Source organism: Streptomyces sp. HP-A2021, assembly GCF_022807935.1.
GTDB classification, from domain to species: Bacteria; Actinomycetota; Actinomycetes; order Streptomycetales; family Streptomycetaceae; genus Streptomyces; species Streptomyces afghaniensis.
Genome location: NZ_CP094344.1, coordinates 1,249,116 through 1,304,874 on the forward strand (window position 1 = coordinate 1,249,116; position 55,759 = coordinate 1,304,874).

General features: G+C 71.5%; 54 protein-coding genes (2 of these 54 only partly in view). 30 read left to right on the top strand and 24 right to left on the bottom strand.

The window, feature by feature from the left end; translation table 11 throughout:
- The 4 genes from MQE23_RS05830 to MQE23_RS05845 form a co-directional block, all read right to left on the bottom strand.
- Positions 1-412: the 5' end (the start) of an electron transfer flavoprotein subunit alpha/FixB family protein gene (locus MQE23_RS05830; RefSeq protein WP_243378449.1), read on the bottom strand. Its footprint begins 554 nt before the window's first position; 412 of the gene's 966 nt are visible here — the first part of the coding sequence; it begins with the start codon at positions 410-412; its stop codon lies off the left edge, out of view.
- A gap of 48 nt (positions 413-460) precedes the next feature.
- Positions 461-1,243: an electron transfer flavoprotein subunit beta/FixA family protein gene (locus tag MQE23_RS05835; protein WP_020275683.1), complete on the bottom strand. Its 783-nt coding sequence runs from the start codon at positions 1,241-1,243 to the stop codon at positions 461-463.
- Between the two features lie 40 nt (positions 1,244-1,283).
- Positions 1,284-2,459 (bottom strand): acyl-CoA dehydrogenase family protein, encoded by a 1,176-nt coding sequence (locus MQE23_RS05840; protein WP_020275684.1) that lies wholly within the window; start codon positions 2,457-2,459, stop codon positions 1,284-1,286.
- 91 nt (positions 2,460-2,550) lie between these two features.
- Positions 2,551-3,786 carry a CoA transferase gene (locus MQE23_RS05845; protein ID WP_243378450.1) on the bottom strand — a complete coding sequence of 412 codons (1,236 nt, stop codon included), beginning with the start codon at positions 3,784-3,786 and terminating at the stop codon, positions 2,551-2,553.
- A 1,089-nt stretch (positions 3,787-4,875) separates the two neighbouring features.
- On the opposite strand from MQE23_RS05845, the gene MQE23_RS05850 reads away from it, so the two are divergent.
- Positions 4,876-5,025 (top strand): hypothetical protein, encoded by a 150-nt coding sequence (locus tag MQE23_RS05850; protein WP_020275687.1) that lies wholly within the window; start codon positions 4,876-4,878, stop codon positions 5,023-5,025.
- Positions 5,026-5,102: 77 nt separating this feature from the next.
- On the opposite strand, the gene MQE23_RS05855 is transcribed toward MQE23_RS05850, so the two are convergent.
- Positions 5,103-5,798, bottom strand: a complete 696-nt coding sequence (locus MQE23_RS05855) for a hypothetical protein (protein ID WP_243378451.1) — start codon at positions 5,796-5,798, stop codon at positions 5,103-5,105.
- A 736-nt stretch (positions 5,799-6,534) separates the two neighbouring features.
- On the opposite strand from MQE23_RS05855, the gene MQE23_RS05860 reads away from it, so the two are divergent.
- Complete coding sequence (locus MQE23_RS05860; protein ID WP_243378452.1) at positions 6,535-7,209, top strand: hypothetical protein; 675 nt, start codon at positions 6,535-6,537, stop codon at positions 7,207-7,209.
- Positions 7,210-7,237: 28 nt separating this feature from the next.
- On the opposite strand, the gene MQE23_RS05865 is transcribed toward MQE23_RS05860, so the two are convergent.
- Positions 7,238-7,393 (bottom strand): hypothetical protein, encoded by a 156-nt coding sequence (locus MQE23_RS05865; protein ID WP_020275691.1) that lies wholly within the window; start codon positions 7,391-7,393, stop codon positions 7,238-7,240.
- 36 nt (positions 7,394-7,429) lie between these two features.
- On the opposite strand from MQE23_RS05865, the gene MQE23_RS05870 reads away from it, so the two are divergent.
- Positions 7,430-7,966 (top strand): RICIN domain-containing protein, encoded by a 537-nt coding sequence (locus MQE23_RS05870; protein ID WP_347710125.1) that lies wholly within the window; start codon positions 7,430-7,432, stop codon positions 7,964-7,966.
- A gap of 16 nt (positions 7,967-7,982) precedes the next feature.
- Here MQE23_RS05870 and MQE23_RS05875 read toward each other — a convergent pair whose 3' ends face one another.
- A complete protein-coding gene (locus tag MQE23_RS05875; RefSeq protein WP_243378453.1) occupies positions 7,983-9,371 on the bottom strand; it encodes a glycoside hydrolase family 43 protein in 1,389 nt (462 codons plus the stop codon).
- A 241-nt stretch (positions 9,372-9,612) separates the two neighbouring features.
- Between MQE23_RS05875 and MQE23_RS05880 the strand changes: the two genes are divergently transcribed.
- Together MQE23_RS05880 and MQE23_RS05885 are read left to right on the top strand one after the other, a co-directional pair.
- Positions 9,613-11,037 (top strand): amidase, encoded by a 1,425-nt coding sequence (locus MQE23_RS05880; RefSeq protein WP_020275700.1) that lies wholly within the window; start codon positions 9,613-9,615, stop codon positions 11,035-11,037.
- 73 nt (positions 11,038-11,110) lie between these two features.
- Positions 11,111-11,557: a type II toxin-antitoxin system PemK/MazF family toxin gene (locus MQE23_RS05885; RefSeq protein ID WP_020275701.1), complete on the top strand. Its 447-nt coding sequence runs from the start codon at positions 11,111-11,113 to the stop codon at positions 11,555-11,557.
- Here MQE23_RS05885 and MQE23_RS05890 read toward each other — a convergent pair.
- Positions 11,520-12,362, bottom strand: a complete 843-nt coding sequence (locus MQE23_RS05890) for a TIGR02452 family protein (RefSeq protein ID WP_020275702.1) — start codon at positions 12,360-12,362, stop codon at positions 11,520-11,522. The two genes, MQE23_RS05885 and MQE23_RS05890, sit on opposite strands and share 38 nt — an antisense overlap.
- A gap of 291 nt (positions 12,363-12,653) precedes the next feature.
- Between MQE23_RS05890 and egtA the strand changes: the two genes are divergently transcribed.
- The 5 genes from egtA to MQE23_RS05915 all read left to right on the top strand — a co-directional run bounded on the left by egtA (position 12,654) and on the right by MQE23_RS05915 (position 17,377).
- Complete coding sequence (egtA, locus tag MQE23_RS05895; RefSeq protein ID WP_243378454.1) at positions 12,654-13,967, top strand: ergothioneine biosynthesis glutamate--cysteine ligase EgtA; 1,314 nt, start codon at positions 12,654-12,656, stop codon at positions 13,965-13,967.
- Positions 13,964-15,301, top strand: a complete 1,338-nt coding sequence (gene egtB / locus MQE23_RS05900; RefSeq protein ID WP_243378455.1) for an ergothioneine biosynthesis protein EgtB — start codon at positions 13,964-13,966, stop codon at positions 15,299-15,301. The genes egtA and egtB overlap by 4 nt, the downstream gene beginning before the upstream one ends.
- Positions 15,301-16,092, top strand: a complete 792-nt coding sequence (egtC, locus tag MQE23_RS05905; RefSeq protein ID WP_243378456.1) for an ergothioneine biosynthesis protein EgtC — start codon at positions 15,301-15,303, stop codon at positions 16,090-16,092. Before egtB ends, egtC begins: the two co-directional genes overlap by 1 nt.
- Positions 16,089-17,051 carry an L-histidine N(alpha)-methyltransferase gene (gene egtD, locus MQE23_RS05910; RefSeq protein WP_243378457.1) on the top strand — a complete coding sequence of 321 codons (963 nt, stop codon included), beginning with the start codon at positions 16,089-16,091 and terminating at the stop codon, positions 17,049-17,051. The genes egtC and egtD overlap by 4 nt, the downstream gene beginning before the upstream one ends.
- Before the next feature lie 110 nt (positions 17,052-17,161).
- The gene (locus tag MQE23_RS05915) at positions 17,162-17,377 is read left to right on the top strand and encodes a dodecin (protein ID WP_020275707.1); all 216 of its coding nucleotides are present in this window, start codon (positions 17,162-17,164) and stop codon (positions 17,375-17,377) included.
- A 24-nt stretch (positions 17,378-17,401) separates the two neighbouring features.
- Here the strand turns inward: MQE23_RS05915 and MQE23_RS05920 are convergent, their stop codons facing one another.
- Together MQE23_RS05920 and MQE23_RS05925 are read right to left on the bottom strand one after the other, a co-directional pair.
- Complete coding sequence (locus MQE23_RS05920) at positions 17,402-17,647, bottom strand: hypothetical protein (RefSeq protein WP_020275708.1); 246 nt, start codon at positions 17,645-17,647, stop codon at positions 17,402-17,404.
- A gap of 90 nt (positions 17,648-17,737) precedes the next feature.
- Complete coding sequence (locus MQE23_RS05925; protein ID WP_243378458.1) at positions 17,738-18,232, bottom strand: hypothetical protein; 495 nt, start codon at positions 18,230-18,232, stop codon at positions 17,738-17,740.
- Between the two features lie 691 nt (positions 18,233-18,923).
- Between MQE23_RS05925 and MQE23_RS05930 the strand changes: the two genes are divergently transcribed.
- The 5 genes from MQE23_RS05930 to MQE23_RS05950 all read left to right on the top strand — a co-directional run bounded on the left by MQE23_RS05930 (position 18,924) and on the right by MQE23_RS05950 (position 24,022).
- Complete coding sequence (locus tag MQE23_RS05930) at positions 18,924-20,132, top strand: right-handed parallel beta-helix repeat-containing protein (RefSeq protein WP_243378459.1); 1,209 nt, start codon at positions 18,924-18,926, stop codon at positions 20,130-20,132.
- A gap of 392 nt (positions 20,133-20,524) precedes the next feature.
- Complete coding sequence (locus MQE23_RS05935) at positions 20,525-20,974, top strand: DUF485 domain-containing protein (RefSeq protein ID WP_020275711.1); 450 nt, start codon at positions 20,525-20,527, stop codon at positions 20,972-20,974.
- Positions 20,968-22,563 carry a cation acetate symporter gene (locus MQE23_RS05940; RefSeq protein ID WP_243378460.1) on the top strand — a complete coding sequence of 532 codons (1,596 nt, stop codon included), beginning with the start codon at positions 20,968-20,970 and terminating at the stop codon, positions 22,561-22,563. Before MQE23_RS05935 ends, MQE23_RS05940 begins: the two co-directional genes overlap by 7 nt.
- A 111-nt stretch (positions 22,564-22,674) precedes the next feature.
- Entirely contained in the window at positions 22,675-22,845 is a 171-nt protein-coding gene (gene rpmF / locus MQE23_RS05945; RefSeq protein WP_010043581.1) for a 50S ribosomal protein L32, read from the top strand.
- Positions 22,846-22,849: 4 nt separating this feature from the next.
- Entirely contained in the window at positions 22,850-24,022 is a 1,173-nt protein-coding gene (locus tag MQE23_RS05950) for a GTP-binding protein (RefSeq protein WP_243378461.1), read from the top strand.
- On the opposite strand, the gene MQE23_RS05955 is transcribed toward MQE23_RS05950, so the two are convergent.
- Complete coding sequence (locus MQE23_RS05955) at positions 23,965-24,696, bottom strand: nucleotidyltransferase domain-containing protein (protein ID WP_037672073.1); 732 nt, start codon at positions 24,694-24,696, stop codon at positions 23,965-23,967. The two genes, MQE23_RS05950 and MQE23_RS05955, sit on opposite strands and share 58 nt — an antisense overlap.
- Positions 24,697-24,841: 145 nt before the next feature.
- On the opposite strand from MQE23_RS05955, the gene MQE23_RS05960 reads away from it, so the two are divergent.
- Complete coding sequence (locus MQE23_RS05960; protein WP_243378462.1) at positions 24,842-25,840, top strand: LLM class flavin-dependent oxidoreductase; 999 nt, start codon at positions 24,842-24,844, stop codon at positions 25,838-25,840.
- A gap of 11 nt (positions 25,841-25,851) precedes the next feature.
- Complete coding sequence (locus tag MQE23_RS05965; RefSeq protein WP_243378463.1) at positions 25,852-28,200, top strand: excinuclease ABC subunit UvrA; 2,349 nt, start codon at positions 25,852-25,854, stop codon at positions 28,198-28,200.
- Between the two features lie 14 nt (positions 28,201-28,214).
- Here MQE23_RS05965 and MQE23_RS05970 read toward each other — a convergent pair whose 3' ends face one another.
- The 5 genes from MQE23_RS05970 to MQE23_RS05990 form a co-directional block, all read right to left on the bottom strand.
- Positions 28,215-29,042 carry a lysophospholipid acyltransferase family protein gene (locus MQE23_RS05970; protein ID WP_243378464.1) on the bottom strand — a complete coding sequence of 276 codons (828 nt, stop codon included), beginning with the start codon at positions 29,040-29,042 and terminating at the stop codon, positions 28,215-28,217.
- Complete coding sequence (locus MQE23_RS05975; RefSeq protein ID WP_037669051.1) at positions 29,042-29,809, bottom strand: GNAT family N-acyltransferase; 768 nt, start codon at positions 29,807-29,809, stop codon at positions 29,042-29,044. Before MQE23_RS05975 ends, MQE23_RS05970 begins: the two co-directional genes overlap by 1 nt.
- Positions 29,810-30,017: 208 nt before the next feature.
- On the bottom strand, positions 30,018-30,767 hold the full coding sequence (locus MQE23_RS05980) for a succinate dehydrogenase/fumarate reductase iron-sulfur subunit (protein WP_020272496.1): 750 nt from the start codon (positions 30,765-30,767) through the stop codon (positions 30,018-30,020).
- Positions 30,764-32,710, bottom strand: a complete 1,947-nt coding sequence (locus MQE23_RS05985; RefSeq protein ID WP_243378465.1) for a fumarate reductase/succinate dehydrogenase flavoprotein subunit — start codon at positions 32,708-32,710, stop codon at positions 30,764-30,766. The genes MQE23_RS05980 and MQE23_RS05985 overlap by 4 nt, the downstream gene beginning before the upstream one ends.
- Before the next feature lies 1 nt (position 32,711).
- On the bottom strand, positions 32,712-33,380 hold the full coding sequence (locus MQE23_RS05990; RefSeq protein ID WP_020272498.1) for a hypothetical protein: 669 nt from the start codon (positions 33,378-33,380) through the stop codon (positions 32,712-32,714).
- Positions 33,381-33,499: 119 nt separating this feature from the next.
- Between MQE23_RS05990 and MQE23_RS05995 the strand changes: the two genes are divergently transcribed.
- Entirely contained in the window at positions 33,500-34,384 is an 885-nt protein-coding gene (locus tag MQE23_RS05995) for a LysR substrate-binding domain-containing protein (RefSeq protein ID WP_243378466.1), read from the top strand.
- Positions 34,385-34,403: 19 nt separating this feature from the next.
- On the opposite strand, the gene MQE23_RS06000 is transcribed toward MQE23_RS05995, so the two are convergent.
- Positions 34,404-35,015: a peroxiredoxin-like family protein gene (locus MQE23_RS06000; RefSeq protein ID WP_243378467.1), complete on the bottom strand. Its 612-nt coding sequence runs from the start codon at positions 35,013-35,015 to the stop codon at positions 34,404-34,406.
- Positions 35,016-35,118: 103 nt separating this feature from the next.
- Here MQE23_RS06000 and MQE23_RS06005 point away from each other — a divergent pair, with 103 nt between their 5' ends.
- Positions 35,119-35,733 carry a TetR/AcrR family transcriptional regulator gene (locus MQE23_RS06005; RefSeq protein ID WP_243378468.1) on the top strand — a complete coding sequence of 205 codons (615 nt, stop codon included), beginning with the start codon at positions 35,119-35,121 and terminating at the stop codon, positions 35,731-35,733.
- 30 nt (positions 35,734-35,763) lie between these two features.
- Here the strand turns inward: MQE23_RS06005 and MQE23_RS06010 are convergent, their stop codons facing one another.
- The 3 genes from MQE23_RS06010 to MQE23_RS06020 form a co-directional block, all read right to left on the bottom strand.
- Positions 35,764-37,908 carry an EAL domain-containing protein gene (locus MQE23_RS06010; protein ID WP_243378469.1) on the bottom strand — a complete coding sequence of 715 codons (2,145 nt, stop codon included), beginning with the start codon at positions 37,906-37,908 and terminating at the stop codon, positions 35,764-35,766.
- On the bottom strand, positions 37,905-38,717 hold the full coding sequence (locus MQE23_RS06015) for an SAM-dependent methyltransferase (protein WP_020272503.1): 813 nt from the start codon (positions 38,715-38,717) through the stop codon (positions 37,905-37,907). The genes MQE23_RS06010 and MQE23_RS06015 overlap by 4 nt, the downstream gene beginning before the upstream one ends.
- A gap of 330 nt (positions 38,718-39,047) precedes the next feature.
- On the bottom strand, positions 39,048-40,031 hold the full coding sequence (locus tag MQE23_RS06020) for an SCO0930 family lipoprotein (protein WP_020272504.1): 984 nt from the start codon (positions 40,029-40,031) through the stop codon (positions 39,048-39,050).
- Positions 40,032-40,369: 338 nt separating this feature from the next.
- Between MQE23_RS06020 and MQE23_RS06025 the strand changes: the two genes are divergently transcribed.
- From MQE23_RS06025 to MQE23_RS06035, 3 genes are all read left to right on the top strand, one after another.
- Positions 40,370-40,942 (top strand): hypothetical protein, encoded by a 573-nt coding sequence (locus MQE23_RS06025; protein ID WP_243378470.1) that lies wholly within the window; start codon positions 40,370-40,372, stop codon positions 40,940-40,942.
- A gap of 24 nt (positions 40,943-40,966) precedes the next feature.
- Positions 40,967-41,731, top strand: coding sequence for a DUF4239 domain-containing protein (locus tag MQE23_RS06030; protein ID WP_128092547.1), 765 nt, complete (start codon positions 40,967-40,969; stop codon positions 41,729-41,731).
- A gap of 223 nt (positions 41,732-41,954) precedes the next feature.
- A complete protein-coding gene (locus MQE23_RS06035; protein ID WP_020272508.1) occupies positions 41,955-42,509 on the top strand; it encodes a hypothetical protein in 555 nt (184 codons plus the stop codon).
- A gap of 118 nt (positions 42,510-42,627) precedes the next feature.
- Here MQE23_RS06035 and MQE23_RS06040 read toward each other — a convergent pair whose 3' ends face one another.
- Positions 42,628-43,116, bottom strand: a complete 489-nt coding sequence (locus MQE23_RS06040; protein ID WP_020272509.1) for a hypothetical protein — start codon at positions 43,114-43,116, stop codon at positions 42,628-42,630.
- A 371-nt stretch (positions 43,117-43,487) separates the two neighbouring features.
- Here MQE23_RS06040 and MQE23_RS06045 point away from each other — a divergent pair, with 371 nt between their 5' ends.
- Positions 43,488-44,156, top strand: a complete 669-nt coding sequence (locus MQE23_RS06045) for a class F sortase (protein WP_037669048.1) — start codon at positions 43,488-43,490, stop codon at positions 44,154-44,156.
- Positions 44,157-44,196: 40 nt separating this feature from the next.
- On the opposite strand, the gene MQE23_RS06050 is transcribed toward MQE23_RS06045, so the two are convergent.
- Positions 44,197-45,030 carry a polysaccharide deacetylase family protein gene (locus tag MQE23_RS06050; protein ID WP_020275835.1) on the bottom strand — a complete coding sequence of 278 codons (834 nt, stop codon included), beginning with the start codon at positions 45,028-45,030 and terminating at the stop codon, positions 44,197-44,199.
- Between the two features lie 89 nt (positions 45,031-45,119).
- On the bottom strand, positions 45,120-48,416 hold the full coding sequence (gene lysX, locus MQE23_RS06055; RefSeq protein ID WP_020275834.1) for a bifunctional lysylphosphatidylglycerol synthetase/lysine--tRNA ligase LysX: 3,297 nt from the start codon (positions 48,414-48,416) through the stop codon (positions 45,120-45,122).
- 89 nt (positions 48,417-48,505) lie between these two features.
- On the opposite strand from lysX, the gene MQE23_RS06060 reads away from it, so the two are divergent.
- The 3 genes from MQE23_RS06060 to MQE23_RS06070 all read left to right on the top strand — a co-directional run bounded on the left by MQE23_RS06060 (position 48,506) and on the right by MQE23_RS06070 (position 51,232).
- Complete coding sequence (locus MQE23_RS06060) at positions 48,506-48,967, top strand: universal stress protein (RefSeq protein ID WP_020275833.1); 462 nt, start codon at positions 48,506-48,508, stop codon at positions 48,965-48,967.
- 94 nt (positions 48,968-49,061) lie between these two features.
- Entirely contained in the window at positions 49,062-49,454 is a 393-nt protein-coding gene (locus MQE23_RS06065) for a nuclear transport factor 2 family protein (RefSeq protein WP_243378471.1), read from the top strand.
- Between the two features lie 365 nt (positions 49,455-49,819).
- On the top strand, positions 49,820-51,232 hold the full coding sequence (locus MQE23_RS06070; RefSeq protein ID WP_243378472.1) for an amino acid permease: 1,413 nt from the start codon (positions 49,820-49,822) through the stop codon (positions 51,230-51,232).
- A gap of 15 nt (positions 51,233-51,247) precedes the next feature.
- On the opposite strand, the gene MQE23_RS06075 is transcribed toward MQE23_RS06070, so the two are convergent.
- Positions 51,248-52,402, bottom strand: a complete 1,155-nt coding sequence (locus MQE23_RS06075; protein ID WP_243378473.1) for a CapA family protein — start codon at positions 52,400-52,402, stop codon at positions 51,248-51,250.
- 223 nt (positions 52,403-52,625) lie between these two features.
- On the opposite strand from MQE23_RS06075, the gene MQE23_RS06080 reads away from it, so the two are divergent.
- The 4 genes from MQE23_RS06080 to MQE23_RS06095 form a co-directional block, all read left to right on the top strand.
- A complete protein-coding gene (locus tag MQE23_RS06080) occupies positions 52,626-53,171 on the top strand; it encodes a sigma-70 family RNA polymerase sigma factor (RefSeq protein ID WP_020275827.1) in 546 nt (181 codons plus the stop codon).
- A gap of 151 nt (positions 53,172-53,322) precedes the next feature.
- Positions 53,323-53,835: a hypothetical protein gene (locus MQE23_RS06085; protein ID WP_020275826.1), complete on the top strand. Its 513-nt coding sequence runs from the start codon at positions 53,323-53,325 to the stop codon at positions 53,833-53,835.
- 151 nt (positions 53,836-53,986) lie between these two features.
- A complete protein-coding gene (locus MQE23_RS06090; RefSeq protein WP_020275825.1) occupies positions 53,987-54,640 on the top strand; it encodes a zf-HC2 domain-containing protein in 654 nt (217 codons plus the stop codon).
- A 133-nt stretch (positions 54,641-54,773) separates the two neighbouring features.
- Positions 54,774-55,759: the 5' portion of a PP2C family protein-serine/threonine phosphatase gene (locus MQE23_RS06095; protein WP_243378474.1), read on the top strand. Its footprint extends 196 nt past the window's final position; 986 of the gene's 1,182 nt are visible here — the first part of the coding sequence; its start codon is at positions 54,774-54,776; its stop codon lies off the right edge, out of view.

Genomic DNA, 55,759 nt, shown 5'->3' on the forward strand with positions numbered 1-55,759 from the left:
GCACGGTGTACGACCCGCCGAAGACGATCTGGGTGACCACCCCGGAGGAGTCCAGGTCGACCGCGTCGATCAGCAGCCCTGCGTCCAGCCTGGCGGCAAGACGCCCGGCCGCCTCCCTGCCGTCCGTCGTCGCGCAGACCAGGACAGCGGCGGGAGAGGCGTCCCGGACCGCGAGCTCCAGGGCGTCGACGGTGGGTGTGGCGAGGAACTCGCCCGCTTCGCCTGACTCCGCCGCGTACACGCTGGTGGCGCCGTGGCGGGCGAGTGATTCCTTGAAGCGCCCCGCTGTACCGGGGGTTCCCACGACGACGGCGGCCGGGTCCCCCAGCCGCCGTGCGGCAGCCAGGAGTTCGTAGGTGGACTTGTGGACGTGTTCCCCATCGTGGTCGACGAGGACGAGGACATCGGGCATGTGTGCCTTCTTGGTCGTGCGGCTTGCTCGAGGCAGGGGGCGGAGGGTTCAGACGAGCTTCCGGGCGATGAGGTATTCGACGAGGTGTCGGCCCGCCGAACCGTCGTCCGTGATGCGGATGCCGGCCGCCCGCGGCGGCCGCGGGACGGCCTCCACGACGCGGGTGCGGGTCACGAGGAGCCCGGAGTCGTCCGCGTCGGGGAACAGGTCGTCGAGGTCGGGCGTGTGCACCGGCTTCTTCTTGGCGGCCATGATCCCTTTGAAGGAGGGGTAGCGCGGCTCGTTGATCTTCTCTGTGATGCTGACCAGCGCGGGTAGTGGCGCCTGAAGCGTCGCCTCGCCGTTGTCGGTCTCGCGCTCGGCGCTCACCTGTCCCGCGTCCACGGTCAGCTGCCGGACGTGCGTGAGCTGCGGCAGCCCGAGCAGTTCGGCGACGATGGCGGGTACCGCGCTCGCCTGACCGTCGGTGGTCGTGTTGCCCGCCAGGACCAGGTCGACGTCCTCCACCGTCCGCACGGCGGCCGCCAGGACTTTCGCGGTGGTGAGCACGTCCGCGCCGCGCAGCCGGTCGTCGCAGATGTGGATTCCCCGGTCGGCGCCCATCGCCAGGACCTTGCGGATGGCTTCACGTGCAGAGTCGGGTCCCATGGAGACGACGGTGATGTGGGCGTCCGTCGTCTCCTTCAGTATCAGGGCCGCTTCGGCCGCTCGTTCGTTGATCTCGTCCAGGACGAGGTCGGCGTCCTCGCGGTCGAGGGTGTGGTCGGTCTGGGACAGGGTGCGTTCGGCACCGGTGTCCGGGACCTGTTTGACGAGTACGACGATGTTCACGGGCGGCTTCCTCCAGCCTTGGATGGTCCGGCCTCAGCGGTCAGCGGAACGCCACCTGGCCGGTGATGGCCTGCCCGACGATCAGGGTGTGCATCTCACTGGTGCCTTCGTAGGTGAGCACGGACTCCAGGTTGTTGGCGTGGCGCAGCGGCGAGTACTCCAGGGAGATGCCGTTGGCCCCCAGGATGGTGCGGCACTCCCGAGCGATGGCGATCGCTTCCCGGACGTTGTTGAGCTTGCCGACGCTGATCTGCTCGGGCCTGATGCGGTGCTGGTCCTTGAGCCGGCCCAGGTGGAGGGCCAGCAGCGCGGCATTGCCCAGGGACAGGCTCATGTCTGCGAGCTTCTTCTGGGTGAGCTGGAATGAGCTGATCGGTTTGTCGAACTGCACGCGGGAGTCGGCGTACTCGATGGCGGCCTGGATGCAGTCGCGGGCCGCGCCGACCGCGCCGAACAGGATGCCGAAGCGGGCCTCGTTGAGGCAGGACAGCGGTCCGCGCAGGCCCTCGGCGAGCGGCAGTCGCGCCGATTCCGGCAGCCGTACGTTGTCGAAGTACAGCTCCGAGGTGATCGAGGCGCGCAACGACATCTTCTGCTTGATGTCCCGCGTGGTGAACCCCTGCGTGCCGCGTGGCACGAGGAAGCCGCGGATGCCGTGCTCGGTCTGCGCCCAGACGGTGGCCACGTCGGCGATGCCGCCGTTGGTGATCCACATCTTGGAGCCGTTCAGGATCCAGTCGTCGCCGTCGCGGACGGCCCGGGTGCGCATTCCGGAGGGGTTGCTGCCGAAGTCGGGTTCGGTCAGGCCGAAGCAGCCGATCGCCTCACCGGCGGCGAGCCGGGGCAGCCACTCCTGCTTCTGCTCCTGAGAGCCCCACTTCCAGATGGAGAACATCGACAGCGAACCCTGTACGGAGACGAAGCTGCGGAAGCCGGAGTCGGCCGCCTCCAGTTCCAGGCAGGCGAGTCCGTAGCTGACCGCGTTCGTCCCGGCACAGCCGTAGCCTTCGAGGTGCATGCCGAGGACGCCCAGCTTTCCCAGTTCCGGGGCGAGTTCGCGGGCGAAGTGCGCGTTCTCGAACCACTCGCCGATGTGCGGGCGCACCCGGTCGGCGAGGAACCTGGCGACGGTGGCCTGGATCTCGCGCTCCTCGTCGGTGAGGACGGAGGCGATGTCGAGCAGTTCGAGGGGGTCCTTCATCGGCTTGCCGTTCATGTTCGGGCTCCTGGTCTTCAGGGTCGGGAAATCGGATGGGTTGGTTCGGTCGTGGTGCCGACGCCGCGCACGGTCAGATGACCGCTCGGTGTCACGGGGAGGCGTGGTCGGACCGGCCGGAGGGGCCGTGGAGGATCTCCGCGGTGTGCTGGCCCAGGCGGGGCGGGGGCAGCCGGTACCGCGCGGGTGTCCCGCTCAGGGAGATGGGATGCGCGACCTGGCGGGAGGGCCTGCCTTCTTCTCCCTCGGCGGGTGCGGCGGGGATGTCGACGATGCCGGGAAGACCGAGTCGCTGCGCGAAGGCGAAGGCATCGTCGAGGGTGTTGACCGGTCCGGCGGGCACTCCGGCGGCCAGCAGGACGGTCGACCAGTGGTCGGCGCCTGCGGCGCTGAGCCGCTCGGCCAGGATGTCCCGGAGTTCGGCGCGGTGGGCCACCCGGTCGGCGTTGGTGCGGAAGCGGTCGTCGAGTGCGAGGCCCGGATCCCCGACGAGGTGGGCGAGCGCAGCGAACTGCCGGTCGGTGCCCACCGCGAGGGCGAGCGGACGGTCGGCGGTCGGGAAGGTCTCGTACGGGGCGATGCTGGGGTGTGCGTTGCCCATGCGCCCCGGGACGACACCGGCGACGGCGAAGGCCGACGCCTGGTTGACCATGGCGGACAGCAGCGAGCCGAGCAGGTTCACCTCCACACACTGGCCCTGCCCGGTGGCGTCCCGGTGCCGGAGGGCCGCCAGGATGCCGACCGAGGCGTGCAGTCCGGTGATCACGTCGACCAGGGCCACGCCCGCCTTCACCGGTTCCCCGTGCACGTCTCCGGTCACGCTCATCAGGCCGCCGACGGCCTGCACGAGCAGGTCGTATCCAGGGATCGCGGCGCCGGCGCCGCTGCCGAAACCGCTGATCGAGCAGTAGATCAGCGCAGGGTGCCGGGCACGGAGCTCCTCCTGGCCTAGCCCCAGCCGTTCCATCGTGCCGGGCCGGAAGTTCTCCACCAGCACGTCGGACTCGGCGACCAGCGCACGGGCCTGTTCGAGACCCGCCTCGGTCGTCAGGTCCAGGGCGACGGACCTCTTGTTCCGGTTGACGCTCAGGAAATACGTCGATGTTCCGTCGTGGTCCGCGGGAGGGTGCCAGGCCCGGGTGTCGTCCCCGGTCCCCGGCCGCTCCACCTTCACCACGTCGGCGCCGAGGTCGGCGAGGAGCATCGTGGCATAGGGCCCTGCGAGTACCCGGGAGAAGTCGGCGATCCGCAGACCTTCCAGTGACCCGCGCCCCGCTCCGTCGACGACGCCGGCCCATCCGTCCGGCGCGTTGTACTGGGTGCCCACGCACCCTCCTCTCTGATCGTGCCGCCTGTGCGAACGTGACACGGCAGGAGCCGTTTTCCGTTCACCACCAGCGCTCCAAAGACGTTGCACGGTGGGTGAGTTCGATGAGAGGCAGTCCCTGATCGACGGGCGCGACGGCCCGCACGACACGCACCCTCGCCCCGACGGCGAGTACGACCGGTGCCGTGCTGGTGACCTGACAGACCAGGGTGAATCCCTCGTCCATCGCGACGAACCAGGTGTTGAGCGGGGTCTGCCCGATACGGCGGACAAGGACCCCGGCACCCGTACTGCGCTCCCGTTTGAAGGCCGTGGCCCCACAGGCACGGCAGAACGAACGGCGGTAGGCCGGAGTGCCGCACCAGAGACAGCGCTGAAAGAGCAGTTCGCGGCAGTCCGCCGGAGGGTTCGGTGTGACGGGCGCAGTCGTGGCGGCACCAGCCGCTTCGCCCTCTTCCGACAAATCTGTGGGTTCACGGGTGTCTGTCCGGGACATCACGGCCTCCTGCACGCAGTTCGGTGACCGGAAAACGGGAGATCGGAGTCCGATCTGGCTCCACCACCTTGGTCCTGTCGCGGATCGCCGGTCAACGGCGAGCTGACGCATCTTTGTGCGCGGAACGCGTTCCATTCGCTGAGGTCAGAGGGGTTTCCAGGCGTTACCCTCACAGCGCGGCCCCGAGAACCTGAAGTCGTGCGCAAGGCGGCCGAGAACAACGTGACTGCGTCGTGGTCGACCAGCTCATTGCGCCGCTCGACCAGGGCCGGCGCGTCTGCCACCACAGGTGACAGCCTCCGCTGATCACGTTGATGCTCGGGTCGGCGAGAACCCCGGCACGATGGGGTTCCGGCTCCGGTGGAATGCCAGGGTTTCCGCGTCCGCGCCCTGGGTGGCCCGCAGTTCCCGGCCGGCAGCGGTGCGGCGGCCCGCGCGGATGTGATCACACACGCCCTCCAGGAGGCCGCCCGAAACCGCGGTTACGGCGATGCACCGGCCTGCCGGGCGACGGCGTCGAGCGCCTCGCCGCCCGCTTCGACGTCATCGACTGGACGGGAACGCAACCGCCGTCACCCGACCAACTGGCCCGAGTGGCCAAGGAGTGCGAGGGCCTGCTCGTCCTCGGCAGCGACCGCGTGGACGCCGCGTTGCTCGACGCGGCAGGACCGGACCTGCGGGTCGTCGCCCTCGCATCGATGGGTTACGACGGCGTCGACGGGACAGCGCCGACGTGGCGATGACACTTGTCCTGACGGCCCGGCGCCACCCCCCGTCGGTCTGACTGTCGCCCAGGGCCCGGCGCCGGGCCCGCCCCCGCTCAGGCCAGCAGGACGTCCTCGCCCGCCGTCACGGGGACGACCTGCTCGGCCGACGGCGCCTCGGCCTTCACCACCGTCCCGAAATCCGACAGCGTCATCGTCGTCATGGCCTTCACACCGCCGAAGCAGGACAGCCGGGCCTGGACGGCGCGCCCCTTCCCGTCGACCCACACGTCCGCGTAGACGGGCATGTCCTCGCCCAGCTTCCCACGCAGGTCGTCCAGCCCCTGTTTCGTCTCCGCCGTCATCCGGAGCGTTGCGGTGGCGTGGTCGATCACGCCCCGGTAGTGCACCGCAGGGGCGCCGTTCACCCGCTCCCTGCCCTCGTTCGACACCTGCCGCATCGCCTTCACCTGGCGGAGCAGGTGCTCGGGGTCGTTCAGCGGCGCCCGCAGGAAATAGCGGGTCAGGGCCTCGCTCCGGACGGCCGAGGCCCACTTGCCCCCGTCCACCGCCCGCGAGCCCCGCACATAGACGGTGCCGCCGACGAAGACCTCCTCGACGGGGTCCATGCCGCTGTCCTCAAACTCCACCGTCAGCCGGCCCCTGTCCCCCGCCAGGTCGAAGGCGCCGGCGATCGTGAACACGTACGTCGTGGGGCTGTCGGCGGACCGCAGCTCGATCTTCTCCTCCACGCGGGCGCTGTCCGCGCTCGTCCTCTCGATCGCGGCGCGCACGACCGGCCCGTGGTCCACGGCCTTGTTCGCACCCTCCCCCGAATCATTGTCCGCACCGCCGGAACAGGCGGTGCAGAGCAGAAGCCCAGCTGCGGAGAGGAGGTAGGCGCGGCGCATGGACTCTCCGAGGAATCGTTACTGCGGCAGGGTGTAGCCCAATAGGGCCTATAGATCTTCGCACGAAACCCGTGACGGGGCCCGAGGGTTTCGGCCGTGATGCCCTATCCGGTAGAAGGCCGATCAGACGGCGGACAGCCGGTGCGATCCTCACCGCGTGCGCCACCGCCTGCAAAGCCTGCGCCGACAAATGGTTCGCGCACGCCGATACGCCCGGGCACTGCCGCCTGTGCGCCGAAGCCTGCCGCTCCCGCGAGCAGGCGTGCAACGACCTCGTCCAGGCACTCGGCTGACCCAACAGGCCGGTCACACGACCGCCGGTGGCCGCCGGCAGAGTGAACCGGCGGCCACCTGTGTTCGCCTCACATCGCACCGTGGCGCGGCGGCGGGCGCTGCTCGGCATCCGGTTCCCGACGGATCGGTGTGTCCCTTGGGGGGTGCGGCCCGGCCGCTGGTGCAATCGGTCGCGATCGGGCCTCGTTCGGGTGAGCCGATGCTGTGCCCCTTGAGAGACCGGATGCAGCGGGTGATCTTCAAGAACGTCGGTCGGTGACGCAGAGAAGACTGAGGCCTGCTCATGAGTCCGGATACGCACGCTGGCGAAGGGGCGGCTACAGCCGACTCGCAACGCCGCACGATGATGATCGCCGGCGGTCTCATGGTCGGGGGCTTCCTTCTGAACGTCATCCTGACCGCCGCACTTCATCCGTCCGGAGAGGAAGACGACCACCCGGCGATCTTCACCGAGTACGCGGACAGCAGCGGCTGGATCGCCGTTCATCTCGGACAGTTCATCGGCGTCCTGGTGACGCTGGGCGGCCTGCTCCTGCTGTACCGCGTCCTGCGCGGCGCTGACGAGTCTGCACTGGTCGCTCGCCTCGCGGCCGCGGCAGCTGTGGTGACCGCCGCAATCTGGGCTGTTCTGCAGGGGCTGGACGGAGTGGGACTGAAGCAGGCCGTCGACTCCTGGGCCAGCGCCTCGGGCGCGGAGAAGCGGATCCGCTTTGCCAACGCCGAGACCGTACGCTGGCTGGAATGGGGATTCCAGAGCTACTTCCGCATCCTGCTCGGGCTGACCCTCGCGCTGTTCGGGACAGCGATTCTCACCGGTCGCCGGGTCGCCGGCTGGCTGGGCTGGACCGCCCTCGCTGCCGGCGTGTGCTCGGTGATCTTCGGAGTGGACGTCGGCTACAGCGGCCTGGCCAGTGGGCTCCAGGACGTCCTCGGTGTCGCCGTCTTCGTCCTCGTCCTGATCTTCGCCATCGGAGTACTCGTCACCGGAGTGCGCGGGCGCAGCCGGCGCCACAGTTGAACCCGAGTGTCACCGGCTGCTGCGCCATTCAGGGCAGCAGCTGTCGGACGAGCGTGTCCGCAGCCCAGGCTTCCCAGCGCGCCGGGATCCAGCCGCGTCCGGTGACCAGCAGGTCGTAAGTCTCCGGGCCGAGCACCGTGAGCGTGATGTCCGCGGCGGACTCCGCGTCGTGGCCGTCCCGCAACCGGCCGCCGGTCTTCGTGATCAGGGCCTCGGCGAAGTGGAGTTGGACGCTGTGCCGCTGCTGGAGGTTGGTGCGCCACAGCTCGGCCAGTTCTCCGTCGGCGGCCGCTCGGTCAAGCCGTCGCTGATGTCCACCACACTGCCCGGCGACGGCACCGTCTACCGGCTGGTCGCTCGGCACAGTGGCAATGTCGCCGACGTGGAGGGCGCGCGCACCGCCAACGGCACCAACGTGCACCAGTGGCCATGGCTCAACCAGGCGAACCAGAAGTGGACCTTCACCAGGCCCGGCGACGGCTACTACACGATCAAGGGTCTGGGCAGCGGCAAGCATCTGGAGGTCGCGGGTCTCTCCCGCGCGGACGGCGGCAACGTCGGCATCTGGGCAGACGCCGGATCCCCCCGGCAGCACTGGGCCGTCACGCCCACCGGTGACGGAAACCACCTCCTCATCAACCGCTACAGCGGGCTTTCCCTCAGCGTCGACGAGGGCAGCACCGCCGACGGGGCCAACGTCGAGCAGCAGCCATACGCGTCACAGACGCGGCAGCAATGGCAGCTCATCCCGTCCTGACCAGCAGCGGTGCAGGTCAAGCCCAGGCAGCCACCGGCACGAACGAGCTGTCCTGCCGGAACAGGTCCGTCCCGTCCGGGCGTTCCACGCGGAGCTGGTAGGCGTAGTGGCGCAGGTAGTACCCGGGGTAGTTGTACGACTCGAAGCGGACGGAGCCCGAGCCCATGCCGGTCCGGAGGATGAACGTGGCGTCCTTGGCGAACGTGCTCGTGCCGTCGTTCGGGTCGAAGCGGGCGCGGAAGTCCCAGTGGCGCAGGTAGTTGCCGGCCGCGTCGCGGAAGGAGCAGCCGCTGCCGTCGGCCAGGCCGGCGACGACCGTGAAGGTGGCGGCCTGCTTCTCGGCAGTGGTGCTGGAGCCGCTGACCACGGGCAGGTTGAGGAGCGAGGACTGCTGCTGCCAGTAGCGGGTCGAGTAGTTGGCCGACCGGAAGGAGCGGGTGGTGTTCCGGGCGAGGCTCGGGCCGCCGGAGACCGTCTCCTTGACGACCGTGAAGTGCCGGGCCGTGCCGGAGATGCCGGGAAGCGCGGCCGGTGCCGTCCAGGTGGCGAACGTGTCGTAGCTGTCGCTGTAGTAGTAGCTGCCGTCGCCGTAGCCGTCGAAGAAGATGCGCCAGCCGCCGTTGTCGAGCCGCACCAGCGCCGGGCCCTCGCGGTAGCTGCCCCAGCCCGCCCAGTCGCCCGTCCTGCGGATCGTGTACGGGCCGGTGAGGTTCGAGGCGGTGGCGTACTCGATGTACTTCGTCGTCTCGTTCTTCGGGAAGGCGTGATATGTCGAGCCGATCTTCACGATGAACGTGTCGATGTGGTTGGCGCCGATGCCGGAGAGCGCGACTGGTGAAGTCCACGCCGTCAGCGCCGAGTTGGTGGCCCGCAGCAGGTACGGCGTGAAGATCCACTCGTCGTTCGTGGTGGAGCAGGACACGATGACGTTGACGCTGCCGTCGCTGTCGACGAACCACTCGGGGGCCCAGGCGCGGGAGAGGTTCGCGACGGGGACGGTGTAGTCGTACAGGAACGTCCAGTTGACGCGGTCGGAGCTGCGGGCGAAGCCGATGGTCCTGCTGGTGTCCTGCCAGGTGCGCGTGGTGTAGGTGACGTAGTAGTAGCCGTCGGTGTGTCTGATGACGCTCGCGTCGCGGATCCGGCCCGCCGGCGGCGTGTAGGCGGAGGAGCGCAGCAGCCGGAAGTCGGTGGCGTCGTCGGACTGGTAGACGTTGACCGTGCCGTCGTTGCTGTTGAGGAACGGCACGATCGTGTACCGGGTGGCGGAGCCGTTCGGCGGTGCGGCGGCCAGGGCGCTGCCGAGCAGTCCGGGCGCCTCGCCCAGCAGCACGGCGGAGGCGGGCAGGGCGGCCAGGGCGCGCAGCAGCGTACGGCGGGACGGGGCGGCGGGATGTGAGGTCACGGGCGGCTCTCCCTGAGACACAAGGGATCGATATACCGAACAAGGTTCGGAAACTCGATCAGAAGTGAGGGCTCAGAAAGTAAGGGCGAGGCAGGGACGCGTCAATGGTTTGAACAGGAGCGGATGAGCCCAGTGAGGTAGATGTGGTCAGTGGGTGAATATCCACTCCTGCCGTCGGCGTTCCACCACCGGCCATCGGACGTTACCGTTCGGTAGAGAGGTTGCTTCCGGAGGTGTCCGTATGACGCTCGACCGAGCCGCAGGCCTGGCGGAGACCGCCCGTGCGCTGGCCGCCGGGGATGTGACGTCCCGGGCGCTCGTCGAGCGGACGCTGGCGCGCATCGAGGCGACGCAGGGCAGCATCAACGCCTTCCGGATCGTCCGGGCCGAGGCGGCGCTCGCCGAGGCCGAGGCCGCCGACCGGGAGCTGGCCGCGGGCGCGCGGAGGCCGCTGCTCGGGGTGCCCGTGGCGGTCAAGGACGACATGGACGTGGCCGGCGAGCCGACCGCCTTCGGCTGCTGTGGGGAGTTCCCGCCGGTCGCCGAGGACGGTGAGGCGGTACGGCGGCTGCGCGCGGCCGGGGCCGTGATCGTCGGCAAGACCAACACCTGCGAGTTCGGGCAGTGGCCCTTCACCGAGGGGCCGGCCTTCGGAGCCACCCGCAATCCGTGGAGCACGGCCCATACGCCGGGTGGTTCCTCGGGCGGCTCGGCCGCCGCGGTGGCCGCCGGTCTGGTGCCCGCCGCGCTCGGCTCGGACGGCGCCGGCTCGGTGCGGATCCCGGCCGCGTGGACCCATCTGGTCGGTATCAAGCCGCAGCGCGGCCGCGTCTCCACCTGGCCGCGCGGCGAGTCCTTCCAGGGCATCACCGTCAACGGCACCCTGGCCCGTACGGTCGCCGACGCGGCCCTGCTGCTGGACGCGGCGAGCGGCAACCACGCGCAGGACCCGCACCGGCCCCCGGCCGTGGACGCGTCGGCGGCCGTAGGCCGTGACCCCGGGCGGCTGCGCATCGCGCTCGCCCTCAAGCCGCCGTTCACGGCCGTTCCCGCCCGGCTGCTGCCTGAGGTGCGGACCCGGATCGTCGAACTCGCCGAGCAGCTGGCGGCGTTGGGACACACGGTCGAGGAGGCGGACCCGCCGTACGGGCAGATCGGGCTGACCTTCGTGCCGCGCGCGACGGCCGGGATCGCCGAGCGGGTGGCCGAGGCGCCCTTCCCGGCGCTGCTGGACCGGCGCACCCTGGGAGCGGCCCGGCTGGGCCGGCTGCTCGGCGGGGCACCGCTGCGGGCGGCCCGGCGGGCGGAGACCGTCCTGCACCGTCGTATCGGCGGGTTCTTCACCTCGTACGACATCGTCCTCGCGCCCACCACCGCCGCTCCCCCGCCCCGTATCGGCGCCCTGCTGGAACTCAGCGGCTTCGCCACCGACCGGGCGATGATCGCCGCCTGTCCGTATGCCTGGCCGTGGAACGTGCTGGGCTGGCCGGGCGTCAACGTGCCCGCCGGTTTCACGGCGGACGGTCTGCCCGTCGGGGCCCAGTTGCTCGGCCCGGCGAACAGCGAACCGCTGCTGGTGCAGGTGGCCGCGCAGTTGGAGGCGGAGCTGCGCTGGCACGAGAAGTGGCCCGCGCCGCCGGTCGCGGAACGGTCCGCTGCCGCCTGAGCGACCCGTGCGTGGTTCCGCACGGCGACCGGTCGGTGGCCGGGCGTGTGGGAGCAACGTCTAGGGTGCCCGCGTGACCGCGTTTACCGATGAGAACGTCCCGGGCCGCTCCGGCCCCTCCGCCACCACTCAGGCCGATCCGCGCGAGGTGGGCCGGGTGCGCACCGAGTACTCGCCCGCGCACGATGGCGACCCCGACCCCGGCGAGATCGTCTGGACGTGGGTGCCCTTCGAGGAGAACGACGGGCGCGGCAAGGACCGCCCGGTGCTCGTGGTCGCCCGCGAGCCGGCGGGGACGTTCCTCGCCGTGCAGTTGTCCAGCAAGCGGCATGACGGGGACCGGGAGTGGGTGCCGATCGGCAGCGGACCGTGGGACCGGTCGGGCCGCGAGTCCTGGGTCGATGTGGACCGGGTCCTGCGTCTGCACGAGGACGGCATGCGCCGGGAGGCCTGCGCCCTGGACCGTATGCGGTTCAACCTCGTCAGGCACCGGCTGCGGGAGCGCTACGGCTGGAACTGAAAGTCTGTTCGAAGGCGCCCCGCACCGCGGCGCCGGGCGTCCGGTCCAGCACCCCGAACACCACGTGCTCGAAGGCCTGCGCGAAGCGCCCGCCGGGTTCCAGCAGCGCCCGGAACGCCCCGGCGACCTGCGCCGGGTCGTTGCGGAAGACGCCGCATCCCCAGGCGCCCAGCACCAGCCGCCGGTAGCCGTGGGCGGCGGCCGTCTCCAGGACCCGTTCGGCGCGGACGGACAGGGCCGTCGGCAGTTCCGGGGCTCGTTCGGGTGCCGTGCGGTGCACCACGCCCGCGTTGGGCGCCGCCGCGGTCAGGAAGCCGGCGGTGTACGGCTCGTCCAGCAGGCGGCCCCGGTCGTCACGGAAGACGGGCACGGCGGGTGAGTGGATGACACGGTCCGTGTAGAACGGGTCGCGGTGGGCGCGGTGGTGGTCGTAGAACGCGCGGGCCCGGAGCAGGCAGGTGTACAGCGCGGAGGCCCGGCACAGGGCCTCTTCCTGGGCCTGGGCGCCGTTGAGGTAACCGCCGCCGGGGTTGCGGGCCGAGGCGAAGTTCAGCACGGCCACGTGTCCGCCGAGCCGGCGGGCCGCCTCCAGGCTGCTCTCACCCGTGACCTCGAGCAGCATCCGAGTCACCCGGGTGGAGGACACAGATACCGGCACCGGTTCCGGGCCGTACATGCGCGTGCCCTCGCGCGCAGCACGCAGCTCGTCGGCGATCGACACCTCGCGCCCGTCCGGTGCCCGGTAGGCCCCCGCCGCCACGATCTGCTCGGTCTGCTGTGCGACACCGCGCAGGCGCGCGCTCACGGCGCCACCCCCGTGTGCGCCGTGACCGCGTGCCGCGCGGCCGGTTTTGTCGTGCTCACGCAGGCATCGTGGGTGATGCCGACCGCGTGGCGCAACGGAGTTTTCGCCACCGGAGAACACCGGGGAAAGCGCCGGGAAACGCCCGGCCGGTCCGGACGACCGCCCCGGAACGCCCCGGTACGCCCCCTTGTGCCGAGCGACACGAGGGACTTGGGTGGGACGAGTGATCCCGGCCCGGGCCGCCGAAGAGCCCGGACCGGTGGCATGGTGGAATCTCAGGAGGATCCCGACATGTCTGATGCGTCCACTGCCCCGGCGGGTGGCTGTACCAAGCCGCACACCGCCCTGTCCGAAGCCGAGGTCGAAGCTCTGGTGCGCGGCATCTGCTTCAAGACCGGCCCGCCGCGCCGCCTCGGCGTCGAGGTGGAATGGCTCGTCCACGAGCTGCGCGCACCGCAGCTCCCCGTCACACCCGAACGACTCGACGCGGCCTACGCCGCGCTGCGGCCCCTGTCCCTGAGGTCGGCGCTCACCGTGGAGCCCGGCGGCCAGCTGGAGCTGAGCTCGCCCCCCGCCGCCTCCCTGACGGACGTCATCGCCACCGTCTCCGCCGACCTCGACGCCGTCCGCGCGGTCCTGCGCGGACACGGCCTCACCCTGGTCGGCCTCGGCCACGATCCCTGGCATGAACCGCGCCGGTTCCTGCGCGAACCGCGCTACGACGCCATGGAGGCCTGCCTCGACCGCACCGGCCCCTCCGGCCGCGCCATGATGTGCACCTCGGCCTCCGTGCAGGTCTGCGTGGACGCCGGCCACGAGGAGCCCGGGCCCCTCGGCCATGTGCGGCGCTGGTGGCTGGCCCATCACCTGGGCGCGGTCCTGGTGGCCGTGTTCGCCAACTCCCCGCTCGCCGGTCGCCGGCCGACCGGCTGGCTGTCCACCCGGCAGCTGATGTGGACCCGGATCGGCGCCGGCCGGGCGGGCGGCCCGCCCCTGGACGCCGACCCGCGCGGCGCCTGGGCCCGGCACGTGCTGGACTCCCCCGTGATGTGCGTACGGCGCGACGGCGGGCCCTGGGACGTCCCGGAGGGGCTCACCTTCCGCGAGTGGATCCGCACCGGCGTCCCCCGGGCGCCCACGCGGGAGGACCTCGACTACCACGTCACGACGCTGTTCCCGCCGGTCAGACCGCGCGGCCACCTCGAACTGCGCATGATCGACGCGCAACCAGGCGACGACGGCTGGATCGTGCCGCTGGCCGTGACGGCGGCACTGTTCGACGACCCGGAGGCCGCAGAGACCGCCTACCGGGCCGTGAAACCACTGGCCGAGCGCACACTCGGGATGCCCGCGCCGCACAACCCGCTGTGGGTCGACGCGGCCCGCAGCGGTCTGGCCGACGCCGAACTGCGCGAGGTGGCCGTCACGTGCTTCACGGCCGCGCTGGACGCCCTGCCCCGGCTCGGCGCCGCGCCCGAGGTCGTCGAGGCCGTCACGGCCTATCTGGACCGCTATGTCGTCCTGGGCCGCTGCCCGGCCGACGACCTGCTCGACCGACAGCGCGGCACGGACGGTCGCGCCCACGGGAAGGACCCGCGCTCATGACCGACACCAGCCCCGCTGTCGACACCGATACCGCCGACCCCGAGGTCCTGCGCGAGCGCGCGGTCGCTTCGCTGGTCGTCGCCCGTGACCGCACCACCCTGCTGACGAGCTGTGTCGAGGACCCCGACCTGACCGCACAGCACTCGCCGCTGATGTCACCGCTCGTGTGGGACCTGGCACACATCGGCAACCAGGAGGAGCAGTGGCTGCTGCGGGCCGTCGCCGGGCACGAGGCGATACGGCCCGAGATCGACGGCCTCTACGACGCTTTCGAGCATCCGCGGGCCGAGCGGCCGAAGCTGCCCCTGCTGTCGCCGGCCGAGGCACGCACGTACGCGGCCGATGTCCGTGGCCGCGCCCTGGACGTGCTGGAGAAGGCCGCGTTCCACGGGACACGGCTGACGGAGGCCGGGTTCGCCTTCGGGATGATCGCGCAGCACGAACAGCAGCACGACGAAACCATGCTGATCACCCATCAGCTGCGCCGGGGCCCGCAGGCGCTGACCGCGCCCGACCCGGAGCCGGTGCCGCTGTTCACCGGCCCGTCCGAAGTCCTCGTTCCGGGCGGCCCGTTCACGATGGGCACCTCCGACGAGCCGTGGGCCCTGGACAACGAACGGCCCGCGCACCGGCGCGAGGTGGCGCCCTTCCGGATCGACACCACGCCGGTGACGAACGGCGCGTACCAGGCCTTCATCGAGGACGGCGGCTACGACGACCCGCGCTGGTGGACGGCGGACGGCTGGGCCCACGTCCGCCGCAGCTCCCTCACGGCCCCGCTGTTCTGGCGGCGGGACGGCAGGCAGTGGCTGCGGCGGCGCTTCGGCGTCACCGAGGCCGTCCCGCCGGACGAGCCGGTGCTGCACGTGTGCTGGTACGAGGCCGACGCCTACGCACGCTGGGCGGGACGCCGGCTGCCCACGGAGGCCGAGTGGGAGAAGGCGGCCCGGTACGACCCGGCCGGCGACCGCTCCATGCGCTACCCGTGGGGCGACGCCGACCCGGGGCCCGAGCACGCCAACCTCGGCCAGCGGCATCTGCGTCCGGCGCCCGCCGGGAGCTACCCGGCCGGTGAGTCGCCCCTCGGCGTACGGCAGTTGATCGGCGACGTGTGGGAGTGGACGGCGAGCGACTTCCTGCCGTATCCGGGGTTCAGGGCGTTCCCGTACAAGGAGTACTCGGAGGTCTTCTTCGGCTCCGACTACAAGGTGCTGCGCGGCGGTTCGTTCGCCGTGGACGCGGTGGCCTGCCGGGGCACGTTCCGCAACTGGGACCACCCGATCCGGCGGCAGATCTTCTCCGGGTTCCGCACGGCCCGCTCGGAGGACGTCTGATGTGCCGTCACGTGGCGTACGTGGGGCCGGCGGAGCCGCTCGGCGGCTTCCTCGTGGATCCCCCGCACGGCCTGTACCGGCAGTCATGGGCGCCCCGGCGGCAGCAGTACGGGACGGTCAACGCCGACGGCTTCGGCGTGGGCTGGTACGCCGAGGGCGACCCGGTGCCGGCCCGCTACCGCCGGGCCGGGCCGGTCTGGGCGGACCTGTCGTTCGCCGATCTCGCCCGGGTCGTACGGTCCACCGCAATACTCGCCGCAGTGCGGGACGCGACGCTGTCGGGCGCGGACGCGGAGGCCGCGGCGGCGCCGTTCGCCGCGGGGACCTGGCTGTTCAGCCACAACGGGGCGGTCAAGGGCTGGCCCGGCTCGCTCGCGCCGGTGTCCCGCACCCTGCCGCCGGAGGACCTGCTGTCGCTGGAGGCCCGCAACGACTCGGCGCTCGTGTGGGCCCTGGTCCTGGCCCGGCTCAGGAGCGGCGACGAGCAGGGCCAGGCGCTGGCCGACACGGTCCTGGAGGTCGCCGCCGCCGCGCCCGGTTCCCGGCTCAACCTCCTGCTGACCGACGGCGACACCATCACCGCGACCGCCTGGGGCGACACCCTCTGGTATCTCAACCGGCCCGGCGGCGGCACCGTCGTGGCCTCGGAGCCCTACGACGACGATCCGCACTGGCAGGAGGTGCCCGACCGCACGCTGCTCGCGGCGAGCCGCACGGACGTGCTGCTCACGCCGCTGAAGGAGCCGGCCGACGCCTTCGTGCCCGCCTCACCCAAGGAGCCCCGTACGTGAGCCCGTTCCACCTCACCCGCACGCTGCCCGAGGACGCCACGGACGCCGCGCTGCGCGCCGACGTCCACCGGGGTCTGACCGGCCGTCCCAAGACGCTGCCGCCGAAGTGGTTCTACGACGCGCACGGCAGCGACCTGTTCGAGAAGATCACCGAACTGCCCGAGTACTACCCCACCCGCGCCGAACGGGAGATCCTCGTGGCGCGCTCCGGCGACATCGCCGCGGCGACCCGGGCCCGCACCCTGGTCGAGCTCGGCTCCGGCTCCTCGGAGAAGACGCGGCACCTGCTGGACACCCTGACGGACCTGCACACCTACGTCCCCGTCGACGTCAGCGAGAGCGCCCTCACCCAGGCCGGACAGGCGCTCGCCGCCGAGCGGCCGGGGCTCGACGTGCACGCGCTGATCGCCGACTTCACCGCGGAGCTGACGCTGCCGGAGACGCCGGGGCCGCGGCTGGTGGCGTTCCTCGGCGGCACGATCGGCAACCTGCTGCCCGTCGAGCGCGCCGCGTTCCTGGCGTCCGTGCGGGCCCTGCTCGCCCCGGGCGACGCGCTGCTGCTGGGCACGGACCTGGTCAAGGACGAGGAGGTGCTGGTCCGGGCGTACGACGACGCGGCCGGGGTGACGGCCGCGTTCAACAAGAACGTGCTCACCGTGATCAACCGCGAGCTCGGCGCCGACTTCGAGCCGGCCGCGTTCGACCATGTGGCGGCGTGGGACGCCGAGCACGAGTGGATCGAGATGCGGCTGCGCTCCCGTACGGCGCAGACCGTGAAGGTGCCGGCGCTCGACCTCGCCGTGGACTTCGAGGCGGGTGAGGAGCTGCGCACCGAGGTGTCGGCGAAGTTCCGGCAGGAGGGAGTGCGGGGCGAACTGTCCGCGGCGGGGCTGGACCTGGCCCACTGGTGGACGGACGACGCGGGCCGGTTCGCGCTGTCGCTGAGCGTGGTGCGCTGACGTCCCTGTGCCGCCTGGCGGCGGGGCGGGAGACGACGTCTCGCGCTTCGCCGCCGTTTGGGGCACGGTGGAGTCACGTGTGACACCCGTCACTGAAGAGGAGCAGCGGCATGTCGAACCACACCTACCGGGTCACGGAGATCGTCGGCACCTCCCCCGACGGCGTCGACGAGGCCATCCGCAACGGCATCAACAGGGCCTCGCAGACGCTGCGCAACCTGGACTGGTTCGAGGTGACGCAGGTGCGCGGGCAGCTCGAGGACGGGCAGATCGCGCACTGGCAGGTGGGGCTGAAGGTGGGGTTCCGGCTGGAGGAGTCCGAGTAGTCCGCCGCCCTGCTTCCGGCCGGCTCAGCCCGGCAGGGGTGCCGAGGTGGAGCGGCCCGGCCGCCTGCCCTCCGGCGGGTAGTCGCAGTCGATGCTGCTCACCTCCCGGTCGCCGTCCTCGGAGTCGACGATCGCCACACCCGTGCAGGCCCGGCCGTGTTCGTCCGTCCAGGTGACGATCTCGCTCCGGTCGGGCTTCGCACAGCCGCTGAGCAGTGCGACGCCGACGAGCGCGGCTGCCGCGAGCGCGCCCCTACGACTTCCCTTCATGGCATCCCCCGTATGTCCGCGGTCAGCTGTCCGCTGTCCTCTGTGCCCGGAGATACCCGGCGGAGGTGAACACTCCGCCAACGCGTGCTCTCAGGTGCGTCCTTCCCGCTCCTGCGCCACCTTCAGCTCGGCGGACCTGGCCGCCCAGTCGGCCCGTACGACGGTGAAGCCCGCCCGCCGGGCGTCCTCGCAGACCAGTTCGTCGTCGTCCACGAGGACGCGGATCGCGCGTGTGCGGGCGAGCCGCCGCAGGATCTCCAGCTTCGTGAACCGGGCGGGCCTGCGGTCGGCGTCGCGCCGCATGTACACCCGCCCCTCGGGCAGTCCCTGCGCGGCGAGCCAGTCGAGCGTGTCGCGCCGGCAACGCTCGGGCCGCCCGGTGAGGTAGACGATCTCGCACTCCCGCGCGCTCTCCTTGACCAGCGCGATGCCCTCCGGGAGGGGCGGGTCCTGGGGCGCCGCCGAGAAGAACCCGTCCCAGTCCCGCGGCCTGCGCTCCAGGAACCGCTGCCGGTGCGCGGTGTCGGCGAGGGTGTTGTCCAGGTCGAACACGGCCAGCGGGGCCGCACGGCGATCGTCACTCACGCCGCCCACCCTAGGCCGTCCGGCGGTCCCCGTCGCCCTCCCCGGGCAGGCCGACCGCGCGGGCGCCGGGGCCGGTCGGCGACGGCTCCCCGGCCCGGGCCCCGACAGGCGCGAACGCCGGACCGCACCCGGAGCGGGTGCGCCCCCGGCCCGTGCCGGCAGTACTCACCGACGTCTGCCCCGGTTCGGGGAGCGGGGCTGCGCCCACGGCCGACCGACATCCGGGCGGCGGGCCCGCTGCCCGGCTCGCCGTCTGCGGAACCCCAGGCCGGCCGGAGCCGTCCCCCGCCCGCGCCGCGGCCCGCCGGAACCGGAACCCCGCACACGGCCGAGACGGACACACCAGCGACGAGCCCACTGCCCGGCTCCCCGTCCACGGCACGCGAGAGTGCTCCCGGAGCTCGTCCCCCGCCGCGCGCCCAGACTCCCGTCCGAAGAAACGGGGCTTGCCCACGGCCCGACCGAGAACCGAGCAGCGAACCCGCTGCCCAGGCCCCGATCCACGAGAGCGCGAGACCGCACCGGAGCCCGCCCCCGCCCCGCGCCGCCCCGGCCGAGTCCGCAGGAACAGGGCCGTGCCCGGAGCCGGTCCATGGCCCCGCTCCCCGGCCGTGTCTCGCACCCCGGCAACCTTCACCCCCCTGGCGGTCACTGCTCTGCGACACCCACGCAGGTACAGGCAGGAGGCCGTATGCGTAACGCAGCGATCTGGTCCGTGGCGATGGCGGGGGCCGCGGTGGCCATGGCGCTGGGCGGGCCGGCAGGGTCGGCAGCCGCAGCGGGGACGACCCTGGTCGTGGCGGCGGACGGGGACGACTCCGGCCCCGGTACGCTCGACCGGCCGCTGAGGACCATTCAGCGGGCGGTGGACCTGGCGAAGCCCGGTGACACCATCAGCGTGCGGGGCGGGACGTACGCCCTCACCGACAACATCACCATCGCCGGCTCGGGGACCGCGTCCCAGCCCATCACCCTCTCGGCCCACCAGGGCGAGCGCGTGGTCGTCGACGGGGAGAAGCTGCCCGCCAGCCACACGCCGGTCGGCGGCAGCATCCCGCGTGTCGAGCGCGGGGCGATCCACATGGAGGCGTCGCACTGGCGGATCTCGGGCCTGGAGATCGTCAACGGCCCGTACGGCGTGTACTGCGACGGCTGCAACAGCAATGTCTTCGCGCGCCTGAGCACGCACGACAACTACGAGTCCGGCTTCCAGCTCCAGGGCGCCTCCAGCAACAACCAGATCCTGAACCTGGACAGTTACGGCAACCGCGACCCGCGCAAGAACGGCGAGAGCGCCGACGGCCTGGCCGTCAAGGAGGGCAGCGGTTCGGGCAACGTGGTGCGCGGCGCCCGGCTGTGGAACAACGTCGACGACGGCTTCGACGCCTGGAAGTTCACCTCCCCGGTCACGATCGAGAACACGGTGGCGTACGGCAACGGCTTCAACCGCTGGAACTTCCCCGACTTCGCGGGCGACGGGAACGGCTTCAAACTCGGCGGCGGCAGCCCGGCCCCGGCCGTGGCCCACACGGTCCGGGGCAGTGTCGCCTTCAAGAACGCCAAGCACGGATTCACCGACAACGGCAACCCGGGCGCCCTCGCCCTGAGCCGCAACTCGACGTACGCCAACGCCGGTACGGGCTTCGACGCCGACGTCTCGGGCGGGACCGCCAGGCTCACCGGCAACCTCTCCGTCGCGGACCAGCGCCCGGCGGCCGTCGGGTCCGGGACGGTCGCCAGCAGCAACTCCTGGAACATCGGCGGGACGTGGGACGCCTCCTCGGTCCTGAGCACCGACCCGGCCCTGCTCACCGGCCCCCGCGCGGCGGACGGCTCGCTGCCGAAGGCGCCGGCGTTCCTCGTCCCCCGGTCCGGCACCGCCGTCGGCGCCCGCTTCTGACCAGCCCGGCCGGAGAAATGGTCCGTACTATTCATCGACCGGGCCTTTTATGATCAAGCTGGCGCAGTATCGCCAACGTTCAACCGTGGCGTGAACGAGCCATGAACAGCCATCAATTGACCCTCACAGTTGATGGCTCAAGCGTCCCACTGACATACTCCGCATTCAGCCTCACCACCACCCGTGGGCGGGGCTGGTCGGGGATCCCCACAAAGAACCCCGAGGCCGTCCGCGTGAATCCGAACAGCGAGTTTTTCGGTTTCACGAGACCCCCACAGAGCCCGCACCCCCACAGTGCGTCCGGCGTCCCTCCACCCTGCTCGAAAGCCGGACGAGACCACTGACTCCAAGGGGTCGAGTGCGGGGCACGATGCAGCGAAGAAGGTGCGCCTGTGCCCGAATTTCCACCGCGACGGGACGACACTCCCACATTCCCACTTCCGCACATCGAACACACTCCGCCGTCTCGCATATCCGATCATCCCGAATTTCACTCTCTGCGTCGCGCGCAGCGCCGGTTCGGCACCCGGGCGACGATCCTGTCCGTCGGCGGATTCCTGCTGTATGTGCTGTTGTCGAGTTTTGTGCCCGCGGTGATGAACCAGCCACTGTTCGGCCACCTCACGATCGGACTCACCCTCGGCCTCGGCCAGTTCGTCATCATGGGCGTGACCGCGTGGTGCTACGTCCGGCACATGCGCACCCGGGTCGATCCGCTCGCCCGCGGCCTGAGGTCCCGGCAGCACGAGAACGACAGCCGCCGTGCCCGCTCGGCGGCGGCTCCGCCCCAAGGGTCCGGGCAGCCCCTCCAGCACGGCACAAGGGGGTTCCGCACGTGGTGACGCTCGCCGCCATCGACGACAGCAGCCTCCAGCTGACGTTCGTCCTGTTCCTGACCGTGGTCGTGATCACCCTGTTCACGGCTCTGCTGACGGCACCTCAGCGCGACGAGATCAGCGAGTTCTATCTCGGCAACCGCGCCATGTCGCCGTTGCGCAACGGCCTTGCCATGTGCGGCGACTACCTGTCCGCCGCCACCCTGCTGGGCAGCACCGGACTGGTCGCCCTGACCGGGTACGACGGGCTGATGTACCTCGGCGGCACCACCGTCGCCTGGATGATGGTGCTGCTGCTCATCGCCGAACCCCTGCACCGCACGGGCAAGTTCACCCTGGGCGACACGGTGGCGCTGCGGCTGCCCCGGCAGCAGCGGCCGGTGCGGGTCGCGCTGGCCGTCTGCATCCTGGCCATCGCGACCCTCTACCTGGTGGCGCAACTCGTGGGCAGCGTCGCCCTGTTGACCCAGTTCACCGGCGTCCCGAGCGGCACCACCCGCACCCTGTGCGTGGTCGTGATCGGTACCTTCGTGATCCTCTACGCCTCCCTCGGAGGCATGCCCGGAGCGACGGTCATCCAGATCATCAAGGCCGTGATGCTGATCGTGGGCGTGCTGTTCACCGCGGGCTGGGTGCTGTACCACTTCGACTGGAACCCGAACGCGCTGCTCGAGAGGGCGGCCGAGCGCAGCGGAACCGGCCTGACCTTCCTCGAACCCGGGCTGCGCTACGGCGGCACCGTCAGCAACAAGCTGGACTTCCTCAGCCTCGAACTGGCCATCGTCCTCGGCCTCGCCGCCCTTCCGCACGTGCTGATGCGCCTGCTCGCCCCGCGCACCAGCAGCGTCCTGCGCTCCTCCGTCGTGTGGGCCATCGGTCTGGTCGGCGCGGTCTGCTTCGGGGCCGGCATCCTCGGCCTCGGCGCCACCGCGCTCCTCGGCCGGGACGCCATCGAGAGCACGGACCGCACCGGCAACGCCTCCGTCCTGCTGCTCGCGCACGAGCTGGGCGGCAGTGTCCTCACCGCGCTGCTGACCTGCCTGGCGTATATGACCCTGCTCGCCGTGGCAGTGGGACTCACCCTGGCCGCGGCCTCGTCCCTCGCGCACGACCTGTACAGCGAGGTGATCCGCAAGGGCCGCGCGAGCGAGACGGAGGAGCTGACCGTCGCCCGGCTGTCGGGTGCGGTCATCGGCATCCTCGGCATCCTGCTCGCGCTCGTCGCCTGGGGGGCGAACACCGCGACGCTCGCGTTCCTCGCCTTCGCCATCGCGGCGTCCGCGATCCTGCCGACGATCATCTACACCCTCTTCTGGCGGCGCTTCACGGCGAAGGGAGCACTGCTCAGCCTTTACGGCGGTCTGGCCAGCTCCGTCCTGCTCGCCGTGTTCTCCCCCGTCGTCTCCTCCGCCCCGGCCTCGTTCTACCCCGAGGTCGACTTCGCCTGGTTCCCGCTCCAGAACCCCGGCATCGTCTCGATCCCCCTGGGCTTCCTGCTGGGCTGGCTCGGCACGGTGCTGGACAAGGGCCCGGCCGAGGACGGCACCGCACACGAGGAGTTCGAGGTGCGGATGCTCGTGGGTGCCGACGACTGACGCACCGGACCGGGACACCGGGCGACGGGCACGGGCACCGAGGACGCGAATTGTTAATGGGATCCATTTTCATGTAGCGTCCTCGGTGCCTGCCCACCGAGGAGGAGTCCCATGGCTGTCCCGAAGCGGAAGATGTCCCGCAGCAACACCCGTCACCGCCGCGCCCAGTGGAAGGCCGCCACGCCGACGCTGGTCCCGGTCACCGTCGACGGCGTCCGTCACCTCGTACCGCAGAACCTGGTCAAGGCCTACGAGCGCGGGCTGCTGCGCCCCGAGGGCTGACACCGTGTCGTACGAACGGCTGCCCGTCACCGTGCTCTCCGGATTCCTCGGGGCGGGCAAGACCACCCTGCTCAACCATGTCCTGACCAATCGCGAGGGGCTGCGCGTCGCCGTCATCGTCAACGACATGAGCGAGGTCAACATCGACGCGGCCCTGGTGCGCGGCGGCGAGGCCGCCCTGTCGCGGACCGAGGAACGCCTGGTCGAGATGACCAACGGCTGCATCTGCTGCACGCTCCGCGACGACCTGCTGGAAGAGGTGGACCGGCTGGCCCGCGAGGGCCGGTTCGACCATCTCCTCATCGAGTCGTCCGGGATCTCCGAGCCGATGCCCGTCGCGGCCACCTTCGCCTTCGCCCGTGACGACGGCGCCACCCTCGACGACGTGGCCCTGCTGGACACCATGGTCACGGTCGTCGACGCGGCCAACTTCCTCGCCGAGCTGGAGAGCGGCGACGACCTCGCCGAGCGGGGTCTCGCCCCCTACGAGGACGACGAGCGCACCGTCAGCGATCTCCTCGTCGACCAGGTCGAGTTCGCCGACGTCCTGGTCCTCAACAAGCTCGACCTGGTCGACGAGGAGACGGCAGCCCGGCTGCGGGCGGCGCTGACCCGGCTGAACCCACTCGCCCGGCTGGTCCCGGCGACGCACGGCCGGGTGGACCTCCGCCAGGTGCTCGGCACCCGCCTGTTCGACCTGGAACGCGCCCAGCAGGCACCGGGCTGGGTCAGGGAACTCAACGGCGACCACGTCCCCGAGACCGAGGAGTACGGCATCTCCTCCACCGTCTTCCGCTCCGAACTCCCCTTCCACCCGGGGCGGTTGTGGACGTTCGTCACGGAGGAACTGGATGCCGGCACGTACGGGCGGATCCTGCGCTCCAAGGGCTTCTTCACCCTGGCGAGCCGCCAGCGGGTGACGGGCCTGTGGTCACAGGCCGGCTCCGTCGCCCGCTTCGAGCCCTCCGCGGCCCGGGACGGAGACACCCCGTTCGCACAGGAGCTGGTGTTCATCGGCACCGGGCTGGACGCCCCGGCCCTGCACTCCGCCCTGACCGGCTGCCTGATGGCACCCGGCGAGCCCGTACCGGCGGACGACCCGTTCCCCGCCTGGGACACCTACGGCATCGACGAGGCCTGCGAGCACGAGCACGACGTGGTGGTCCCCGCGGTGTAGAAGAGGCCGCGGACCCGGTGCAGCCACGCCTCGACGGCCGCCTCGTCGGGCCGCTCGGGCAGCACGGTGGGCGTCTCGTCGAAGGCGGCCTCGTAGTGCCTGAGCAGGGGCAACGCGGCCGCCGGGTCGGCGGCCACGCGCTCGCCGAAGGCGTGGTACTCCTCGGGGTCCTCGACGCGGATCTCCAGTCGGCCGGTGGTGTACAGCGACAGGCCCTGGTGACACAGCCGCTTCAGGTGCCGGGCGTGCTTCGCGGTGCGCTTCCGGGTGTCCGCCGAGAACGAGCCGTCCCCGCGGTTCTCGAGCCGGCGGAACTGCTGGGTGGCGTAACCGAGATAGGCGTCCCGGACGCGCTTCGCGCACAGGAACGACGCACGTATGCCGATCAGTTCGTCGCCCAGCGGGGTACGCACCTCGTACAGCTCGTCCGGGAGCCACACCAGCTCCATGGCGGTCGGATTGCCGCCGAGGGCGAGTCGGCACCACTTGGCGGCCTCGTGCAGGGTGCGGTCCGGTGCCGTGGTGACGTGGGACTCCTTCGGCGTGTGGAGCCCGTGCAGAGCCTCGGTGGGCGCGGCGAACATGCCGAGGCGGTCGATGTCCGAGCCCTGACGGGCCAGGCCGTACGCGGTCGAGCCGACGATGCCGGACAGCAGGACGTTCGCGACGGCCATGGCCGGTCCCCCCTCTTCACGCGCTGCACCCGGCGGCGCCGGGCCGTGCCGCTCCATTGTGCTGACGTGCGGGGATGCGGTCACCGGGTTTTCGGCGGGGCGGCGCCGGCGGGAATGCCGCGAGCCATCACGCGTTGAACCCGGTGTGAGTTCCTCGATCGCCACCACCCGCTTCTCCGTCCTCGACCGGTCCCGCACCCGCGAGGGGCACACGCATCCCGAGGCACTGCGCGACACCGTGCGGCTGGCCGGGGAGCTGGAGGGGCTCGGATACCACCGGCTGTGGGTCTCGGAGCATCACGGGGTGCCCGGGGTCGCCGGTTCCGCGCCGACCGTGCTGGCGGCCGCCGTCGCCGCCGCGACGCGGACGATCCGGGTCGGCACCGGTGGGGTGATGCTGCCCAACCACCGGCCGCTGGTCGTGGCCGAGCAGTTCGGGGTGCTGGAGTCGCTGTTCCCCGGGCGGATCGACATGGGTCTGGGGCGGTCCGTGGGCTTCACGGACGGGGTGCGCAGGGCCCTGGGCCGTGACAAGGAGGACGCCGAGGACTTCGAGGCCCAGCTGCGGGAGCTGCTCGGCTGGTTCCGGGGCACCTCCCCAACCGGTGTGCACGCCCGTCCCGCCGAGGGACTGACCGTGCCGCCCTTCGTCCTGGCCATGGGTGAGGGCGCCGGCATCGCGGCCCGGGCGGGTCTGCCCATGGTCATCGGCGACTTCAGGAACCGGGAGAAGATGCGGCGCGGCATCGATCACTACCGGGAGCACTTCCGCCCCTCGCCCTGGGCGAGCGAACCCTACGTGGTCGTCTCCGGCACGGTCGCGGTGGCCGGGACCCCCGAGGAGGCCCGTCGGCTGCTGACCCCCGAAGCCTGGGCGATGGCGTACTCCCGCACGCACGGCACCTTCCCTCCCCTGCCGCCCGCCGAGCGCGTCGAGGCGCTCGCCATGACCGGCAAGGAACGCGGCTTCTACGAGTCCGGCCTCACCGGCCACATCGCCGGCACCGAGGAGCAGGTCGCGCACGAGCTGGAGACGGTACTGAAGGAGACGGGGGCGCAGGAGGTCCTGGTCACCACCAGCACCTACGACCGCGAGGCGCTGCTGGACTCCTACCGGCGGCTGGCCGCGATCACCTCCGGTTAGAGTCGTTGCCCATGCACGACCCCCACGGCCCCCACGATCCGTACGTCCGTGTCCGCGGTGCCCGCGAGCACAACCTCAAGGGCGTCGACGTCGACATCCCCAGGGACGTGCTGGCCGTGTTCACCGGCGTGTCCGGCTCGGGCAAGTCGTCGCTGGCGTTCGGCACGATCTACGCGGAGGCGCAGCGGCGCTACTTCGAGTCGGTCGCCCCGTACGCGCGCCGGCTGATCCACCAGGTGGGCGCGCCGAAGGTCGGGGAGATCACCGGTCTGCCGCCGGCCGTCTCGCTCCAGCAGCGCCGCTCGGCACCCACCTCACGCTCCTCGGTCGGCACCGTCACCAACCTCTCGAACTCGCTGCGCATGCTGTTCTCCCGGGCCGGCACCTATCCGCCCGGTGCCGGGCGCCTCGACTCCGACGCCTTCTCACCCAACACGGCGGCCGGGGCCTGCCCGGAGTGCCACGGGCTCGGCCGGGTGCACCGTACGAGCGAGGAGCTGCTGGTCCCGGACCCGTCGCTGTCGATCCGCGAGGGCGCGATCGCCGCGTGGCCGGGCGCCTGGCAGGGCAAGAACCTGCGGGACGTCCTCGACGCGCTCGGGTACGACGTGGACCGGCCGTGGCGGGAGCTGCCCGCCGGCGAGCGTGAGTGGATCCTGTTCACGGACGAGCAGCCGGTGGTGACCGTGCACCCGGTGCGGGACGCGGACCGGATCCAGCGGCCGTACCAGGGCACGTACATGAGCGCCCGCCGGTATGTGATGAAGACGTTCTCGGACTCCAAGAGCCCGACCCTGCGCACGAAGGCCGAGCGGTTCCTCACCAGCACGCCCTGCCCGGCGTGCGGTGGCAGCCGGCTGCGGCCCGAGGCACTGGCGGTGACGTTCGGCGGCCGGACCATCGCCGAGCTGGCGGCGCTGCCGCTGGTGGAGCTGGCCGCCGCACTCGACGCGACGTCCGAGACCGCCCGGGTGCTCACCGACGACCTCATCTCGCGCATCGCGCCGGTCCTCGAACTCGGTCTCGGCTACCTCAGCCTGGACCGGCCCACCCCCACCCTCTCCGCGGGCGAGCTGCAACGACTGCGCCTGGCCACCCAGCTGCGCTCCGGCCTGTTCGGTGTCGTCTACGTCCTCGACGAGCCGTCGGCCGGGCTGCACCCGGCGGACACCGAGGCGCTGCTCGTCGTGCTGGAGCGGCTGAAGGCGGCCGGGAACTCGGTGTTCGTGGTGGAGCACCACCTGGATGTCGTACGTGGTGCCGACTGGCTGGTGGAGGTGGGTCCGGGCGCCGGCGAGCACGGCGGGCGGGTGCTGCACAGCGGCCCGGTCGCCGGGCTTGCGGCCGTCGAGGAGTCGGCGACGGCTCGCTACCTGTTCGACCGCTCCCCCGGCCCGGCGCGCGAGGTCCGCGAACCGAGCGGGTGGCTGAAGACCGGGCCGGTCACCCGGCACAACCTGCGCGGTGTGGCCGCCGAGTTCCCGCTCGGCGCGTTCACCGCGGTCACCGGGGTGTCCGGCTCCGGCAAGTCGACGCTCATCGGGGAGCTCACACAGGACACGCCCGGCGTGGGCCGGCTGGTCTCGGTGGATCAGAAGCCGATCGGACGCACGCCGCGTTCGAACCTCGCGACGTACACCGGCCTTTTCGACGTCGTACGCAAGGTGTTCGCGGCCACCGACGGGGCACGCGCGCGAGGCTTCGGTGTCGGCCGGTTCTCCTTCAACGTGGCGGGCGGGCGCTGCGAGACCTGCCAGGGCGAGGGGTTCGTCAGCGTGGAGTTGCTGTTCCTGCCGAGCACGTACGCGCCCTGCCCGGACTGCGGCGGGGCTCGGTACAACCCGGAGACGCTGGAGGTGGCGTACCGGGGGCGGAACATCGCGCAGGTGCTGGATCTGACGGTGGAGAGCGCGGCGGAGTTCTTCTCCGACACCCCGGCCGTGGCCCGCAGCCTCGGCACCCTGCTCGACGTGGGCCTCGGCTACCTCCGCCTCGGTCAGCCCGCGACCGAGCTCTCGGGCGGTGAGGCCCAGCGCATCAAGCTGGCGAGCGAACTCCAGCGCGGCCGGCGCGGCCACACGCTCTACCTCCTCGACGAGCCGACGACCGGCCTCCACCCGGCCGACGTGGACGTCCTCATGAGCCGGCTGCACGGCCTCGTCGACGCCGGGCACACCGTGATCGTCGTCGAGCACGACATGTCCGTCGTCGCGGGCGCGGACTGGGTCGTCGATCTCGGCCCGGGCGGCGGCGACGCGGGCGGCCGGATCGTGGCGGCGGGACCGCCGGCGGACGTGGCACGCTCGGCGGAGAGCCGGACCGCGCCGTATCTCGCACGCGTACTGTCCGGCTCTCGCTGAAGCGTCCGAGGCCGCTACGCCACCAGCACCGTGTGCGTCCACGCCGGTGCCGCCGTCTCCTGCGGTTGTGCGGCACGGGCCAGGGAGCGGCGGTCGGAGTGGGTGCCCGGGGGGATGGGGGCGCGGAGCTCGACCTCGGCGACCAGGCCGCGGGTCGTCGCGACCCGCCACAGGGAGGCGAGCAGGGTGTCGTCGCCGACGAACGCGGGCGCGGTGGTGGCCGTTCCGCCGGCGAGCCGGTAGCCGATCCGGACCGGCTGGACCGGCACCCCGGCGTCCAGGGCGGCCTGGAAGACGGCCCGGCGAAAGGTGCCCTGGGCCCGGCCGCACCAGGTGCTGCCCTCGGGGAACGCCGCGACGGCGGCGCCCTCGCGCAGGGCCCTGGCGATACGGGCGACGGTGTCCGGGAGGGCCCGCAGCCGGTCCCGGTCGATGAACAGGGTGCCGCCGCGGGTGGCCAGCGGCCCGGCGACGGGCCACCGCCGTACCTCGGTCTTGGCCAGCATCCGCGCGGGGCGAACGGCGGTGAGCAGCGGGATGTCCAGCCAGGAGATATGGTTGGCGACCAGCAGCAGTCCGCCGGTGGGGGCGGCGGCGCCGGTGATGCGGACCCGGACCCCCGCGGCCCGCACGAGCCACCGGCACCACCGCCGGATCAGGGATGCCGGTATCCGGGCACCGAACGGCGACAGCGCGATCCCCGCGAGCAGCAGCAGGACTATCCCGGTGAGCCGCAGCACGGCACGCGGCACGGCCCGCGCCGGCACCCCCGCCGACACCCCCACCGGCGCCTGCACACAGGCCTGCGGCGTGCAGGGCGCGGTGGGCAGCCAGGCGCTCATCAGGCGGGGACGAGGGACAGGAAGTGCCGCAGGTAGCGCGGGTTGACCCGGCTCATCGGCAGCAGCACGTACAGGTCGGCGACACCGAAGTCCGGGTCGTGGGCCGGTTCGCCGCACACCCAGGCGCCCAGGCGCAGGTAGCCGCGCAGCAGGGCGGGCAGTTCGACGCGGGCGGCGGGCGCCGGGCCCGGTACCCACGGCAGCAGCGGCCGCACGCGGTACTCCTGCGGCGACAGGTGCTTGGCGTTCACCCGGTCCCAGGTGGCGGAGGCGAGGGCGCCGCCGTCGGCGAGCGGGACGGAGCAGCAGCCGGCGAGCCACTCGTGGCCCCGGTCGACCATGTAGCGGGCGATTCCCGCCCAGATGAGGCTGATGACCGCGCCGTCGCGGTGGTCGGGGTGCACGCAGGAGCGGCCGACCTCGACGAGCTCGGGCCGGATCGCGGCGAGGGAGCTCAAGTCGAACTCGCTCTCGGAGTACAGGCGTCCGGCGACCGCCGCGCGCTCCGGCGGCAGCAGCCGGTAGGTGCCGACGACCTGGCCGGTCGTCTCCTCACGGACGAGCAGGTGGTCGCAGTACGCGTCGAACGGGTCGACGTCCAGCCCGGGTTGCGAGCCGGCCAGCAGGGCGCCCAGCTCCCCGGCGAAGACGTCGTGCCGCAGCCGCTGCGCGGCACGCACGTCCTCCTCGTTCCGGGCGAGGGCGACGGTGTAGCGGGTGGGGGCCGTGGGCTGCGCGGGGCGGTCGACGGTCAGTACGCCGGTCATGGCTCTCTCCTGGTCACGGGCCGGGGGCGGCGAGCGGTGCCGCCGTCACTGTTGTGCCCATGCCGCCTGACCTTCGCGTGACCAGTGCCGGGAGCGCGGATGCCGGGATGTTGAATGCCTGGAGCCCGGAAAGGCGAGACGGGGCCGGTGAGCACCAACCGGCCCCGCCCGTCCGCACCGAACGGCGAACGTTCCTACCTGCCCTGCTCTACCGCTTGCTCACCTTCCGCGTGGCCCGCAGCCACTCCTTGTTCATGCCGGTGATGGACATGAGCGGAATGCCCTTGGGGCACGCCGTGGCGCACTCTCCCGTGAGGGTGCACCCGCCGAAGCCCTCCTCGTCCATCTGCGCCACCATGTCCAGCACCCGCGTCTCGCGCTCGGGCGCGCCCTGTGGCAGCACGTTCAGGTGGTTGACCTTGGCGGACGTGAACAGCATCGCCGCACCGTTCGGGCACGCCGCGACACACGCGCCGCACCCGATGCACTCGGCGTGTTCGAAGGCGAAGTCGGCGTCCGGCTTCGGCACCGGTGTGGCATGTGCTTCCGGAGCCGCACCCGTGGGCGCGGTGATGTACCCGCCGGCCTGGATGATCCGGTCGAACGCCGAGCGGTCGACGACCAGATCCTTGATCACCGGGAACGCGGACGCCCTCCACGGTTCGATGTCGATCGTGTCGCCGTCCTTGAACGACCTCATGTGGAGCTGGCAGGTGGTCGTCCGCTCGGGCCCGTGCGCGTCGCCGTTGATGACGAGCGAGCACGCGCCGCAGATGCCCTCGCGGCAGTCGTGGTCGAAGGCGACCGGGTCCTCGCCCTTGAGGATGAGCTCCTCGTTGAGGGTGTCGAGCATCTCCAGGAAGGACATGTCGGAGGAGATCCCGTCCACCTCGTACGTGGACATGGCGCCTTCGGCGTCGGCGTTCTTCTGCCGCCAGACGCGCAGGGTGAGCTTCATGCGTAGCTCCGCTGGGTGGGGTGGACGTACTCGAAGACCAGGTCTTCCTTGTGCAGGGTCGGAGCCTCGCCGGTGCCGGTGAACTCCCAGGCGGCCGCGTACGCGAACTCGTCGTCCTTCCGTTCGGCCTCGCCGTCGGGCGTCTGGGACTCATCGCGGAAGTGGCCGCCGCAGGACTCGCTGCGGTGCAGCGCGTCGAGGCACATCAGCTCGGCCAGCTCCAGGTAGTCGACGACGCGGTTGGCCTTCTCCAGCGACTGGTTGAACTCCTCGCCGGTGCCGGGCACCTTGATGCGCCGCCAGAACTCCTCACGGATCTGCGGGATGCGCTCCAGCGCCTTGCGCAGCCCGGAGTCGGTGCGGGCCATGCCGCAGAACTCCCACATGAGTTCGCCGACCTCGCGGTGGAAGGAGTCGGGCGTGCGGTCGCCGTCGACGGACAGCAGCAGGTTGAGCCGGTCCTCGGTCTCGGCCAGCACCTCCTGGACGACCGGGTGGCCGGCGTCGACCCGGTCCCCCAGCGGGTTGCGGGCGAGGTAGTCGTTGATGGTCGCCGGGAGCACGAAGTAGCCGTCGGCCAGTCCCTGCATCAGCGCGGAGGCACCGAGCCGGTTGGCCCCGTGGTCGGAGAAGTTGGCCTCGCCGATCGCGAACAGGCCGGGGATGGTGGTCTGCAGGTCGTAGTCGACCCACAGTCCGCCCATCGTGTAGTGCACGGCGGGGTAGATCCGCATGGGGACCCGGTACGGATCCTCGTCGGTGATCCGCTGGTACATGTCGAAGAGGTTGCCGTACTTGGCCTCTACGGCCTTACGGCCCATGCGCTCGATGGCGTCGGCGAAGTCGAGGTAGACGCCCTGCCCGCCGGGGCCGACGCCCCGTCCCTCGTCACAGACGTTCTTCGCGGCGCGGGAGGCGATGTCACGCGGCACCAGGTTGCCGAAGGAGGGGTAGATGCGCTCCAGGTAGTAGTCGCGCTCGTCCTCGGGGATCTCGTTCGGCGGGCGGTCGTCGCCCTTGGCCTTCGGCACCCAGATGCGGCCGTCGTTGCGCAGCGACTCGCTCATCAGCGTCAACTTGGACTGGTGCTCGCCGGTGCGCGGGATGCAGGTGGGGTGGATCTGGGTGAAGCAGGGGTTGGCGAAGTAGGCGCCGCGCCGGTGCGCCCGCCAGATCGCGGTGGCGTTGGAGTTCATGGCGTTCGTCGACAGGTAGAAGACGTTGCCGTAGCCGCCGCTGGCGAGTACGACGGCGTCCGCGAAGTACGTGTCGATCCTGCCGGTGATGAGGTCCCGGGCGACGATCCCGCGCGCCCGCCCGTCGACGACGATCAGGTCCAGCATCTCCGTACGCGGGTGCATCTCGATGTTGCCCGCGGCGATCTGGCGGCTGAGGGCCTGGTAGGCGCCGAGCAGCAGTTGCTGTCCCGTCTGGCCGCGGGCGTAGAAGGTCCGCGACACCTGGACGCCGCCGAAGGAACGGGTGTCGAGCAGGCCGCCGTACTCGCGGGCGAACGGCACGCCCTGGGCCACGCACTGGTCGATGATCTCGACGGAGATCTGGGCGAGGCGGTGGACGTTGGACTCGCGGGCCCGGAAGTCGCCGCCCTTGACGGTGTCGTAGAACAGCCGGTGGACGGAGTCGCCGTCGTTGCGGTAGTTCTTCGCGGCGTTGATGCCGCCCTGCGCGGCGATGGAGTGGGCGCGGCGCGGGGAGTCCTGGTAGCAGAACTGGACGACGTGGTAGCCCTGTTCGGCGAGGGTGGCCCCGGCGGAACCGCCGGCGAGGCCGGTGCCGACGACGATGACGGTGTGCTTGCGCCGGTTGGCGGGGTTGACCAGCTTGGCCTCGAAGCGGCGCTTGTCCCAGCGCTCGTGGACGGGGCCCTTCGGGGCCTTGGTGTCGACGACCGGTTCACCGGTCGCGTAGTCGGTGTAGGTCATGTCAGCTCACCACTCCGGTCATGACGCCCACGGGTACGGCGATGAACCCCGCCGTGAGCAGCAGCGCGAGGACGTTGGCGACGGTCTTCAGGGCGCGGTCGCGGGTGCGGCTGCCGGCGCCGAGGGTCTGGGCGGCGCTCCAGAAGCCGTGCCTCACGTGCAGGCCGAGCGCGAGCATCGCGACGATGTAGATGACGTTGCCGTACCAGGTGGAGAAGGTGTCCAGCACGTTCTGGTACGGGTGGCCGGGCCGGAAGCCGGGGTGCACGGTGCCGGTCGTGAGGTCCAGGATGTGCCAGACGATGAACAGCCCGAGGATGACCCCGCCCCACCGCATGGTGCGCGTCGCGTAACTCGCGCGCGGCCTCTTGTGCACGTACTTGCTGGGCCGTGCCCTGATGTCGCGGCGGCTGAGCTGGTATGCGGACACGGCGTGGGCCACGACGGCGGCCACCAGCACGATCCGGACCAGCCAGAGCGTCCACTCGTAGTGCATGAACGGCTCGCCGACGGTGCGCAGCCAGTGGGCGTAGTGGTCGAACTCGCCGGCCCCGAAGAAGATCTTCAGGTTTCCGATCATGTGGACGACCAGGTACAGCAGCATGATCAGCCCGCTGACCGCCATCACGGTCTTCTTGCCGAGGGTGGAGTCCCACACGGTGCGTGCCATGGACGGCCGTCGGTCCGTCCGCGTTGCCAGAGCCATGGCACAGCACGCTACGGACGCGGAGCCGATCGGTCCAAGACATGGTCCAGCTTGATTCCATAGCCTGGGGCTATCGTACGAGTATGCAGTTCCAGCAGCTCCAGTACTTCGTGGCCGTCGCCGAGACCCGGCACTTCACGCGGGCCGCCGATCTGGTCCATGTCGCGCAGCCGTCGCTGTCGCAGCAGATCAAGGCGCTGGAGCGGGAGCTGGGCGCGGACCTGTTCCTGCGGGCCCGGGGCAACATCACGCTCACGGACGCCGGGGAGGCCCTCCTCCCCCTGGCCCGGCGCATCCTGGCGGACGCGGACACGGCCCGGCACGAGGTGCTGGAGCTGGTGCAGCTGCGCCGGGGGCGGGTGCGGCTCGGCGCCACGCCCAGCCTGTGCACGGGCCTGCTGCCGGACGTGCTGCGCGCCTTCCACGACCGCTATCCAGGTATCCAGCTGCTGATCGAGGAGGGCGGTTCGCACGACCTGGTGCGGGAGCTGGCACGCGGCGCGCTGGACCTCGCCCTGGTGGTGCTGCCCCTGCCGACGCCGTCCCCGGCGCTGACGACGGTGGAGCTGCTGCGCGAGGACCTGGTCGTGGTCTCCTCCCCGGACGCGCCGAGACCCGGCCGGGGCCGGCGCACCGTACGCGTGGCCGACCTGGAGGACGAGCGCCTGGTGATGTTCCGGCACGGCTACGACCTGCGCGAACTGACCGTGGCCGCGTGTCGCGCCGAGGGGTTCGAGCCGGACTTCGCGGTGGAGGGCGGGGAGATGGACGCGGTGCTGGGGTTCGTGCGGGCGGGGCTGGGGGTGGCCGTCGTGCCCCGGATGGTGGCCGCGCGGTCCGGCCGTGGACTGAGGGTGACGCCCCTGGACCGTCCCGGTCTGCACCGGACCATCGCCCTGGCACACCGCAGCGATGTGGCTCCGCCGCGGGCGGCCCGGGAACTGCAGCGGATGCTGCTGGAGCGGTGAGGCGCCCGCGGGTCCCGGCCTACGACTGCGGCTGCCGCGCCGGAGGGTGGCCGAGGGCCGGCCGGTGGGAGGACGCCAGGTGCAGGAGCTCGTCGACCGGCCACTGGTCGTAGACGTGCTCGCCGTACTTGGCGGCGAGGACCCGGCCCTCGGGACCGATGAGGAAGTCGGCGGGCAGGCCGAGCCTGCCGCCCGGCTGGCTGGTCGCGGGGAGCCGTTCGCGGCCACGGAGGACTTCCCACCCACCGCGCAGCACCGCCCTGACGACCGGCCACCAGGCGCGCGGGCTGAGCAGGGCACGGGGAGCCGACTCGACGCCGAACTCGGCGTACAGCCGCTTGCCGGGGTCGGCGACGACCGCGAAGGGCAGGTCGGCGGTGTACCGGCGCAGCTCCTCGGCAGGTGAGTGGAAGACCACGACCTCACGGATGCCGGCGGCCTCGATCTCCGCGTGCCTGCGGACCACCGACCGCAGGTGCAGATGGCACACCGGGCAGCCGGCGAACCGCCGGAACTGGAGGTGGACCAGGCGCTCGGGATCGGGGACGGCGACGGGGTCGCCGGAGACGGTGGCCAGGTGGCGTCCGGTGACGGTGGAGCCGGACTTCACCGGCCGCGTGGGCCTGCGCATGAGCATGAGTGCCCCTTCGTAGGTGTACGGCGTACTCCTACCGAGTGTAGGCGTATGCCGTACACCTAACAAGGTTGGCGTATGGCGTACGCTGAACGTCGTCATGCCACGCCCCCGCTCACTCAGCCATGCCCGGCTGGCCTCGGCCGCCCTCGCCGTGATCGACCGCGACGGGCTCACCGGGCTGTCCATGCGCTCGGTCGCGAAGGAACTCGGGATGAGCACGATGGCGCTCTACCGGTATGTGGACGACAGGCAGGAGCTGGAACGGCTCATCGTCGACCTCGTGCTGGGCACCGTGGACACCGAGCCGCCAGGCCCCGAGGCGTCCTGGCAGGAGCGCATCGAGGTGCTGGTGGTTCGGCTGCGGGACGCCGTGGCCGCCCATCCTGAGATCGTGCCCCTGACCGTCGCCCACCGGCACCGGTCCCTTGCCGGGCTGCGCTGGTCGGAGTCCGTGCTCGGCGTGCTCACGGAGGCGGGATTCGACGGCGAGCAGCGGGTGATCGCGCTGCGGGGCCTGCTCGGGTACGTCATCGGCGCCATCCAGCTGGAGCACCTCGGGCCCCTGGCCGGCGAGGGCACGGTCGCCATCACCGAGCTGCCGCCCGACGCCTTTCCGCACATGACCGAGACCGCCCGCAACGCCCGGAAGGTCAGTGCCGACCGGGAGTTCCTGGGCGGTCTCGCGCTGCTGCTGCGCGGGCTGGGCACCTGACCCGGCACCTCGCAGCGGCCACCGGTGGCGTCAGCCCGCCGCGTCCACCAACGCCAGTTCGTGCAGCCGCTCCGGGGGGCCCGGGCGGGCGTAGTACCAGCCTTGTGCCGTATCGCACCCCAGAATCCGCAACTGCTCGGCCTGCGCACCCGTCTCGACGCCCTCGACCGTCACCGCGAGGTCCAGGCTGTGGGCCAGTGAGACGATCCCCTCGACGATCTTCAGGTCGACGGGGTCGGCCGGGAACTGCTGCATGCTCTGGGTGAAGGAGCGGTCCAGTTTCAGGATGCTGACCGGCAGGCGGCGCAGGTTGGCGAGGTTGGAGTAGCCGGTGCCGAAGTCGTCCAGGGCGATGTCGACGCCCATCTCCGCCAGCCGGCGCAACGGCTTCAGCAGATCGTCGTCCGCGCCGATCAGCGCCGACTCCGTGACCTCCAGGCAGAGCGCGTCCGGTTCGACGCCCGCGCGTTCCAGGATGTCGACGGTGTCCTGGACCAGGCCGGGGTGGGTCAGCTGGCAGGGCGAGAGGTTGACGTTGATCCGCAGCGGGCCCACGGCCTCCACACCACCGTGCAGTTCCCGCCACTCACGGGCCTGCCGCACCGACTGCTCCAGGACCCAGCGGCCCAACGGCACGATCAGCCCGGTGTGTTCGGCGAGCGGGATGAACCGGTCCGGCCCGAGCACCCCGTGCTGCGGATGCAGCCAGCGCACCAGGGCCTCCGCACCGCGCACACTGCCGTCGCCGAGATGGACCAGCGGCTGGTACTCGATGAAGAACTCGCCCCGTTCCAGGGCCGTCGGCAGCGCCGTGGTCAGCCCGTGCCGGGTGATGGCGCGGGCGTCCGCCTCCGGGTCGGCGAGTTCGAAGCGGTTGCCGCCCGCCGACTTGGCCCGGTACATGGTGATGTCAGCGCTGCGCAGTACCTCCGCGGGGCTGCGCTCGCCGGCCGGGCCCTCGACGATGCCGATGCTGCCGCGCACGGTCAGCTCCCGGCCGTCGACGCTGATCGGGGCCAGCAACGCGTTCATGATGCGGGCGGCGAGCTCGTCGACCTCGCGCTGGGTGTCGGGGCCCGTGGTCAGTGCCACGAACTCGTCGCCGCCGAGCCGGGCCACCATCTCGCCCGGCGCGGTGGCGCAGGACTGGAGCCGGTCGGCGACCTCCACCAGCAGCCGGTCGCCGGCCGCGTGGCCGAGGCTGTCGTTGATGGTCTTGAAGCCGTCGAGGTCGAGGTAGCACAGACCGAACCGCTGGCCCTTCCCGGCGCCCAGTGCCTTCTCCAGGCGCTCGAAGAAGAAGGTGCGGTTCGGCAGCCCGGTCAGCGCGTCGTGCGTGGCCTCGTAGCGCAGCCTCAGGTTGAGCAGCCGCCGCTCGGTGGTGTCCTCCATGAGCGCGAGCTGGTACTGCGGACTGCCGTCGGCGTCCCGCAGCAGGGAGACCGTCAGGTTGGTCCACAGGACCGTTCCGTCAGGGCGGTAGAACGCCTTCTCCACGTGGTAGTGCTCACGCTCGCCGTGCACGAGTTCGTCGTAGAGCCGCCAGGTCTGCGGCGCGTCGTCGGGGTGGGTCCACTCCCTGACGTTACGGGTGCGCATCGCCTGCTCGGAGACCCCGAACATGCGCAGCAGCGCGCCGTTGACCTGAAGGATGTTGCCGTCGAGATCGGCCATGCCGATGCCTATGGCGGCGCCCTCGAAGACCGCGCGGAAGCGGGCCTCGGTGGCGTGCAGGGCCTGCGCCACCACACCCTGCGCCCGCAGTGCGGCCTGGGCGATGGCCTCCTGCTCGGCCAGGGTCCGTTCGCGCAGCGCCTGCGCGAATCCGGCGGCCATCGCGTGCTGGAGGCGTGCGGAGCGCGCCCGCAGGTCCTCCTGGTCGCCGTCGCCGCCGCAGTACAGGACCAGGTAGGCGTCCACACAGTCCAGCGTGCGGCTGAGCGCCTCCGGGTCGGTGCAGTGCGCGTCCACGAGGGCGGCGCCCACCGCCCTGCCCGCGCCGGCGTCGAAGGCCCGGGCCAGCAGTGCCTCGCTCAACCGCCGGGCCAGCGGCAGCAGTTGCTCCTCGAACTCCAGCCGGGTCGACGACGTCGAGGTCACCGGGAAGACGGCCCGGCTCCAGATCGTCGCGAACCGGCGCAGTCTGTCCTCCGGCCCGTCCGGTTCCGCGATCACGCCGTACGCCCCACGCCCGCGAAACCGGAGAACGCGTAAGGATCCTCGTCCTCCGGTGCGGTGTCGGGCCGCCAGCGCGGCATCGCCACCAGTCCGGGTTCCACCATGTCGTACCCCTTGAAGAACCGCGCGATCTCCTCGCGCGAGCGCATGATCAGCGGGTTGCGGATGTCCTGGTACACGTTCACCGCGCCCCCGGCCCGCTCCGGCGGCAGCGGGACGCCCTCGTACGAGGCATGGGTGAGCACGAGCATGCTGCCGGGCGCGAGCGCCTCGCCCAGCTCGGCCACCGCCCCGTACGGGTCGTCCTCGTCTTCCACGAAGTGCAGTATGGCAACGAGGAGCAACGCCACTGGCCGATTCAGGTCGATCAGCCGCTCCACCTCGGGGCTGCGCAGGATCTCCTGGGGCTTGCGGAGGTCCGCGGCCACGACGTCCGCGTCGTCGTTGCCCTCGAGGACCGCCTGGCTGTGCGCCACGGCCACCGGGTCGTGGTCGACGTACACCACGCGTGCGCCGGGGCGGGCGGCCTGGGCCACCTCGTGCACGTTGCCGAACGTGGGTATGCCGGAGCCGATGTCCAGGAACTGGCCGATGCCCTGGTCGGCCGCGTAGCGCACGGCGCGTCGCATGAACGCCCGGTTCGCCTGCATGATCTTGGGGAGTCCCGGCATGAACTCCATGGCCCTGCGGGCCGCTTCCCGGTCGACCTCGAAGTTGTGCGATCCGCCCAGGTAGTAGTCGTACATCCGGGAGACGCTGGGCACCGAGATGTCGATGCTCCGTGGGGCCCAGGCGGGACGCTCCATCTATCTCTCCAAGGCGTAGGCGATCCGGTGTTCGAGCAGAGGCTACTGATCGCCCGCCAATGGAGCGACCCGAAACGGAAATTGACCATCCGTTCCCGGTCACTGCCTGCGGCACGTGCCGAATTGATACCCGTGAGCATGCCCTTCGAACATATGACGAACAGTGTTCGAGGCATTCCGGAGAGTTCCGGAGTGGAAGGGGAAGAGCGTCAGAATTCGATGAGTTCAGGTGAAGCACGGCAAAACGGTCCGCCCCTCCGTGGAGTACGGAGGGGCGGACCGGGTCGGCTCCGTCGGGTGGACGAGATGATCAACCCTGGGGAGGTTTCTCTACTTCTCCGAGGCGCCGACCAGCTTTCCGTCGGGCCGCACCGCGTACCAGGTGCCGCCGACGCCCTGGCCGTTGGTGTCGCCGGGAGCCTTGTCACCGGCGAAGGTGTAGATCGGCGAGCAGTTGATCGTCTGCTGCTTGCCCTTGCCGTCGGTCCGGTCGAAGACCATGTACCCCTTCTCCTGGATGCCCTTGGTGTCGGCGTAGTCGACGGGCTCCACGAGCGGCCACTTCTCCAGGCACTCGCCGGTGCAGTTGGAGACGGGCTTGGGCCAGGCCTCGTCCTTCTTGAACCGGTAGACGGTCATGCCGTTCTTGTCGACGACGATCTCGCCGAGTTTGGGGTCGTTGCGGGTGGACAGCCCGGGCTGCGCCCCGGCCTCCTCGCCGCCACCGGCGGCTTCGCCGCCGCCCTGCGCCTTCTTGCCGTCGGGGGCCAGTGCGTACCACTTGCCGCCCACGCCCTGGCCCTTGACGTCACCGGCGTTGACGTCCTTGGCGTAGCGATAGGCCGGCCAGCCGCCGACGGTCAGCTGCTTGGTGCCGTCGGCCCGGGTGACCGAGCCGAGCAGCGCCTTGTCGATGCCCTCGCCGGCCTCGGCGTCGTCCGCGGGCACCGGCGGCCAGGTCTTGGCGCAGTCGCCGTCGCAGTTCGACTTGGGCGGCTGCTCGGTGTCCTGGTCGAACCGGTACAGAGTGAGGCCCAGACTGTCGGTCACCACCTTGCCGACCTCCTCGGCGGTGGCGACGGACAGCTTGCCCGCGGGGTTTGACGGGCTGGAAGGGCTCGGCGTGGCCTGCTGGCCGCCCGCGGTGCCGCCCACTCCGTTCCCGGTGCCGATGCTTCCGTAGTCCCCGGGCGCTGCCGAGGCACCCACGTTCTGGCTGGCCGCCGGAGGGCTGTCCTGACCACACGCCGTCGTCAGCGCCAGGACCGCCGCGGCGCTCGCCACGAGTGAGGCGCTCCGCCAGGAGGTCTTCATCGTCAACTCCCCATAATCGCAAGGGTGTTGCAGCGCCCTGCTGCGCCGCCGCACGGTCATGAGTACGCACGGCGGGCGTGATTGTGTTCAACCACCGGCCAAATTTCTTTCCGGAACCTGTGACGGCGCCGCCCGCCACCGCAACACGGGTACGGGGTCGAAAGCTTCACGGGCGACCGCCCATCAAACCGACGGCACCCGTAAATCCCTCTTTCGGGGCAATCCCCTTGCACTCCGGCACGTCCCGGCGGCAGAAGGCTCATGATCTTCGTCGTGCATGGACCCCTATCGACCCAATCCGCCCTCGCCGCAAAGGCCTTGGCGGTGGCGGCGCTGACGTGGGCGCTCGTCGGTGCACCGTCCGGAGTGGCGGTGGCCGACGCCTGCGCGTACGCCTCGACGGGGCCGGACGGCACGGAGGCGGTGGCGGTCGCCGGAAGCAGGACCTGGCCGACGAAGCCGCCGTGCCGGCCACCCACACCGCCCCCCACGCCCACGCCCACGCCCACGCCGACCCCGACGCCCCCGCCGCCGAAGCCGACTCCGAAGCCGCCGCCGCCCGAGCCCACTCCGAAGCCGCCGGACCCGACACCACCGCCACCCTCACCGCCGCCCCCGAAACCGACCCCCACGGCGAGACCGGAGCCGCCGCCCCCGTCTCCGCCGCCCCCGCCCCGCCCGGCGCCACCGCCCCGGCCGGCCCCCAGACCGGTACCTCCCCCGCCCCCGCCCCGGCCCCGAAGCCGTCGGCGAAGCCCACCCCGCGTCCGTCCGCGACGCCCGTGCGCTACCCGCGGTACCGCGCCGCGCCGCGGCCCCGGCCGGCGAGCCACTCCATGTCGCCGCTCACCTTCGTCCTGCTCGTCACGGTGCCCGCGGTGGTCGCCGTCGCCGCGCTGCGCGCGCGCTGATCCCTGAAGCTCTGGAGGCATCTCTTGCCGGAATGGCTTGTTCTCACCCTCGCGATGCTGGCCGCCTGTGTCGTGGTGGTCGTCATCACCGTCGTACGCCACCGCACGGCGTCCGACGACGAGGATCCCAGCGAGACCCCGGACGTCATCGAGTACATGACGATGTGGATCGGCGTGGTGTACGCCATCGTCCTGGGCCTGGCGATCGCCGGTGTGTGGGAGGGGCGCAGTGCCGCCCAGGACCACGTCCAGGCGGAGGCCACCGCGCTGTACGAGATCTCGGAGCGGGTCCGGGTCTACCCGGACGACGTGCGCGACCGCATCCGGGACGACATCCGTACGTATGTGAGCCATGTCGTCACCACCGAGTGGGACACCATGGCCGACCGGGGCCAGGTCACCGAGCGCGGCGGTGAGCTCTTCGAGCGCGTCCGCCAGGACGTCACCGACTACCGGCCGGAGTCGGACTTCGAGGCCCAGGCCTACCAGCCGCTCCTCGACCAGGTGACCGCGGCAAGCGAGGCCCGGATCGCCCGGGCCGAGTCGACCGGGGAGACCATGCCGGGCGTGGTGTGGTTCGGCCTGATCGCCGGAGCCGTCGTCACCATCGGGATGATCTTCGCCCTGCAGATCCGCAGAACGACGCGGGAACTGGTCCTCGCCGGGCTGTTCTCGGCCTTGATCGCTTTCCTGCTGTTCCTGATCTGGGACTTCGACTCGCCCTACAGCAGGGGCGTGACCGCGTCGGCGGACCCGTTCCTGAACCTCTTCCCGGGGGCCGGGGACTGACGGCACCCGCACCACGGAACCAGGCCGGGGGGCGAGCGACACACCGTCGCCGCCCCCGGTCGCGTCAACGGGGTTCCCCCTGGCGGCCCACACCTGTGACCCATTCGCGCTACTGCGATCGCGCCGCCGTGCACACGTTCTTAGCGTTTCGGGCATCGAGGTGCATTTCCGGCGTGAGCGGAACAGGTCCGCGGCTGCTCCTCGGGGACCCGGAGGTTTCACCATGCGCGCGATACGCGTCGCCTCGGCCTCGGCCGTACTGCTGGGCGCCGGCGCCCTCACCTCCTGTGTGCCGGCCGCCGACGCGGCCACCCGGACCGATTTCGCCTTCGACGTCCAGCCCTCGACCATCGCGGCGGACGGCCAGGTCACGCTGGTGGTGGAGCGCAACCAAGCGTGCGAGGGGGAGGCGGCGGTCTCCTCACCGGTCTTCGACGTCGTCGCCATCCCGCCGAAGAAGTCGTCGGCGACGGCCAGGGTCGACAGCAAGGCCAGGCCCGGCGCCGTGTACGACGTGGAGTTCTTCTGTGACGGGTCGAGCGGCACCGCGCACCTGACCATCGCCGGCGGCGATCCGGCGCATCACCCGACGCATCACCCGGCACATCACCCGGCGCACCACCACCGCCACCCGTGGAAGGGCGTGCACGCCGGAGAGGGCGGCACCCTCGGCGGTTTCGACCTCAAGGAGATCGGCGTCGGCGCCGCGCTGATCACCGGCGCGCTGGGCACGGCGTACCACTTCGCCCGCCGCCGCACCGAGGAGGACGCCGGCTGACCGGCCCCACGCACCGCGCAGGTCTTCGCCCCGGATCCGTCGAGGGATCCGGGGCGAAGACCGTTCACGTGCGAGGCGGCTCGTATCGAAGGGGTCCAAAGGAGCGTGCAGCGAGGCGTCAGACGCGGCGCTCGGCGCGACGGCGCATCCAGAACACCCCGCCGCCGACGACCGCGGCGGTCACGAGCCCACCGCCGATGGCGATGTCGGTCGGGGTCGCACCGGTGGTGCTGCTGCCGCCGATGCCGCCGCGGACACCGCCGATGACGGTGAACGCGTGGGGCTTGGTCAGACTCTTGCCGTCGCACGTGACCGTGATGTCGTACGGCCCCGGGCGGGCGTTGTTCCTGATGGTGGCGGTGCCCCTCGCCGTCTCCCTGGCGCCGGGGATGGGCGAGAGTTTCGCCGGCATCGTGAACGCGTTGGAGGTGGCCGTGCCACCGTGGCGGCATCCGTCGACCGTGATGGTCAGCTGGCCGCCGCGGGCGATCACGCTGGGCAGGGCGACGATGTTCCTGGGTGTGTCCCACGCGACGGCCGCGGGCGCGGAGAGGCCGAGGGCCGCTACCGCGGCGCCGGCGACCGCCAGGGCACGAGTGTTACGCATGTGAACCTCCGCGGAAGACGCCCCGGGACCCGTCCCCGGTCGATCGGCGAGAAAGCGCCTCCCAGAAAGACAGTCAGTTGCCTTGCCCGGACCCGCATTTCGGGAATGGTCCGTCCTGGTGAGAGAAGGCACCGCGGGACAACCGCGCAATCGGATATCGCCGCAGGTCACGGACCGTCAGAAATTTCCTCGCGGCGGCAACTCGGATGGCGCACCTCACGGCCGCGGGTCACCCCGGACGGTCCGTGACCACCCCGGACAGCCCTGCGCCACCCGTTCGCCCCTGCCCCGTCGCCGGTTTCGCGCCCGGCACTTAGCGTTCTGATATGCGCGAACGACACGGCGACGGCCGCGTCGAGAGGGGATGGCCCATGTCTGCGTCCGAGCTGGCCGAGGCGGAAGAGGAGGCGCGGCACAAGAAGCGCGCCCCGTGGGGCGTGATCGCGCTGGTTCTGCTGACCGGCCTCGCGCTCATCCGGAATGGTTCGGGGGAATTCGACGAGGGCCCGCCGCAGCCGGCGACCGCGGCCGCGGCGGACAGCCGCGTGCCCGGGGCCACCTTCGCCGGGGCCGTCAAGCCCCTCCCCTACTCCCTCCCGGACCGGGTCCGGATCCCGGCGATCCAGGTCGACGCGCCGATGATTCCCGTGGGCCTGGACGCGGACGGCTGGGTCGGCGCGCCGCCCCCCGAGGACCCGAACCTGGCCGGCTGGTTCACCGGTGCCGTCGCACCCGGCGAGAAGGGCACCGCGGTCGTCGTCGGCCATGTCGACAACCAGCAGGGCCCCGCCGTGTTCTACGCACTCGGGGCCCTGAAGAAGGGAAACCGCGTCGAGATCGCCCGGCAGGACGGGAAGACCGCCGTGTTCGAGATCTACGGCATCGAGGTGTTCGAGAAGGACAACTTCCCCGGCGACCGTGTCTACGCCTCCAAGGGCGCGGCGGAACTGCGGGTCATCACCTGCGGCGGCGGCTTCTCCCAGCAGAACGGCTACGAGGGCAACGTCGTCACCTTCGCCCGCCTGGTCGAGGTGCGCTGAGCGTTCCCCGGCCGGGCGGGCGAGGGCCCGGCGGCATGTCTCAGGCGTAGTGCCGCCGGGGCACGGTGACGTGGTAGCCGGAGTCCAGCAGTTCGGGCAGGTAGCGCCGCAGGGCCCGCACGCTCTGCGAGCGGTCGCCCCCGGCGTCGTGTGAGAGCACCACGACGCCGGGGGCGGCGCCGTTCTCGACCCGGTCGACGATGGACCGGGTGCCGGGGGTGGTCCAGTCGAGGGTGTCGAGCGTCCAGGCGAGGGGTTCCATGCCGAGTTCGGCGCCCAGTTGGAAGGCAGCGCGGTTCCAGGCGCCGTAGGGGGCGCGGAACCACTCGGGGCGCTCGCCGCAGGCCTCCTCGATGACGTCGCAGGTGCGTTCCATCTGGGAGCGGATCTGCCGGCGGGTGAGACGGGTGAGCAGCGGGTGGGACCAGGTGTGGTTCCCGACGACATGGCCCTCGTCGGCCATCCGGGCCAGCAACACCTTGTTGTCGGCGGCCATCTCCCCGCACACGAAGAACATGGCGCGCACGTCGTACTCGGCCAGGGTGTCGAGGATGGCCGGGGTGTAGCGGGGATCGGGGCCGTCGTCGAAGGTCAGGACCATGGCGCGGCCGCGGCCGGAGAAGCGCAGCAGCGGTTTGCGGCGTACCAGGGTCCGGCGGGGCGCGGCCTGCGGCGGCCCGTATCCGGTCACGGGCTGGAGACGGTACGCGGAGGAGTCGGGCGGGCGGCGGGCCTGCGGCCCCGCGGACGGGACGGACCCGGCGGGGCCGTCCCCGGTGACCGCCGTGAGCACACCGGCCGTGGCGGCCACCCCCACGGCGCCGGTGCCCGCGATCAACAACCGGCGGCGGGTGAGCAACTGATCCCTCTTCATGACTCATCAGTCGCCCGGCTGAAGGTCGACGCACCTGAGCAACACCGGCGCGGCGGCACGTTTTCACCCGGACGGCCCACGCGGAAGGGTCAACGGCGGCGCACCAGGGGGAACGGCAGCGTCTCCCGGATCGTCAGTCCGGTGAGGAACATGACCAGCCGGTCGACGCCGATGCCGAGGCCGCCGGTGGGCGGCATGGCGTACTCGAGGGCGTCGAGGAAGTCCTCGTCGAGTTCCATCGCCTCGGGGTCTCCCCCGGCGGCGAGCAGGGACTGTGCGGTGAGGCGGCGGCGCTGCTCGACGGGGTCGGTCAGCTCCGAGTAGGCGGTGCCCAGTTCGGTGCCGAAGGCGACGAGGTCCCAGCGTTCTGCCAGGCGCGGGTCGGTGCGGTGCTGCCGGGTGAGCGGGGAGACGTCGGTCGGGAAGTCCTTGTAGAAGGTGGGCAGCCCGGTCCGCTCCTCCACCAGCCGCTCGTACATCTCCAGGACGATGTCGCCGTGCCCGTCGTCGGCGGTGTACGGCACCCCGGCGCCGTCGCACAGCCGCTTGAGGGTCTCGGTGCCGGTGCCCGGGTGGATCTCCTCGCCGAGGGCCTCGCTGATGGCGCCGTGGACGGTCTTGACCGGCCACGGGCCGGAGATGTCGTACTCCTTGCCGTCCTTGTGGGCCACGGGCGTGCCGAAGGCGGCGGTCGCGGCGCCCTGGACGAGTTCGCGGACGAGGTCGAGCATCACGTCGTAGTCGGCGAAGGCCTGGTAGGCCTCCAGCATCGTGAACTCGGGGTTGTGCTTGTAGGAGACGCCCTCGTTGCGGAAGGTGCGGCCCAGCTCGAAGACCTTCTCCAGGCCGCCGACGCACAGCCGCTTCAGGTACAGCTCGGGGGCGATCCGCAGGTAGAGGTCGAGGTCGTAGGCGTTGATGTGGGTGGTGAAGGGCCGGGCGTTGGCGCCGCCGTGGATCTGCTGGAGCATCGGTGTCTCGACCTCGAGGTAGCCGCGTTCCAGCAGGCCCTGGCGCAGCGCCTGGACGGCGGTGGAGCGGGCTCGGATCACCTCGCGGGCGTCGGGGCTCGCGACCAGGTCGAGGTAGCGGCGGCGGACCTTGGCCTCCGGGTCGGCGAGGCCCCGGCGCTTGTCGGGCAGGGGGCGCAGGCACTTGCCGGTGAGTTGCCAGGAGGTGACGAAGACGGTCGGCTCGCCCTGGTCGCTGACACCGGCGCGGCCGGTGGCGGTGATGTGGTCGCCGATGTCGGTGTCGGCGGTGAAGCGGTCCAGGGCGGGGCCGGAGCGGTCACGGGTGAGGGCGAGCTGGTGGTCGCCGGACCAGTCGCGCAGCACGACGAAGACGATGCCGCCGAAGTCGCGGACCAGCATGATCCGGCCGGCGACGGTGACGTCGTCGCCCTGCTCGATGCCGGCGAGGGTGTGCGTGCGGGCCGGGATGCCCACCGGGTAGGGGTCGGTGCCCGCGGCGCGCAGCCGGTCGAGTTTGCCGTGCCGGACGCGGACCTGGTCGGACAGGCCGGCGAGAGGGTCGGCGGGCTCGGTCCCGTCCCCTCCGGCGAGGCCGAGCGCCGCCAGTGACGGCAGCCCCTGAGTGGTGGCGGGCCGCTGTCCGCCCTTCGGGTGCCCTCTTCCCCTGCCCCACAACGTACGCATCGACGGTACGGAGACGAAGCCCTCGGCGATGCCGGAGGCGAGTCCCACCCGGGCGAGCGAGGCGGCGTCCGCGTAGCAGAGGAAGCGCGGGTACCACTCGGGGCGGTACTTGGCGTTGGACCGGTACAGGGCCTCCAGTTGCCACCACTTGGAGAAGAACAGCAGCAGGCGGCGCCAGAGGCGGAGCACCGGTCCGGCGCCGATGCGGGCGCCCTCCTCGAACACGGAGCGGAAGACGGCGAAGTTCAGCGAGATCCTGCGCACGCCCAGTTTCGGTGCGGCGTGGCACAGTTCGGCGACCATGAACTCCATGACGCCGTTGGGGGCGGTACGGTCACGGCGCATCAGGTCCAGGGAGACGCCGTCCCTGCCCCAGGGCACGAAGGACTGGAGGGCGAGGAGGCGGCCGTCCTCGTCGTGGGCCTCGACGAGGAGGCAGTCGCCGTCGGCCGGGTCGCCGAGCCGGTCCAGGGCCATGGAGAAGCCGCGCTCGGTCTCCGTGTCGCGCCAGGCGTCGGCCCGTTCGACGATCTGCCGCATCTCTTCCTCGCTGAGGGTGGAGTGGCGGCGGACGCGGCAGGTGGCGCCGGTGCGGCGGACGCGGTTGACGGCCTGGCGGGTGACGCGCATGTCGCGGCCGTCGAGGTCGAAGTCGAGGACGTGCAGGATCGCCTCGTCGCCGAGCTGGAGCGCGCCGAGCCCGGCGCGGACGAAGGCCCGTGCGCCCTCCTCGGAGGCGCCCATCACGGCGGGTACCCAGGCGTACCGGCGGGCCATCTCCTGCCAGGCGGCGATCGCGTGCGGCCAGGCCTCCCGGTCGCCCACCGGGTCGCCGCCGGCCAGGCACACGCCGGCCTCGACGCGGTAGGTGACGGCGGCCTTGCCGCTGGGCGAGAAGACGACGGCCTTGTCGCGGCGGGTGGCGAAGTAGCCGAGGGAGTCCTGGTCGCCGTAGCGGGCGAGGAGGGCGCGGATACGGGCCTCCTCGTCGTCGTGCAGGGCGGCTTCCAGGCGCTGCGAGCGGAAGAGGGTGGCGACGGCGTTCAGCAGGGCGAGCGCGCCGAACAGGCCGAGCAGGAAGAACAGGGCGTGCGGCGGACGGCCGTCGAAGCTGCCCGCGGGCACCAGGCCGCCCAGCACCCGGTTGGCGGCCCAGGCGAGGCGCTCGCTGCGGGGCAGTGTGCCCGGGAACGCCTCGACGAGTGCCCAGCCGACCAGGATCGCCCCGACCAGCCCGGCCACGAGGACGGCGAGCGCCCGGCGTACGGCGGCCCGGCGGGAGGCGGCGTAGAACTCGCCGCGGGCGGCGATCAGCAGGATCAGGGCGAGGCCGCAGACCACGAAGGACGGCACGGACTCGGCGAACTCGCCGACGGCCATGCCGAGGATGTCGGTCAGGACCAGCAGGCCCAGGTAGACGACGACCAGCCACCAGGCGATCTTCTTGCGGGCGCCGGTCGCGGCGGCGAGCAGGAACAGGAAGACCGCGTAGGCGAGGTTGGCGCTGACGGGGACGAGCAGCAGGTCGAGGAAGCGGACGAGGGGGCGCAGCGCGGTGCGCAGCGGCGGGATGACCGCCAGCAGGGCGCAGAGCAGGCCCAGGGCGCCGAAGAGGACCGCGAAGCCCTCGGGTACCCGGCCGGGGAAGCCGTGGGCCCGGCCGCGGGGCGGCCGTATCGGGCCCGTGGTGTCCGTCCCGGCCGTCCCGGTGTCCGCGCTGGCACTCATGTTTCGACGATAGGAACACCCGCGTCTTCCCGCCCCTCGAACAGCTCCCGCCGCAGAGCCGGAGCGGTGGCCTCCGATAGCCTCGCGGCGTGACGGAACAGCACTCCCATCAGTTCGAACGGGGCACGGACGGGCCGAAGGTGATCGTGGTCGGGGTGGACGGCTCCGACTCGTCCCTGCGGGCCGCGGCCTACGCCGCCGGCCTGGCCCGCCGCCAGCACGCGCTGCTCGCCGTGGTGTACGTGCAGCCGGTGCTGGCGGCGGGCGCGGCGCTCGGGGCGCCGGTGGCCGAGACGACCGACGAGATCGCCGAGGACCTGGTGGCGTACATCCGGGACGCGGCCGAGCGGCTCAAGGGGATATTCGAGGTCCGCTGGGAGTTCCACACGTTCCGCGGCGACCCGTACGGCGGCCTGGTGAAGGCGGCGGACGACCTCAAGGCGGACGCGGTGGTCGTGGGCGCGTCCGAGCAGGCGGGCCACCGGATCGTCGGATCGGTGGCGGTGCGCCTGGTGAAGGCCGGGCGGTGGCCGGTGACGGTGGTGCCGTAGGCCTTGATCGCGGGTCCGGTACCGGACGGCGTAACGTCGGCGAGTCTCGGTCCGTCGCCCGACTTACGTTCGTAGGGGGCCGAGGGAGGTACTGATGACCGATCACCCGAACATCGCCGTGTTCCACCGTGTCATGACCGCATTCTCGGCAGGCGACATGGGCGCATTGGCCGAGATGTTCCATCCCGATGTGGTGTGGCACGTGGGGGGCAGGAACCCCCTGGCGGGCGAGTACCGAGGACGCGAGGAGACGTTCGCCCGGTTCGCGCGCGAGTTCGAGCTTACGGATGGCACCTACCGCCCGGAGCTCCACGACCTCCTCGCCAACGACGACCACACGGTCGCCCTGCTCCACGTCACGGCATCACGCGGGGCGAAGAGACTCGACATGGACTACGCCCTCGTCCTCCACATCGACGACAGCCGGATCACCGAGGGCTGGGTGGTGACGACCGACCCGGCGGCGCACGACGACTTCTGGTCGTAGCGGTTCGGTCAGCCATGACGGCAGCGCAGGCACAGGCCTCCCCGGTGGCTTGTGCGGGGCAGCCCGCCCTTCAGGGCGACGTATGTGCAGCGCCGCGGCGAGGTCGTGGCCGAGCCCGGCGTAGGGAAGCGCCCATGCGGTGAGCCGGGTGGCCGCGTCGAAGCGGTCACGGGCAGCCGTGACCGGGTCAGGTCCTCCTACGCGCTGGCTGCGGCTGGAGCCCTTGTCCCTCGTCGCACACGACCTGAGCCGCGCCGTGGCCTCGTGAGGCGGCGGGGAGCTTGCACGGTGTCTTCCGTCGCGGGGGCACCTGGGCCATCATGATCCGCCATCAGCCGTTTGCCGATCGCGAAGAGGTGAGGCGCATGGCCGGGCTCCGGATGGGACAAGGGATTCTCCGTCGCAAACCCATCGAGCAGATCGAGGAGACGGAAGTCGGCGAGGGCACCCAGCTGGAACGGTCCCTGGGGCTGTGGCAGCTGACCGCCATCGGGGTCGGCGGCATCATCGGCGCGTGCATCTTCACGCTCGCGGGAACCGTGGCCAACGGCACGGCGGGTCCGGCCGTGCTCGTCTCCTTCCTCATCGCGGGCGTCGCGAGTGCCGCGGCCGCCCTGTCCTACGCCGAGTTCGCCGGGCTCATCCCGAAGGCCGGTTCCGCCTACACCTACGGCTACGCGGTGCTCGGCGAGCTCGCGGGCTGGTTCATCGGCTGGGACCTCCTGCTGGAGTACACGGCGATCGTGGCGGTGGTCGCGATCGGCATCTCGGGCTACTTCAGCTTCCTGGTCGGCGAGATGGGCGCCGACCTGCCGAACTGGATGCTGGGCGCGCCCGGCACCGGCGACGGGCACAGGGTCGACCTGTTCGCGGCGCTGCTGTGCCTGCTCATCGCCTACCTGCTGACCCTCGGCATCAAGAACGCGGCCCGGTTCGAGACGGTCGTGGTGGTGCTGAAGGTCCTGGTCGTGCTGCTGGTGATCGGGGTCGGCGTGTTCCACATCGACACGGCGTACTACAACCCGTTCTTCCCGTACGGGTTGGGCGGGGCGTTCACGGGCGCGGCGACGGTGTTCTTCGCGGTCTTCGGCTACGACGCCATGTCGACGGCGGCCGAGGAGTCCAAGGACGCGCAGCGGCACATGCCGAAGGCGATCGTCTACTCGCTCGTCATCTCGATGGTCCTGTACGTGGCGGCCTGCCTGGTGCTGACGGGCATGCAGGACTACAAGGACATCGACAAGGAGAGCGGCTTCTCGACGGCGTTCAAGTCGGTGGGGCTGAGCGGGCTGGCGGACGTCATCGCGGTGGGCGCGATCATCGGCATCCTCACGGTGATGTTCACGTTCATGCTGGGCGTGACCCGGGTGTGGTTCTCGATGTCCCGGGACGGGCTGCTGCCCAAGTGGTTCGCGAAGACGCACCCGACGCGGCACGTGCCCACCCGTGTCACCTGGATCGTGGGGGTCGCGTCGGCCGCCATCGCCGGGTTCCTGCCGATCGGCGAGGCGGCCGAGCTGACCAACATCGGCATCCTGCTGGCGTTCGTGGTGGTGTGCGCGGCGGTGATCGTGCTGCGCTACCGGCAGCCGGACCTGCCGCGCACGTTCCGTACGCCGTGGATGCCGGTCGTGCCGGCGCTGGGCATCGTCTTCTCGATCTGGCTGATCACCTTCCTCCAGTGGCAGACGTGGGCGCGGTTCGCCGTCTGGTTCGCGATCGGGCTCGTGATCTACTTCGCGTACTCCTACCGGCGCTCGGAGCTGGCGCGGCGCTGACCGGGCGGTTCTCGCCTACTCCCCCATCACCAGGCCGTCCTCGGCCGCGCCCCGGCTGAGCACGATGTCGCGGATGCGGTCGCGGACGGCCTGTACGCCGGCGCCCTGGGCGATCGCCCGGTTGAGGTTGACGACCCGGCCGGCGTCGACGTCGAACAACTGTGGGACGAACTCGGCCTTCGTCACCTCCCAGCGGCCGCCCGGCCGTGCGGGCGGGGCGAAGGTGAACCGGCCGAGGGTGGACTGGTTGCCGCGCGGATCCCGGGTGCCCTGGTGGTTGGTCATCTCGCCGGCGATCTGGTCGCCCATGCCGTAGATCACCCAGGTGCCGTTGACCTTCTCGTAGGCCTGCGGGACGTGCGCGTGGGTGCCGAGGATCAGGTCGATGTCGGGACGGTTCCCGCTGCGCGCGGCGGTGAGGCTCCGGGCCAGGGTCAGCTGCCGTTCGTCGGGGGCGTCCTGCCATTCGGTGCCCCAGTGCAGGGAGACCACGACCACGTCGGCGCCCGCCTCGCGCGCGGCCCGGGCGTCCGCGAGGACCGTGGTCTCGTCGATGAGGTTCACGGCCCAGGGCTGCCCGTCGGGGAGCGGGACGCCGTTGGTGTCGTAGGTGTAGGCGAGGTGGGCGACCTTCGCCGGGCCCGCCTGGAGGACCGTCACCGTGCGGGCCTCCTCCTCGGTGCGAGCCGAGCCGGCGTGCCGGACGCCCGCGCGGTCGAGGGCGTCGAGGGTGCGGCGGATGCCGTCGGCGCCGTCGTCGAGGGTGTGGTTGGAGGCGGTGGAGCAGCCGTCGTAGCCGGTGGCGGCGAGGGCCGGGGCCACCTCGGGCGGGGACTTGAAGGCGGGGTAGCCGGTGTAGTCGCCGTTCGCGCCGTACACGGTCTCCATGTGGCACAGGGCCACGTCGGCAGGGGAGACGACGGAGCGGATCCCGGCGAGCATCGGCCGGAAGTCGTAGCCGGTGCCGCCGGCGTCGAAGCGGGCCCGGTCGATGATCGAGCTGTGCGGGAGGACGTCCCCGGAGGCGACCAGTGTGAAGCCGCGTGGTGCGACCGCGGACGGTGCCGAGCGTCCCTGGCCGGCCGGTTCGTGGTTGCGGGCCTGGCAGGCGGCGCCCGCGGCGAGGGCGACGGTCAGGGCCAGGGCCACCTGTCGACTGCGTGCGATCATCCATTCACCCCACGGTGGGCGTTGTGGTCGTATTTACACACGAACAGGAAAGAAGGCACACAGCGCCCCACGCGGCTCCGACACGCTCATCAGCCCGTCCGGCACCCGCATGGCCGGACGCCCTGACCGTTCGTCGAACCGTTCGTCGACGCGATCGACCGTCCGCCGCACAGGCGGGTACGTGCCCTGTCCCCCCGGCTGCGCCCTGCGGTGGCATACGGCCATGACGGCCGGATCCACTCTCACGAACGGGACGACCGCCGAGCACGAGCTCGCCGCACTGCAGCGGGAGCACGGCCGGCCCCTCTTCGCGCTCCTACTCCGGCTCTGCGACGGCGACCGGCAGCGCGCGGAGGACCTGGTGCAGGAGACGCTGGTGCGCGCCTGGCAGCACCCCGAGGCCCTGCGCGCCGACGACTTCGACTCCGTACGGCCCTGGCTGATGACCGTCGGGCGGCGGCTCGCGATCGATGCCCGGCGGGCCCGGCAGGCGCGTCCGGCCGAGGTCGGCGACGCGGTGCTGGAGAACGCGCGGGTCATCTCCGACCACGCCGAGCGGGCCGCGGCGATGCTCGATGTCCGCCGGGCTGTGAAGACACTCACTCCGGAACACCGTGAAGTCCTGGTGCTCGTGTACTTCCAGGGGGCGAGTGTGGCGGAAGCCGCGGCGACCCTCGGGATCCCGCCCGGTACCGTGAAGTCCCGCGCGTACTACGCGCTGCGCGCCCTGCGCCGGGTGCTTCCGGGATACGCCGCCGACCTGCGCTGAAACCAATGGCCGAGTCAAGCCTCCGTAAAGCGCCTTGCTGAGGACCCCGGTTGAGTAATCGGCTGTTCCCATCCGTGTTCCGGATGGGGCCGTCAGTGCCCCGGAGCCCGGTGTCGGGCGACGCGCACGTACCGGAGGAAGGCAGGAAGGGATGCTGCACAGAAGCGAAGAGGGCACGGACGGCGCCGGCGGTGAACTGACCGTCCCCATGGCGTGGTTGTATGCCGAGTACATCGCCGACGAGCTGCTGCGGACCGGCGATCTGATGCCGCCGACGTCCTTCGAGTTCCGCGCGGGGCGGGACGCCCTGGCGCTGACCATCTTCCTCTCCGACACCGAGGGAGAGCTCTCCGGCATCCGGGTCGTCACGCAGTTGGAGACGTGGCTGTCACTGACGGCGTACGACCAGCCGTGGCAGGAGTGGGTGCGCGAGCGGCTGGCCGAGGTCGCCGCCGCGGCCGCGGAGTCGGGCCGGCCCGCGCCGGACCTGGACCTGGCGGAGGAGGCCTGGCGCTGGCTCCAGGAGACGGAGCTGCTCGCGCCCGACCTGAACGCGGTGCCGGGCGGCGCTCCGGTGGTCGGGGAGGACGAGGGGCCGAAGGTCTGGACGCCCGCCTGGCAGCTCGGACTGCCGCTGGGACACCTCGCCATCCATCTTTTTTAGATTTCTGCGGCCCCGGACCAATCCGCGGGCCGGAGGGCTCCGAATCCTTTGGTTGCGATTGTGTCACCGGCTTGAGTGATTCCGCTGCCTGGTCCGTACCGGTGGGAGCAAGGAGTAACCCCACCCGCACCCAACGGCACGAGGATTCGGCATGAGGTCCCTGGAAAGGCATCGCGACGTCGGCGCCTACGCGCTCGGCGTGCTGGACGAGGCGGAGGCCTTCCGCTTCGAGGACCACCTCATGGAGTGCCCTCGGTGCGCCGCAGAGGTGACGGAATTCGGCCCGACCACACGGCAGTTGATGCTGTACCGGCGGGCGACGCCACGGTTCGTGCACCCGATGGCGCAGCCCGGGCCGCGCATGCTGGACCGGCTGCTGGCCGAGGTGGCGACCCGGCGCCGGGCCGGACGCCGACGCATGCTGTTCGGCCTGGCCGCGTCGGTGCTGATCGCCGTGTCGGTACCCGGCGTGGCGATGATGGCCCGGGGCAGCGCCGAGGAGCCGGTGCGGATCGCGGCGACCGACGCCCGGTCGGGTGTCTGGGCCCAGGTCACGGTGGAGGACAAGGCCTCGGGCAGCCAGGTCGAGCTGAAGGTGAAGGACGCGGCCGGTCCCCGGTCCTGCCACCTGGTCATCGTCGGCCGTGACGGCACCGAGGAGACCGCGACCAGCTGGCACGGGCCCGGGCACGACACCCACCCCAGCACGATGATGGCCAGCTCCTCCAAGCATCCCGACGAGACCGCCCGTTACGAGGTCCGCTCGGCGTCCGGAGAGGTCCTGGTGAGACTCCAGCCCCAGTAGGCCGGTCCGTCCGCGAAGGGGCTGTCGTCCGTCCGCCCCTGTCGCCGGGCACGCCGTGCGCCCCGGTGTGAGACTGCTGGACGACACACCCGGCAGGCCCCGGGTGCCCGCGGTCCCGGCGAGGGGAGACGAGGTGGTGACGGCAGAGACCGGCGACGGTCGCCTGGAGGCGTTGCTCGCCGCCCCGGAGACCGCTGCGCTGGACCTGACGACCGCGGCGGCCCGCTGCACCAAGGCTCTGGGCCTGCAGCACTCCGTGGTCTACCTCGCCGACATCCAGCAGCGCCGGCTCGTCCCGCTCGGCGACATCACCCCGCCCCTGCTCGTCGACGACTCCCTCGCGGGCTGGACCTACCGCACCCAGTCCCTGCGCGTGGAGGAGTCCGAGTCGGGCGGCATGACGGCCTGGGTCCCCCTCGTGGACGGCGCGGAACGCCTCGGCGTCCTCGCCGTGCAGGCGCCGTCGCTGACGCCGGCCGTCCTGCGCCGCGGCAGGGCTCTGGCCACCCTGCTCGCCATGATGATCACGTCGGCCCGGGCGTACCAGGACTCCATCGTCCGGCGTACGCGCACGAACCCCATGGCCCTGCCTGCCGAGATGCTGCGGGCCTTCCTGCCGCCCCGCACGATCGGCACCGGACACGTCGTGTCGACGGCCGTGCTGGAGCCGGCCTACGAGATCGGCGGCGACGCCTTCGACCACTCCCTGACGGAGACGACCCTGCACGCCACGGTCCTCGACGCCATGGGACACGACCTGGCCTCCGGGCTCACCACGGCCGTGTCGCTGGCCGCGTGCCGCAACGCCCGGCGGACCGGGGCGGACCTGCCCGAGCTCGTGGAGTGCGTCGACGACGCGCTGGCGCGCTGGCTGCCCGACCAGTTCTGCACGGGCGTCCTGGCCCAGCTGGACCTGGCCTCCGGGACGCTGCGGTGGAGCAACTGCGGGCATCCCACCCCGCTGCTCATCCGCGACCAGCGGCTGCTCGTCGACGCGATGCGCCGCGAGCCGGATCCGCCGATGGGGCTGCCCTCGCTGCTCGCCGGGCGGCAGCGGCAGACGCACGAGATCGCGCTGCGGCCGGGCGACCGGGTGCTGATGTACACGGACGGGGTCAC

What these genes read in the sequence shown, in the direction of transcription:
- MQE23_RS06035 (WP_020272508.1), top strand. Translation starts at nt 41,955, where the DNA reads ATGCGCGCGATACGCGTCGCCTCGGCCTCGGCCGTACTGCTGGGCGCC.
- MQE23_RS05980 (WP_020272496.1), bottom strand. Translation starts at nt 30,767, where the DNA reads ATGAAGCTCACCCTGCGCGTCTGGCGGCAGAAGAACGCCGACGCCGAA.
- MQE23_RS05985 (WP_243378465.1), bottom strand. Translation starts at nt 32,710, where the DNA reads ATGACCTACACCGACTACGCGACCGGTGAACCGGTCGTCGACACCAAG.
- MQE23_RS05970 (WP_243378464.1), bottom strand. Translation starts at nt 29,042, where the DNA reads ATGAGCGCCTGGCTGCCCACCGCGCCCTGCACGCCGCAGGCCTGTGTG.
- MQE23_RS05990 (WP_020272498.1), bottom strand. Translation starts at nt 33,380, where the DNA reads ATGGCACGCACCGTGTGGGACTCCACCCTCGGCAAGAAGACCGTGATG.
- MQE23_RS05915 (WP_020275707.1), top strand. Translation starts at nt 17,162, where the DNA reads ATGTCGAACCACACCTACCGGGTCACGGAGATCGTCGGCACCTCCCCC.
- MQE23_RS06085 (WP_020275826.1), top strand. Translation starts at nt 53,323, where the DNA reads ATGCTGCACAGAAGCGAAGAGGGCACGGACGGCGCCGGCGGTGAACTG.
- MQE23_RS05965 (WP_243378463.1), top strand. Translation starts at nt 25,852, where the DNA reads ATGCACGACCCCCACGGCCCCCACGATCCGTACGTCCGTGTCCGCGGT.
- MQE23_RS06040 (WP_020272509.1), bottom strand. Translation starts at nt 43,116, where the DNA reads ATGCGTAACACTCGTGCCCTGGCGGTCGCCGGCGCCGCGGTAGCGGCC.
- MQE23_RS06050 (WP_020275835.1), bottom strand. Translation starts at nt 45,030, where the DNA reads ATGAAGAGGGATCAGTTGCTCACCCGCCGCCGGTTGTTGATCGCGGGC.
- MQE23_RS05930 (WP_243378459.1), top strand. Translation starts at nt 18,924, where the DNA reads ATGCGTAACGCAGCGATCTGGTCCGTGGCGATGGCGGGGGCCGCGGTG.
- MQE23_RS06075 (WP_243378473.1), bottom strand. Translation starts at nt 52,402, where the DNA reads ATGATCGCACGCAGTCGACAGGTGGCCCTGGCCCTGACCGTCGCCCTC.
- MQE23_RS06015 (WP_020272503.1), bottom strand. Translation starts at nt 38,717, where the DNA reads ATGGAGCGTCCCGCCTGGGCCCCACGGAGCATCGACATCTCGGTGCCC.
- egtA (WP_243378454.1), top strand. Translation starts at nt 12,654, where the DNA reads ATGTCTGATGCGTCCACTGCCCCGGCGGGTGGCTGTACCAAGCCGCAC.
- MQE23_RS05840 (WP_020275684.1), bottom strand. Translation starts at nt 2,459, where the DNA reads ATGAACGGCAAGCCGATGAAGGACCCCCTCGAACTGCTCGACATCGCC.
- MQE23_RS06080 (WP_020275827.1), top strand. Translation starts at nt 52,626, where the DNA reads ATGACGGCCGGATCCACTCTCACGAACGGGACGACCGCCGAGCACGAG.
- MQE23_RS06065 (WP_243378471.1), top strand. Translation starts at nt 49,062, where the DNA reads ATGACCGATCACCCGAACATCGCCGTGTTCCACCGTGTCATGACCGCA.
- MQE23_RS05995 (WP_243378466.1), top strand. Translation starts at nt 33,500, where the DNA reads ATGCAGTTCCAGCAGCTCCAGTACTTCGTGGCCGTCGCCGAGACCCGG.
- MQE23_RS05955 (WP_037672073.1), bottom strand. Translation starts at nt 24,696, where the DNA reads ATGGCCGTCGCGAACGTCCTGCTGTCCGGCATCGTCGGCTCGACCGCG.
- MQE23_RS06000 (WP_243378467.1), bottom strand. Translation starts at nt 35,015, where the DNA reads ATGCGCAGGCCCACGCGGCCGGTGAAGTCCGGCTCCACCGTCACCGGA.
- MQE23_RS06090 (WP_020275825.1), top strand. Translation starts at nt 53,987, where the DNA reads ATGAGGTCCCTGGAAAGGCATCGCGACGTCGGCGCCTACGCGCTCGGC.
- MQE23_RS05975 (WP_037669051.1), bottom strand. Translation starts at nt 29,809, where the DNA reads ATGACCGGCGTACTGACCGTCGACCGCCCCGCGCAGCCCACGGCCCCC.
- rpmF (WP_010043581.1), top strand. Translation starts at nt 22,675, where the DNA reads ATGGCTGTCCCGAAGCGGAAGATGTCCCGCAGCAACACCCGTCACCGC.
- MQE23_RS06070 (WP_243378472.1), top strand. Translation starts at nt 49,820, where the DNA reads ATGGCCGGGCTCCGGATGGGACAAGGGATTCTCCGTCGCAAACCCATC.
- MQE23_RS06045 (WP_037669048.1), top strand. Translation starts at nt 43,488, where the DNA reads ATGTCTGCGTCCGAGCTGGCCGAGGCGGAAGAGGAGGCGCGGCACAAG.
- egtC (WP_243378456.1), top strand. Translation starts at nt 15,301, where the DNA reads ATGTGCCGTCACGTGGCGTACGTGGGGCCGGCGGAGCCGCTCGGCGGC.
- lysX (WP_020275834.1), bottom strand. Translation starts at nt 48,416, where the DNA reads ATGAGTGCCAGCGCGGACACCGGGACGGCCGGGACGGACACCACGGGC.
- MQE23_RS06020 (WP_020272504.1), bottom strand. Translation starts at nt 40,031, where the DNA reads ATGAAGACCTCCTGGCGGAGCGCCTCACTCGTGGCGAGCGCCGCGGCG.
- egtB (WP_243378455.1), top strand. Translation starts at nt 13,964, where the DNA reads ATGACCGACACCAGCCCCGCTGTCGACACCGATACCGCCGACCCCGAG.
- MQE23_RS05860 (WP_243378452.1), top strand. Translation starts at nt 6,535, where the DNA reads ATGATGATCGCCGGCGGTCTCATGGTCGGGGGCTTCCTTCTGAACGTC.
- MQE23_RS05880 (WP_020275700.1), top strand. Translation starts at nt 9,613, where the DNA reads ATGACGCTCGACCGAGCCGCAGGCCTGGCGGAGACCGCCCGTGCGCTG.
- MQE23_RS05920 (WP_020275708.1), bottom strand. Translation starts at nt 17,647, where the DNA reads ATGAAGGGAAGTCGTAGGGGCGCGCTCGCGGCAGCCGCGCTCGTCGGC.
- MQE23_RS06005 (WP_243378468.1), top strand. Translation starts at nt 35,119, where the DNA reads ATGCCACGCCCCCGCTCACTCAGCCATGCCCGGCTGGCCTCGGCCGCC.